The following is a 48732-nucleotide window of genomic DNA, read 5'->3' on the forward strand; positions in this document are numbered from 1 at the left end:
TGAATGCAGCGACTGTCACCCAAAGACAAAAGATACGGTATTGAAGATAGAAACGGGGAGTCATGCCAATTATCTCACGCAGAACTGCACTCTCTGTCACAAGCCGCACGTATTCACGATGGCAGTCTCAGCGGCAACACCTGCTCCCACGGCAACAGCAGCATCAGCATCAACAGCAACGCCAACTGCTACTCCGACACTGACGCCACCCGGGTTTGAGCTGCTATTTGCAGTTGCTGGTATTGGTGTGGCAATTGTGATATATACGAATAAGAAGCGAAGAAGGAAGTAAAACTTAAAACTCCTTTTTCTTTTATTTTTTATCCTTCCTAATTCTAAATTATACTCATCGCAACCGGTGAGGCGAAGCCAACAAAGCTAGTCAAATGCGAAAATTCAGGCTCAGGCGACTGAAACTGTTCTATAATCCACCACTTTTGATAGTGAAGCAAGCAGTCATGATTATGCTTTATGCATGGCTCACAGGCTGGAATAGCCTGGCTTTTCTACGCTGGGTGACGCAGTTACAAAATATTCTGCACGCGGGTGCTGGAACAAAACAGATTTGCTGCTTCGGTGTGAATCCGCATGTGGTATGGGAGATGACAGGCAGATGCAACTTGAAGTGTATCCACTGCCATGCTTCTGGTGGGGAAGCAGCATATAACGAATTAACAACAGAAGAAGGTAAGGCATTGATAGACCAGGTCGCTGCATTGGGCATACGAACATTCGTATTCACGGGCGGTGAGCCGCTGTTACGGAACGATCTCTTTGAGCTGATTGCATATGCACGATCTAAAAGGCTCACTGTCTATATAGCGACAAACGGAACGCTGATAACGAGAGAAGTTGCAAAGTTGCTGAGCAGATATAATGTTGGTGCAGTAATAGGGCTGGACGGAATGAATCCCAAGATACACGATGGTATCCGTGGCGTTAAGGGTGCTTATGATGCCGTAATCAGGGGTATAGACAATTGTGTTGCTGAAAATATTTATTTACACCTGAATATCGTGGCAACCAGACACAATTTCGATGAGATTGAGCGAATTATAGATTATGGCACGAGATAGGTGTTTATTCTTATTTCATCTACAATTTCGTCCCTATTGGCAGAGGCGAGGCAATACAGGACTATGCACTCGGACGAGAAGATTTTAGAGCACTTCTGGACCTGATACTTCGTAAGCAGCGTGAGGTACGAGCGATAATAATTCCCATTGCGGCTCCCGAATACTGGGCATACACACTTCAACGTCGCGGGATAGGGGTACATAACAGGCGACTAATAGGGTTCTTAGGGCGTTTCGTCGGCGGCTGCCTGGCGGATAAGGGGATGATGTATATCAAGCCAAACGGTGATGTATGGGCATGCCCTTTTATTCCCGTTCGGATGGGCAATGTGCGTGAAGAAGGTTTACTGCTTGATAGGATATGGGAGAGGTTAAGAGCGCACAGGTGCAAGTTTGAATTTGAACACGGTGCAAGCGAGAATGCGAGTGCGAGTGTATGGTCGCAGTGTGATAGTTGTGAATACCAGCGTGTATGTGGCGGTTGTAAGGCACGAATGATGATAGACAATTCCTCGCGGTAATTTAGCAAAGTAATTTCTCTTCGCCCATTCGAGTAAAGCCTCGAACACGGGATGACCGAAGGATATGAACTCGACATTAGGATTCTTAAAGGCGATATCTTTCTTTATCAAACGTCGCCCTCGGATCATCATAGTTACCAGCCCGCTCCTTTCTCACGTGGATACACCGCACTCGCATTTAGCGTTCAGCATTCCCTCAAAGAGGTCATCATCACCAATGATCTGATTCGCACAATCCATGAAGATAACATGGATTAATTTTCATTCCCCTCTGTTAGCAAGCCATTCAAAAAATTAGCGTCGCATAGATAAAAATTTAAGTATTCGCATTCTGGCTGCTTTCCTTTCTTCTGCTTCACCCGTAAAATTTGCTCCGAATTTTGAAAATTCCTCTACGGATAGCTGTCATATTTCGCACTTCGCAGATCCATCTCTTCCTATACCTTTGTATCTGAGACCACTCTTTTTTACCCTTTCCATATCAAAGAGCCCCCGCACATCCACTATCAAATCACCTCTCATGCACTCTCTCACACGCCCCCAATCCAAACTTTTATAATATGAATGAGCAGTTGCCAGTATAAGACAATCAGCACCTGTAATCGCTGTGTAGAGATCGCGCTCCACCGGGAAATCAAAATCTTCATTGCCCAAGTATGGGTCATGAACAACAATACTGTATGAATGTGAATGTCGCCTCAATGCATCTATCAACTTCAGTGTATGTGAGTGTTCAAATGCTCTTACATCCTGCTTGAAACTCAAGCCGAGTATTGCCACTCTTTCTCCTTCCACCATGCTCACAACGTGCTCGACCATATCTTCGTTTATTCGCCTGGCTTCCTTGATGAGGTTTGGACTGTATCCTCGCTTCTCCACCTCGCTTATTATATAGTAGGGGTCCATGGGGATACAATGCCCTCCGACCAGTCCGGGATTAAGGATATTGCAATACGGCTGAGAATTTGCCGTTCTTATCACCTCATACACATCCACACCGTAAACCTCACATATCATCGCCAGTTCGTTTGCAAATGCTATATTGAGGTCCCTGTGGGCATTCTCCATTATCTTATCTATCTCCGCCACTACCGGGCTGCTCACACGGATTATATCAGGTGCGAAGCAGGAATAGATAGTAGCGACGATGAAAGCGCTTTTATCATCTATGGCACCCACTATTTTAGGATATGTCTTGAGATCCCGGAGCACCTGTGGCGCTTGAATCCTCTCAGGTGAGTATGCCAGCCCGAAGTCCTCCCCCGGCTTATAACCTGTGTTTCTGGCTATGATATCACCAAATTGCTGTGTTGTTAATGGTGGAACTGTACTCTCTACGGTGAATACCTTACCATGTGGCGCTCTTATCGCATTTGCAACCGCATAGACAGCTTCTATATCCGGCTTATCGCCCTTTATCAACGTTGGTACCGTAACGATATTAAAATCCCGCTCTTCCAGCACCGTGCTCGCCTTAAATCTACCACTCTCCACTGTGCTCTTGAGTAGCTCACTCACTCCGGGTTCATCAGGAAACGGTGATACTCCTTCGTTCAGCTTCGCTACCAGCTCATTATTTATATCTATCCCCAGGGTATCGAACCCACAATCAGCGAGTGTTACCGCTAAAGGCAGACCCACTCTGCCCAGTCCGATTACAGATATCTTCACTTCTCTGTTGCGTATCTTATCCTCTATCTCATCTATCGAGTGCTGATACATCTTTTAGCCTCCTCGCAGGGTTACCTGCAACTACCACACCTGGTGCAACATCCTCCGTCACCACTGAGCCTGCACCAACCACCGCATCTTCGCCTATCACAATACCCGGTAGAATTGTTGAATTCGCACCTATCCGTGCACCTCTCTTTATCACCGGTCCTTTCAACTCCACTCCATATCTCATATATTTATCGTTCAGTGTGACTACCGATGGTCCAAAGAATACGCCATCCCCCACTATCGTCTCCTTCGTTATATACACATTCGTCTGAATACTGACATCGTCTCCTATTCGACAGTTACCATCAATTACAGAGTTTGTTCCCACAAGGACATCATCGCCAATCACTGTCTTACTCCTTATCAGAACGTTATGACCCGTCCTAAAATTCCTGCCTATCTCCACATCCCCATATATAACCGTGCCACTCCTTATCAATGCATTATCCCCTATCTCAACTCTACCATCCCCCTCTGCACCCAGAGAGACCCAGTCATGGATATTACAACCCCTGCCTATCTTCACTTCACCCTTCATACTGGTTCACAACCTCCGCTACCCTCTTTATATCATCTCTATTTAAAGCAGGATGTACCGGGAGGGAGACCACCTCAGCACTGGCAGTCTCCGCCTCTGGGCAATATGTATCTGAGTGGAATACAGGCTGTCTCGGTAAGGGCACCGGATAGTATATTCCATATCCTATGCCATGGTCTTCAAGATGCTGCAAGAACCTATCCCTCGCTCTAACTCTTATTGTATATTGATGAAAGACATGCTTGACGCTGGGTGCGACGTAAGGTCCACTGAGATTCAATCGTTCATTGTAATATTGCGCATTGCTTATCCGTCGCGCATTGAATATCTCGAGCTTCTGTAACTGCACGAGACCAATAGCCGCGGCTATATCCGTCATTCGATAGTTATATCCCAGACATTCATGTATATACCTCTCCTTCTGACCATGATTCCTTATCATACGTGCCTTCTCCGCTATCTTCTCATCATTGGTGGTTATCATCCCACCCTCACCGGTGATGATATTCTTCGTGGAATAGAAACTGAAGACACCTATATCGCCAATTGAACCCACCATCCTGCCTCTGTACATGGCGCCATGTGCCTGTGCCGCATCCTCAATCACCAGAAGCTGATGCTCCTCTGCTATCTCCATGAGCTCCTTCATATCACACGGCTGTCCATACAGATGCACGGGTATTATCGCCTTCGTTCGCTCTGATATCTCACGCTCTACCTTCTCTGGATTGATATTATACGTTCTCGGGTCTATATCAACGAATACCGGCTTGGCTCCCTGCATGAGTGCGCATGAGGCGGTTGCGAAAAAAGAGAATGCGGTTGTTATCACCTCGTCACCGCTTTTTATACCCGCAGAGGCGAGTGCGGTATGGAGTGCAGCAGTACCCGAATTTGTCGCAATGGCATACTCAACGCCTAATAAAGATGCAAATCTATCCTCAAACTCTTCCACGAGTGCACCCTGTGCCAGCATACCGGATTCCAATACCGCTTTTACCGCTTCTATCTCCTCCTTGCCTATCTCTGGCTTTGAGATCGGTATCATCAAATCTAATTGTATGTAATTCAGTCAATCATATTTATTTAATTAATAATTCTATGGCTCTCTATACTTCCTCATTCGGTATTCCGCCTTATATGCATCATAGATTGTGTTATTCTTATAATCCACATCCAGATGAATAGCCCAATAGCCATAACGCCCTTTATCTAGCAGTATTTCTATCGTACGGGTATTATGCAGCCCGATTAAGCGATCCTCCATGGTATTATACAACCCCAAATAAGGGTCTATTATACGCCAGTTAGACAATTCCCGCCAGTCGCCTCCTGTATATATCATCCCATAAGCGTGTATGCCTGAAGAGCCCCATGCTATCGTCTTTGGTCCCAGCTCTTTATATGCTAACCGGCATAAGTCTCGTGCATAATGAACACAAATGGCTGAGTTGTTCTTTGGTGGTTCCAGACTCGTACACTGCCTTATCCATGCTAAAACTCGATTGGGATTCTGTGGATATACGGTCTCGCCGAGTATGAGCGCAGGTGCTATGCCACGTTCGATTGTATAATTGCTCAGGTTCCAGACAGGGATATTTACCGCTACCTGAAAACGGTAATTCAGTGGAACATGGTCGGCGAAATAGTAAAAGTCACGATAGTCACATCTCAAATCCGCATTCAGATCCCAGGGTACATAGCCCGCATATTGTTCGTTAAAATGCGACTTCAATATGTCCAGGTCATGCTGATTTATGTATCCATCATCGTTGAAGTCAAAATCGGTCAAGCCCGCTTCTGCTCCCACTCTTTCTCTTTGCTTTACCATAACCGCAGACGCAGAGGTTGAGCTCCACACCACCATGAAACACAACAGGATTGAGCTCAATCTGAAGATGAAGGTGATTAAATTCCTAACTTGCATCTCCATTATCTCCATTCTATCCATCATCACCAATCTAATCTCCAACCAATTCTCGCACCTTATCCTTTATATCGATGGCATGCATGATTGAGGTACCAACAAGCAGGGCATCGGCACCTGCATTAAACATCCTCGTGGCATCCTCGCTGCTCTCTATTCCACTCATTGCAATTAGAGGCACACTCTCGGGTATTTTTGGCTTGATCTCCGGTGCAATCGCTTCAAAAGTCTCGAGTTTCACTTCCAGTGTATCCAGATCACGATTATTTATGCCGATCAATATGGATTTGTTTTCAATCTCGCGCAGGTCCAGGAGTTTGTCCTTTGAGGTACTATCTATCTCCACAAGGCATTCCAGACCGAATGAAGATGCCTTCTTCACCAGCTCTATCACCCTTCTCTCGCTTAGAAATCGCACTATCAACAGGATTGCATCCGCTCCGTGAACATACGACTCCATTATCTGAAACTCATCGAATATGAAGTCCTTCCTCAATACAGGTATCGAAACAGCGAGTTTTACTGCTTTCAAGTCGGCTAAAGTACCGCTGAACGCTTCTTCGGTTAGTACCGAGACGGCACAGGCACCCCCTTCCTCTATTCCTCTCGCTGCCTCTGCGGCATCCGCTTCTATTATCTCACCATCCTTCAAGCCCTTCCTCTTCAATTCCCCTATTACCGGTCTCTTACCCCTTGCCTTCGCATCACCTATCGCGCTCTTTATGCTTCTTCGCTCTTCTAAACGCTTTATTAGCGCACGTTTCCTCATTAAAATCTCCTCTATCTCCTCTACCATCTTATTCTTATCGCACCTCAATTTTATCCTTTATATGTTCGTTGATACCGATGTTTTTTATGTGCGAAGGTCATTGAATAAAGAGAGAGTAGAGGTAAGATGAGAGATGTAGCGATAATAGGAATAGGACATACGAAATTTGGGCGAGCGGCGAAGAGTTCTCTGGAGCTATTCTCGGAAGCGGCATTGCAGGCGATGGACGATGCAGGTGTCACGGGCAAAGAAATTGAAGCTTTGTTCCAGGGTGCTGCGTTACCGGGTTTTGAAGAAGCTCAGGTAATGCCTGCTGCTTTCTCAGCCGCGGAGCTCAATCTGGGGCCAATACCGGCAACGCGGTATGAGGGCGCATGTGCATCAGCCTCGGTTGCAATACGGGATGCGGTGATGTGGGTGGCTTCAGGTGATTTTGACATGGTGCTTGCTGGGGGTGTGGAGAAGGCGTTATCCATGGGTACTGCATTTGCCACCAGAACATTTGCAATGAGCTGCCATTCGCCCACTGAAGGTCCGGTAGGGCTCACATTTCCGGGTGTATTTGCGATGGCTGCGAGGCGTTATGCTGTAGAATATGGTATTCCACTGGATGAATTGCGTGAGAAGATGGCGTATGTCTCGATGAAGAATCACAAGCACGGTGCATTGAATCCATTAGCTCAGTTTTATAAGAAGATGGGAGAACTCAAGGTAGAGGATGTGCTGAATGCAAGGATGGTAGCAGATCCACTCACTCTTCTCGACTGCTGCCCTTTCTCTGATGGTGCCGCGGCTCTTGTGCTATGCGCCGCAGAGGATGCGAGGCGATACAGCGATGCTCCGGTCTATGTCCTCGGTACAGGTCAGGCTTCTGGCAGTGCGCTATCAAAGATGGAAGACATAACAAAGCCTGTCTCCAGAGTACAATCAGCAAGGATGGCTTTTAAACATGCAAGGCTCGAGCCGAAGGATATAAACCTTCTGGAGATTCATGATTGCTTCACCATCGCCGAGTTGATCGCACTTGAGTGCATGGGCTTCTTTGGGTGGGGAGAAGCTGCAAACGCGACTGCGAATGGTGAAACAGATATAGGGGGAAAGATACCAACGAACATGTCCGGAGGGTTGATAGGCAAAGGCCATCCGATAGGAGCGACGGGTGCATCTCAGGTCTACTGGATAGTCAAGCAGATGCGTGGTGAGGCGGCAAAGGGTAATCAGGTTGACCCTGTTCCTGAATATGGTATGACTGATACACTGGGGGGTGACTTCGGTACCCTGTGTCACCTGATACTTGGTAGAGATAGGAGATGAATAGAAGATGGTAGGTGTAGGTAAGACTCAGGAGGAGATAGAGAAGGAGTTGGCAAAGCAATACATACCATTAAGCTATGCAGAGTATGAAGAAGCATTGAGTAATGGTAAATTGATGGGTTTAAAGTGCCTCTCATGTAATAAAATAACGTGCCATCCTATGCCAGTCTGCCAGTGGTGCAGTGGCAGAGATATGGAGCGTGTAGAATTGAGTGGCGAGGGGGAATTGTTAACCTTTACTGTCATCCGGGTGGCGCCGGAGAGTTTTGAAGCCCCTTATATACCATGCCTGGTGAAGACGAAGGAAGGACCTAACGTCATTGGCAGGCTTGAGCTGGAGCCTGAACAGGCTTCGCAAGCATTGATAGGAAAGAGAGTGAAGATGAGCGGTACGTATACCTATAAGGGAGATAAGTTCTCCGGTGGAGCACACGTCTGCCCGGTCTTCAAAATCGTTGAACCATGAACCATGAATGGGAAGAGAGTTTGTGTTATTGGAATTGGAGTGATGGGCAGTGGCATCGTTCAGGTATGCGCTCAGTCAGGCTATGAGACTTCTGTTGTGAGCAGAAATGCGGAATCTCTGGAAAGAGGGCTTGGAAAGATAAAAGATAGCCTTTCCAGGCTGGTAAAGAAGGGGCATCTGAAACGCGAGGATGCAGATGCAGTTATGAATTCGATACACAGCTCAACGAGCCTGGAGGATTGTGCAAAGGATGCAGATATAGTTATTGAAGCAGTGTATGAGGATATGGAAGTGAAACGCGGGATATTCACACAGCTTGACCAGATATGTCCTGCACATACGATTATTGGCAGTAATACCTCGACATTCCCTATCACCGCTCTTGGCGCCATGACGAAGAGACCTGACAAGGTGATTGGGATGCATTTTATGAACCCTGTACCAGTAATGCGAGGTGTGGAAGTAGTAAAATCTTTGATGACCTCAGAGGAGACGGTGGATAAGACTCTAACATTTCTGAACTCACTGGGTAAGGAGACGGTGATCGTTAATGATTCACCTGGCTTTGTCACCAGTCGAATGATGTGCCTCATATTGAACGAAGCGGTGAAGATGTACGAGAGTGGACTCGCATCTATCGAGGATATAGACAAGGTATTAAAGATGTCCTTTAACTGGCCACAGGGTCCTTTCCAGCTATTGGACCTGATTGGCATAGACATCGTGGTGGCGGTTCTGAATACGATTTATAATGAGACTGGCTGGGAGCGATTCAAGCCCGCGGTTCTCATGACGCAGATGGTAAATGCAGGATGGACAGGCAGGAAAGTGGGTAAAGGATTCTATGAGTATTAGTACCAGTACCAGTAATTAGTTATGGTCACACAGGTTAGTTAGCATTGATCTACGAGCTAAGAGCCAGGGTGGCAGAGTGGACAAATGCGGTGGCCTCGAGAGTCACTGTCCCTCTCGGGACGCTCAGGTTCGAATCCTGACCCTGGCGTAAAGGAAGAGGTGGGGTGATTTGAGTGCATATGGAATTCCTGTCATATCTTACAAAGCGCAGGTTAGCTAAGATGAGCATATTGCTCTGCACTGTGTTCATCCTTACCGCATTGGTAGAAGCAGTATCCCGGTTTACCCTTCCAATGGTATTCATCGTTGATCTCCTCGATGCAGCTATGGTATTGCGACTGAGTTATGAATCCACCCTCCTATTCTTTGGCTATGGCATCCTCCTATTCGGTATGTTGAGTGCTGTATTCCCCATGTTTCGGGACTCCAAATACAGAACTAACTCGAAGAAGCTCCAGATTCATTTTATTATCCTCTCATCCTTCATCATGTCATTCCTCATCGCACGCTTATTCGTAGCTATTTTAAATGCCGACATCAATCCGGTATGCCAGTTATGGGTTAAAGGCTATCGAATACATCATTTCTTCTTTGGTATTGGACTGCTCGCTATTGGCGGATGGCTCGGGCATCTCAATGACGGCTCTCGCTCTATCATCACGAAAGTATCCGCAGGCATCTATGGCACTGGCCTGGGACTGGTGGCGGATGAATTCGGGCTGTTGCTTACCTTTGGGGATTACTGGGCTGAACAATCCTACATCTTCTTCGTGTTAATCTCGCTATTCTTGCTGATTGTGCTCTTAGAGGAAGCATATAAGCTATTTAAAAGGACAAAAAATTTAAACTCCATGATCATTACTTTCATTTATGGTGAACGGAAGCCGTAAATGGACACTGCTGTTTGCTTCTATCTCCATCAGCATCCTCGCTCTCGCTTTTATCCTCCTGTTCTCCCCTTATCGGCTAACACCAGCGACCTTTGAGGCGATATCAGAGGTCAATCCCTTATTCATCGCCGTTGCTCTCGCCATGCATATCTCTGCATGGGTTGTATGGAGTTTCAGGATGAAGCTGATGAGTGATTTCTTGAGTGGTACAGATACAGAGGGTGATCTGAGATTGTCACAATCACTGAAGATAATTCTGGCAAGCCTCTTTGCCGCATGTATAACCCCTTCTCAATTCGGTGGCGAGCCAGTGCGAATATATCTGCTGAGACGTAGTGGACTGACAGTAGGTGATGGAACAGCTATCGTCTTCGGTGAGCGGTCACTTGATTTCATGGTCGGTATGATTGGTGGTGCAATAAGTTTTATGCTCTTCAGAACTGTAATACCCCGCTATTCAGTTATATTCACTGCTATCGGTATCATACTCATCCTCGGCGTATTGCTCATGGTGTACGGTATAACCAGACCTGACAAGCTAAAGAGGTTCTTTGACTGGGTATTCACAAAGATAAAGGTCCATAAAATGGAGCGGATACGCGATAAACTCTATCAGGAGCTGGAGAATTTTTATGAAGCGCATAAGAAGTTCCAGCGAGAAGGGAAGAAGACTATTAAACTCGCTCTCATTCTCACCATCGCTTTCTGGCTCATCGAATTCACAATACCTTCGTTCCTGCTCCTCGGGCTGGGTGCAGACCCGATCTGGATATACTCAATTGCGGCACAATTCATACTTATCATAATCGCTGCGATGCCTATAAGCCCGGGTAGCAGTGGTATCTCAGAACTGAGCAGCGCATATCTCTATCATACGCTTGTGGGCACACCTTTACTGGGGATATTCACACTACTATGGCGGTTGAGCACTTATTATACAAGTTTGATTGTGGGTGCAATTACAAGCATGAAGGTTATAAGTGAGATTAAGCTATGATGCCTCTTAAATCCTCAGTTTCCACTCCCATCTCCTTCGTTTTCCTATCAATTTACTTATCTCATCACTCGTAACCATACCTATGACCTTTCTCTCGCGATTTATAACCGGCAATGCAGATATGTTATACCGCTCCAGCTTCCTGATCACCAGTTCCAGTGGCTCATTCTCATCCGTTGTTATCACTCTCCGTGTCATTATCTCTGCCAGACCCTCATGTCGCTGTGCAACTGCGGTTGATATATCCCATGCTGTTACTATCCCGCTCAATCGCCCATCATCTGTCACCACTGGTATATGAGTAAATTGCGTATCCATTATCTGCTTTGCTGCATCTGCTATGGTCGCCTTCTCACTTATTGTCTTTACCTCCCTTATCATCACATCCTTGACAAGTGGTAGCTCTTTGGTCTGTTTCATCGGTCTAAAGGGAGTATCCCGGGGCAGTCGTTCGGAAGGCAGAGCGAGCAGGAACTCACCTGTTTCTATCTGCCTCTTCAACTCCTTCGCCACTCGATCAGCCATGTAGAAACTGGATAGCGGAGAGGTTGGCACTTCCTTACCTTCTATCTCTATCATCCCCGATTTCAATTCTTCATACGTCACCTCACTCAGCACTGGTCGGTCTCGTCTGCAAATCCCATAATCCTGCACTTCCGTCTTGATCTCCGCATCGCTTATCCCCGTATTCTTCGCTATTCGCTCATTCAATATCGGTATAGGAATCCCAATGCCTACATAGAGTGACACCCCATACCCGAAGAAAGTAGCTCCACGCAGAAATTTCGGCTCCATATCCTTCAGGTTACCAGTGACCATAAGTGTAGCGAAGCCTTTACGCGGGTTATGTTGTGTTCCCGCACCCACCACATAGCCCCTCGCACCAGATAGAAATATCCGCGTACCCGGACCTATGGTCTCAAACTCAGGGTCATTTATGAGTGGTGAGAGCGCACCGGAACCAGAATAGTTTGCATTTCGATAATTTGGTAGCAATGTGCCCATATAAGTATATAAAGTGCGGTCTGTTGAGTTCGTTGCTGCGATATAACGCTGTGATGCGTTTCTCGGATTTACCATTATCGCCTGATTCAGGTCTTCTATTGAAAGTGTAGTCTCTATCTCCTTTCGTGGATAACAATCGGTGCCATAGGCAGTAGCCCGCATCTCTATCTGCTTACCTGATGCTAAATCCTCTATTACATGCCCACCGCCGTATTCCTCTCCTTTATCTTCTGATAACTGCGTGGCACCTAAATAAGCGTCAACAGCCGCGATACCGGTATATGCTTCCACTTCATTTAGCCATACCCGCTGCATCTTTATCGGCGGGTCCGCATGTCCAAAATTGATAAAGACACCAGAGGAGCACATAGGACCAAAGGTACCGGTAGTCACAACATCTACCTCCCTGGCTGCCTTCTCCGCACCCAGCTCCTCCACCATCTCACTCATCCTATCGGCGGTGACCACGCAAACGCTGCCATCTCTGATTCTCTCGTTTATCTCTTCTATGCTCTTCTCTACCATGCATAAGAGGATGGCAAAGCAATGTCTTATAACTTATGGTTTTTTCTCGCTCATAAAAATATGTCCATGAACAGATATGCAATACCACCGAGTATTGCAGCCAGCGGGATGGTAATCACCCAGGCAATGACCATCTTCTCCACCTCCGTCCATCTGATCCTGCGTAGACTCTGGAAGAAAGTGCCACCGATGACCGAAGAAGCAATCACATGGGTCGTGCTTGCAGGCATACCTCTCAAGCTCATCAGTACCACAGCGACTGCCGCACCAGTCTCCGCAGAGAATCCATGTTTCGGTTCCAGCTTCGTCAATTTCCAGCCCAGGGTCTTCATTACACGCCATCCGAAGAAGAAAGTCCCCAGACCCATCATGAGACCACAACTCAGTTTTACCCATAAAGGCACTGTGAATCGCGGTATCAAACCACCTGCGAGGAGTGCCATTGTAATCACACCCATTGCATTCTGTGCATCATTCATACCATGACTGAACGCCATAAAAGAAGCGGATACTATCTGCAGGTTCTTGAATACCCTCTCCGTCCTGGTATCCGGGATGTCTCTGAAAAGAAGGAAGAGTACCCAGCTGACGATGGAGAAAAGGATCGCACCTGCGATAAAACCGCCAAGGGGTCCTACAATGATTGCGAGAAATACCCGATTATTAAGAATATGCCAATTTATTATCCCTAAACCACCTGCGAGGATGCCTGCACCAAGGAGACCGCCTACAAGCGAATGACTCACGCTAATAGGTATGCCAAAAGTGGTACAGATAAATGTCCATATCACTGCACCCGTGATACCAGCGGCAATAATAACCAGTGTTATACCCTCTGGTAAGACTATCCCTTTACCTATGGTCTCAGCTACCTTTGTAGAGACGCATGCACCCACAAGGTTGAATATACTGGCGAGAATCAATGCGTTCAGTGGTGTAAGTGCCTTCGTGGCAGTGACTGTGGCGATAGCATTCGCTCTGTCATTTGCACCGTTCAGGAAGTCATAGCACAGCGCTAACACTATTATGATAATAACAAGAAAGAGAGAAGCGGACATCTGGCTCAGGGCTCAGCTCAGGCTCAGATCAGATTCCACCTTTCAATCTGAACGTCTCCAGGATATTAGCCACATCCTCACACTGGTCCATTGTATCCTCAAGAATCTCCACGATCTCCTTCTGCAGTAATCGCTCAAGGACCTCGTCCGAACTCTTCGTTGGCGTGGTCATCAACTTCCTGAGCCATCTCCTGTTTATCTCGTCCGCTTCGTTCTCCAGTTCGTTTATCCTTATGCAATATGCTTCTAAACTCCCCTCTTCACATTTCATGTCACGCAAGCAATGCACTGCAGTACGTATCTCCTTTGACGCCTCCAATATAATAGGTGCGAATTCAATCACAGGCACAGGCAGTGTTTGCGTAAATGTCAATCTTCTCACTGCTTTCTCTATCCCGTCTATCACATTGTCGAGGTTATGAGCGAAGTAACGGATATCCCCTTTCTCCTCTGTGACCCGCGTATGGTCGAAGAAGAGCTCGCGTACTATCTCATGAACGATTGAATCTGCTTCTTCTTCAAGAATTCCAAGCTGCCTGCTGATCTCGGAGAGTAGAGAAAGGTCATTGCTCAATTCGACCAGAAGTTCCGCGGCATCCACTGTCTTGTCTGCAAGGGCTTCAAAGAGCTCGAAGAACTTCTTATCATGGGGTAGAAAGAGCGACATCTTTGGCATGATCATATTATTGAAGAGAGGCGAAAGATGCCACTGCCCTTTGTCTCGCTTCATATCTGCATCAATAAATATATAGAGATTGAGGGTATATTTAAATTTTTCTAATTTTTCGTAATTGTTAGCTGTGTTATATAATATGCAAATATTTTTCCCGGCACTAAGAGAGGTAATTCAGGAATTCCTTGAATGCTCTGCCTCTGTGTGATACTTTATTCTTCTCCTCTGTACTCATTTCTGCAAATGTCGTTCCTCTGTATTCAAATATGGGGTCGAACCCAAATCCTCCCTCACCGCGCGCACTATCTGCGATTCTCCCCTCTACAACACCACTGAAGATGCGCGGCTCCGCTGAGATGGACTGACAGAACGCGACGACCGTTTTAAAAGTGGCTCTTCGCTCTCTATCCCTCTTACCAGCCATCAAAGTCAATATCCCCTCATTACCTATCTTCTTGAATACAAACGCGGAGAAAGGACCAGGGAAACCATTCAAAGCGTGAATGAACAGTCCGGAATCTTCGATGAAGAACGGGGTCTTTATCTTTATCCCTGTCCTTGCCCCTTTCCCACACCTTATGTAATTCGCACTCGTTATCGCCACTTCTTCTATCTCTTCCAGTTGTAACTCAGGATACTCATAATTGAGATGCTGAATAGAGATACCACTATCAATATCAGTAGCCAGCTCTCTTATCTCTTTTACCTTATGCGGGTTCGTGGTGATGAAGTATATCGTTCTCAATCTTCAGCTTCACCATTGCCTTATCCATATCCTTATCCCTATCCTTACCCCTATTCGACTCGCGGTGCCAGCAGATAACTGACTTTGCCCTTGCCGTCTGCCACCTCGAAATCTATCTGGAGTGGATAATCCTTACCCAGGTTCAGTGTTACATTCTCAGCATGACTCATACCCTTACTCATCGCGGCAATATAGTCCAGAGTGAATAATGAATGAAGCGTTCCAGGTGTCAGATGGATCAATTGCTCCTTCCTCAAGCCCAGACGTAACTTATCCATCTCACCCTCCACCTCCATGTAAAATTCATCGCCGTCCACACCAAGCAATATATATTCACCCACCTTCTCAGCAGCACGTATTGTCCTTCTGAAATCCTCTATATCCATAACCACCTGCACCGGGAACTCAAGCTCGGGCACCTTCGGCTCTTTTCGTAACGATGAAGGTTCCAGCAGGTTCACTGTATAAGCAAGACTGCCCATTCGCGTATATAACTTCTGTGCTTGCTCATCAATCGAAAGCCGGACCTGCTCTTTACCTCCAATGCCTAAGATTCCAAGCAACTTCTGGAAATCCATTCCTATCTCAAGTCCCTCTCCATCTCCCTCTCCGTTCGAGAACTGATAATCATCGAACGCATCTTTCTGCAACTGAAAAGTTACCATAGCTACGTTAGAGGGGTCTACTGCTCTTAAATTTAAACCCTCTGCTGATATTCTCAACTTACCTTCATCCACCACCGCAATTATCGCCTCTATGCATTCTTTTAATACACCTGCATCTATCTCAGCTTCAAACATCCTTCATTCCTCCTTGACTTCCATATTTAATTAATTAACATCTTTTTATTTTATTTAACTCTATATAGTTTACTTTTACTATCATTACTACTCTGTGCCATATCGACCAGATATTTGACCTCGCATGCGTGTTCAACCGAACTAAGAATCACGAAAGCTTCGTCCACTGTGGCACCCCGGGCAAATGTGCCGTGTCCACGTGCGATTACAGCCTTATGATCCCGAAGTGCCGATGCGGCATTGATTGCCAGCTCTTCTGAGCCTATACCACCACTAACAACCGGTATTTCATGCAGGAGATAGATACTCTCGGAATCTTCGGGTACTATCTGCTCATAGGGTCCATAAAGCATAGAGAGCACCACTGCGTATTTTGAATGCCCATGTAAAATTGCGAGTGCAGAGGTATGTTTATAAATTGTACGGTGGACATTGACCTCAGAGGATGCTATCACATCCAATTCATCAGGCGTTGCCGGGTCTATTGGAACAGAGATAATCTGCCCTTCGAGCTCATCAAGCATGCTCCCTGTTGTGCTTATTAGCATATGGTCTCCAACACGCTTACTGATATTGCCAAAATGGGAATGCACAAGCCCGGCATCCACCATCTTCCTGCCATATTTTATCAACTCCTGCATTTCATTTCTAAATATCATTAACAACAGCTTAATTATCTTTAATATGACTGACATGACAGGACTTATTTCGATATTTGACCTCGCACGAAGGGATATTGAAGAGATATTGAGGAGTGCGACTGTATTGAAAGGAGAGCGAAGACGTGGTTCAAGGAGGAGGGGGGATTTAAAAGGGAAAATACTGGCATTGATCTTCGAGAAGCCGTCCACCCGTACTCGTGTCTCTTTTGAGGTAGCAATGCTTGAACTCGGTGGTGATGTGATAAGCTTGAACTGGAGCGAGCTGCAGCTGGGCAGGGGAGAGAGGATAAAGGAGACAGCGGAGGTCTTATCCACCTATCTTGACGCCGTTATGATAAGGGCATATGCACACAGTACAATAGAGGAATTTGCGAGACATGCCTCCATTCCTGTAATTAATGGGCTAAGCGACCTGGAGCATCCATGTCAGACATTGGCAGACCTGATGACAATAAAGGAGTACAAGAAGAAGCTGAGAGGTATCAAAGTCGCATGGGTAGGAGATGGCAACAACGTGTGTAACTCGTTGATAGGGGGATGTGCATTGATGGGTATGGATATCAGTATAGCATGTCCAAGGGGCTACGAGCCAGCGGAGCAGGTGATAAGGAGGGCAGAGGCGATGGGCGCTATGATACACATAAGCAAAGATGTGAAAGAGGCTGTAACTGATGCTGATGTGATATACACCGATGTGTGGGTCTCGATGGGAGAGGAAGGAGATAGAGCGCGCAGGGAGGAAGCACTCAGGGATTATCAGGTGAACGAGAGTGTGGTGGATATGGCAAAAGAGGATGTAATTGTAATGCACTGTATGCCGGTGCACGTGGGTGAAGAGCTGACAGAGGGGGTACTGAACAGTGAAGAAGCGGTGATATTGGAGCAGGCGGAGAACCGGCTTCACGCACAGAAGGCACTGTTGCTGGAATTGTTAAAATAGTAGTGCTAAAATATTGACAAATGCTGTTTTTGCAATCAGTCATTCAAACTTTTTGCAAAACCTTTTTAATGTGTCCTCCAAAAATAGAGGATAGCGAGAAAAATGGGAGGAGTGGACGCAGAGGAGGGTTTCCCTTTTGACCTGAACCCGATGTATGAGGGTGAGAGGGTGAGAAAGGCAGGCATGTACGTGGAGTTAGGGGGAATAAGCAAGCCAGGATTTGAACTTGTTGTATTTGAACCCGATCCAGAGAAGGTTCGTGACAACGAGGTGACACTGATAGGACCTGATATAGCAGAGATGGAAGAGGGCGGTACTTATGCGTATGGTATGATATATAAGGTCTATGGCGAGCAGATAGAGAAGGACCTCGAAGCCGTGATAGAGCGCAGGAATCATGAATATCAGTCTTATATACAGGGATATATGCATCTCAATCAGCGCGATGAGATATGGGTTAGAATAAGTAAGGATGCGGTAAAGAAGGGCTTGAAATCGCTGAAGCAGATAGCAAAAGCAACGATAATGCTATTCAAGTCTGAGTTGCCATTCATAGAGAAGATGGAAGCCACGTATATAACCGATGAAGCGGAAGTGGAGAAGCAACTGGAGGAGGCAAGGAAGATATACCAAGCGCGGGATTTGAAGGCAAGAGGCTTGCATGATGAGGATGTGGATGAATTTTATCAATGTACATTATGTCAGTCATTTGCACCAACGAATGTCTGTGTGGTCTCACCAGATAGAATAGCACTTTGCGGCGCAATGAGCTGGTTCGACTCGAGGGCTGCAGCGAGGGTGGACCCTGAGGGACCGAATGCACCGATACCAAAAGGTGAGTGTATAGACCCAATAGGAGGAGAGTATACAGGAGTAAACGAGGCAGCAGTGAGGCTTTCTGGTGGCGAATATGACTCTATAAAGTTACACTCGTTCCTGGAGAAGCCACATACGAGTTGTGGCTGTTTCGAGGTTGCTGGTTTCTATATACCCGAAGTTGACGGAATAGGATGGATACATCGTGGCTCTAAGGTCTCTGAGACTCCTATTGGACTCCCCTTCTCAACCATCGCAGGCTCTGTGGGGGGCGGTAAACAGGTGAAGGGTTTTCTTGGGATTGGAGTCCAGTACTTCTACAGCTCGAAGTTCATACAGTATGACGGGGGATGGCGACGTGTGGTATGGATGGCATCTGATTTAAAAGATAGGGTAAGCGATGCTATACCGGATGAGATGAAGGACAAGATAGCGACGGAGAAGGAAGCGGCAGATTTAGGGAGTCTGCGAGAGTTCTTACAGCAAGTTGACCACCCGGTGGTGAAAGGAGTTATCAGAGAAGTTGACGGAGCGAAGATAACAAATGGGTGGGTAGAGGAGGAAGAGGAGGCAGCAATTGCAGCACCAGAAGAAGTAGCTGCTCCCACTGCCATGATGGGGAGTGAAGCACAACCAGAGGCAATTGCTCAATCGGTGCCTGCGCCTGTATCTGCATCTGCCATGCTGGGCGGTGCCCCCATAACGATAACACTGAAGAATGCAAATATAAATATAGGAAAGATAATATTGCGGAGGAAAGCGAATAAGTAAGGAAAAACGCTACGCTACTCTGCTACTCTTTCCTCCTCACCGTTATCGGTATAACACCCTTTTCAAATTCTTCTATTGCTATCTCTATAGGGTCTATTTTATCGGTTTGAATGAGCACTGGTGCCCCTGCGGCTATCTGTAATGCTCTTGCGCCTATAATGCGTGCTTTCTCATATTTCGTGTACTTCTCTTTCTCTTTCCCCTTCTCCTTTGTCAAAGTGATCTACCTCGCTATCTTCTCTATCTTATATACTTGAATTGTATGGTGTGGTATGGTATGGGGTTGCTGAGATTTGAACTCAGGTCTCGGCGTCCCGAACGCCGAAGGATAGTCCAAGCTACCCTACAACCCCATCTTAGCCTCACCCATAAGGTGCTATCTCATCTATCAGTTCTTCGTGCGTCAGAAGCATTCGGCGGCAACAATATCGCTTTATACCAAGGTCATCCAGCACCTTACGCGGGTCCTCATGCTTTATTCGCTCTTTATACTCATCCCATACTTCGGATATCACTTTACCACAGGTGAAACATCTTACCGGTATCATCTTCTCCTCAGCTTATTTTATTGATATTCACCTATATCAGCGATATGATTTTTGCCTATGCGCTCTTGCACCCTTCGCACCTGCCTTCTTTGACTCCTTCTGTCGCACATCACTGACCAGCAGAGTTCGGTCATAATCGAGATACATCTCCTTCAGCTTCTCACTACACGTCCAATCCACCAACCCCCGAGCGATGGCGGTTCTGGCCGCTTCTGCCTGACCCATGAATCCCCCTCCCCTCACATTCACTTCCACATTGATATTCTCTATCTCAGGTGCGACCTCAGGGAGCTGGGAAGCGATGAAAAGCGGCTCAGAAATTTTTGCTCGTACCACCTCCGGCTCTATTATCGCCAGTGGTTTCTTGTTTATTCTAATATCCCCCTTACCCTCTTTTATCGTCACCCGTGCAATAGCCCTCTTCCTCTTACCCGTCTGATTCACTATTCGCTTTACCTTTGCTTTGGTACCCATCCTAATTTCTTGCACACCTCCTCTAAGGTTAGATATTTAGCCATTGATAGCCTCTCGACTTTTGCATTTTCTATCCTCTTCTGCTCCTCTTCTTCATATTCCTGAGGTATTCCAAGATAGACCTGCAATCTGGAGAGGGCATCTCTGCCCCTTTGCCGCTTATAAGGTAGCATCCCTCTTATCGTGCGCCTTACCACTCTGTCTGGCATCTTTGGGAAATAAGGTCCTTTCTCTCGCGAACCTCTCTCCCTTCTCCTTCTGTAATCCTCTATCAGACGCTCCTTCGAGCCACTTACTATCACGCGTTCGGCATTTACAATTACTATCTGCTTATCTTTATCCCGCAACAGCTGTTTCGCTACTTCACTTGCCAATCGCCCCAGGATTTGCCCCTCACCATTTATTATCTCCATCTCGCTCATCACGTCACACAATCAATTATAGAATTATACGATTATACGATTATCTTCACACCCGAGCCTTTCGGGTTATCCCTTATCAGTTCCTCTATACTTATCCCCTTCCCAACGGTACTGATCTTATCATACGCTTTCTTACTGAAGCCCAGTGCTGCAATCGTGACCGATTTCTGGAGCGTACCGGCGCTCAGCACTTTACCCGGCACCACTATCGTATCGTTCTCGCTGGAATACCTATCTATCTTGCTCAGATTTACCACGGCATAATTCCTTCGCGGCTTCTCCAATCGCTTCGCTATATCATGCCATATAGCTGCATCGTGCTCTCGGGCAATTCTCTTCAATTCCCCTATCAGGGATACCAGCCGCGGATTTGTCTTACTCACCTTTCTCATCTCCTGCTCTGCCTCTTCAATTTTAAATCTTGTTTTATAAAAGTTTATTCATAAGATAAAAGGGTATAAGCGAAATGGTAGAGTTCAGGATTCCAGAAGAGATAAGCGCCTTCTTCGATGATGAATATGGGAAAATGCTACTGGTGAAGGGGGCACCGGACTCCGGTAAAACAGTCTTTGCGCTTACATTTGAGCATGTTAAAGGGAAATAGCGCTTATCTCGCAACGAGGGGTGATTCCGAGACGATGTGCAGGCAGCATCCATGGATAAAAGATGAGATAGCGAAGACAAGGAGCCGGAGAGGTGTGGTAATCGGCTTTATTGGAGCAGATAGAGGGAGGGGAGGATTTGACTACTTCGCGTCCACACATATCAGAACCATGCAGAACCATGTTCATCTCTGGGTGTACCGTGCATCAGGGGGGAAGTACCAAGAACCGAGATACACGCCCTCGAGTTAGATATCACCAGGGATAGTAATCTTGAGATAAGACTTACACCCATCGTATGATAGATATCAACCTCTTATCCTTCTGCTTCTGCTCTGCTATTCTGATCTACGCATGCTATTCAGACATAAAGCGGGGGAGGGTATCAAATTGGGTCTGGATACTTATGATAGCAGTAGGGGCTCCTCTCCAGTTACAGACTCCTGGTTCGTGGTTTGCCTTTTCTCCTCACATTATCTTCATACGTTATCCTCATCCATTCTCTTCACATTTACTCTGAGCTATCTATTCTTCCGACTGCGACTGTTCGGCGGTGCGGATGCGAAATGCCTGATTTGCCTCTCGATACTGATACCTGAACAGCCACTTGCGCAATATCCATTTCCGGTTGCCCTCACCACGCTCCTGAATGCTGCTCTTTTCTCACTCGTCACCCCTATCTCATTATTTATTCGTTTATAATCTCCTGAAGTTAAGTCCTGATGAACTGAGAGCTCACGGGTGCGGGAAGTGGGAGTTACACCAGAGTTGGCAAACCATGTCATTGTATGCAGTGAGAGCATGAAGAGGAAGTTGAGGGGTTTGTTTGAGCTCGATGATAATGATAACATCTCGGTGGTCCCGAATGGTGTGGACATTGCAAGGTTTAATTGATGGATAAAAGCGCTATGAAGGAGCGATTCTGCGGCTCTCGCAGTGCAAAGATGATTCTATTCCCTGGCAGGTTAGTATATCAGAAGGGAGTAAATGTACTGATAGGCGTGCTGTCACGTGTTTTAGCCGCCTGTCCTGATGCGAGGCTGGTAATTGTAGGTGAGGGACCGATGAGGAGGCTACTGGAAAGAGACGTATCTTTCCTGGGTATCAAGAAAGATCTTGTTTTCACTGGCCATCTCGATGATTGGGCAGTCCGATGCTTATTGAAAGCTGCGGATGTCCTCGTTGTGCCCTCCGTTATACGAACATTTTGGAATCGTTGCGCTGGAAGCGATGGCGGCAATGGCGCCTGTTGTTGCTTCTGATGGCGGTGGCATCTCGAATCATAATAAATAATGATGAGGGTGTAAAAGTACCACCAGACAACTCAGAGGCACTTGCCAATGCTATCTATCATAATGCTATCATAAAAGTTCTCCACACAGATGATACAGATGTGAAGGTAGAGGTGGAGGCGAAGGAATTATGGAGATATCAATACTCATGAGCAGGAGGAGCTCATTAAGACTGGTTTATTATCCGGAGAGAAGAGAGTGGTTTTTATATAAAGAAATAGATGTTTATTTATGAACTTTTCATGAGGGGGAGTAATTGATGAGATTCATAAAGTGGTTCGAAGAGGTTGGACGTAATGATGTCGCACTGGTTGGTGGTAAGAACGCATCGCTCGGTGAGATGATAAGGAATCTCAGTAGTGAAGGTGTGAATGTGCCTTCAGGATTCGCCATTACTGCTGAGGCATATAAATACCTGATAAAGGAAGCAGGCATAGGAAGTGAGATCAGGGATATACTCGAGGGTCTGGATACGCATGATATGGAGGACCTGTCCAGGCGTGGTAGCAAGATAAGGAGTATAATAAGAGATGCCAGATGCCCACCAGACCTGGAGGATGAGATAAGAGCGGCATACAGAGAGATGGAGTCCAGGTATGGTAAGAACGTGGACGTGGCAGTGAGGAGCAGTGCAACTGCGGAGGACCTGCCGACTGCGAGCTTTGCGGGGCAGCAGGAGACGTATCTGAATGTAAGGGGCGAGAATGAATTGATCGAGAAGGTCATGGAGTGCTTTGCCTCTCTATTCACTGACAGAGCGATTTCATATCGTGTAGATAAAGGATTTGACCATTTTAGTGTTTATCTATCTGTGGGTGTGCAGAAGATGGTTCGCTCTGATCTGGCATGTGCAGGTGTCATGTTCACAATAGATACCGAATCGGGGTTCAGAGATGCGGTTTACATCACCGGTGCTTATGGACTGGGCGAGAATGTGGTGCAGGGCATAGTGAATCCCGACCAGTTCTATGTATTTAAGCCGACATTGAAGAAAGGCTACAGACCGCTGGTGGAGAAGAAACTGGGTACGAAGCGTAAGAAGTTGATCTATCGTAAGAATAGAGCAGGAACGAAGCAGAAGCTGGTGAGACCAGAGGAGCAGAAGAAGTTCGTATTGAGTGATGATGAAGTACTTACACTCGCGAGATGGGCTTGTATAATAGAGGAGCATTACGGTATGCCTATGGATATCGAATGGGCAAAAGACGGACTGACAAAAGAGCTCTTTGTAGTACAGGCGAGACCAGAGACCGTGCATTCGCAGCGTAATGTCGCGCAGCTTGAGACTTATGTACTGGAAGAGGACAGGAACGCATTGAAGGAGAAGTTGCTGGTGGAGGGCGAAGCAGTGGGGACAAAGATCGGACAGGGAGAGGTGAATGTGATAGAGAATGCGCGAGATATCCACAAATTTGAGCCGGGGCAGATTCTCGTCACCGAGATGACCGATCCTGACTGGGAGCCGATAATGAAGATTGCAGGTGCGATCGTTACAGATAGAGGTGGTAGGACATGTCATGCAGCTATTATATCAAGAGAGCTGGGAATACCGTGTGTGATAGGCACAGTTCAGGGTACGAAGGTTTTGAGGAATGTGAAGGAAGTCACAGTGGATTGCTCAGATGGTGTGGGGCGTGTGTACGAGGGAAGGCTGAAGTATCGGCGGGACAGGGTACCGCTGGACCAGCTACCACGAACACGAACCAAGATAATGATGAATATTGGTGTTCCAAGCAATGCATTTGTTCAGGGACAAATTCCAAATGATGGCGTTGGGTTAGCACGTGAGGAGTTCATTATCAATTCTTACATTGGGATTCACCCGCTGGCATTGATAGATTATGAAGAATTGAAGGAGAAGGCGAAGGGGGATAGGAAGATAGCGCGGGTGATAAGAGCGATAGATGCACGAAGTGCCTCATACGATGACAAGGCGCAGTTCTTCATTGACAATCTGGCGATGGGGATAGGGAAGATAGCAGCGGGATTTTATCCGAACGATGTGATTGTGCGATTATCGGATTTTAAGACGAACGAATATGCGAATCTAATCGGGGGTTATTTATACGAACCTGAAGAGAGCAACCCGATGCTGGGCTGGCGAGGTGCCTCAAGGTATTATGATGAGCGATTCAAACCCGCATTTGGTCTGGAATGTAAAGCGATAAAGAAGGTGCGGGATGAAATGGGACTGACGAATGTGAAAGTGATGGTGCCCTTCTGCCGAACGCCGGAAGAGGGCAGGAAGGTGATAGAAGTGATGGAGGAGTTTGGATTGAAGCAGGGTGAAAACGGACTGGAAGTATACGTGATGTGCGAGATACCCTCAAATGTGATACTCGCAGACGAATTTGCAGATGTATTTGATGGCTTCAGCATAGGCTCAAATGACCTTACGCAGCTGACTCTGGGTTTGGATCGTGATTCTGACCTCGTAGCACATATATTCGATGAGCGAAATGAAGCAGTGAAGAGGCTGGTGAAGTATGTCATAGATGTAGCACACAGGCATGAGCCGAGGAGGAAGATAGGAATCTGTGGACAGGCACCGAGTGACTTCCCGGAATTCGCTGAATTCCTCGTTGAATGCGGGATAGACTCAATGTCCCTGAATCCTGATGTGGTGATATCCACACGATTGAATATAGCGAAGACGGAGAAGCGATTAGCGGAGCAGGGCAAATTATAAGTTAGGTAGTTGAGATGTGAGATATGTATATAAGAATAATGGCTATTGACGTTGTTAGGGTACCACCAGAGCGGTTGGGAGAGGATTTAGTGAGCACAGTGAAGGAGTTACTGAGGGATAAGCTGGAGGGGCGGATGGATAAGAAGATCGGAATGTTCATTGCCATACTGGACGTTGTGGAGATGAAAGAAGGGCGGATAATGATAGGAGATGGAGGAGTGTATTATGAGACGGTCTTTGATGCCATCGTCTTCAGACCAGAGCTGCAGGAGATAGTGGAAGGGGAGGTAGTGGAGATAGTGGATTTTGGCGCTTTCGTTGAGATCGGTCCCCTGGATGGGTTACTGCATATCAGTCAGATAACCGATGAATTCATATCCTATGACGAGAAGGGAGCAAAACTCATCACCAAGGAGACAAACAGGACGCTGAGTGAGGGCGATAAAGTGCGTGCACGAATAGTCGCGGTCTCTCTCAATGAACAGGACCCTGGTGATAGTAAGATAGGACTGACGATGAGACAACCGGGTCTGGGTAAGATAGAATGGATAGAGGAGGAGCGCGAGAAGGAAGCGAAGAGGTTAGAGTGAAAATAAATGGAACGAGCATGCAGGGATTGTCACAGGATAATAGAGGAAGGCAAATCGGTCTGTAAATGCGGCTCCAATTCCATCAGTAAAGACTGGAGCGGATATGTGGTAATTGTGGATGCAGAAAGTTCAGAGATAGCGAAGAAACTGGGTATAAAAAGGGAAGGGCGCTATGCATTGAAGGTAAGATAATAAAAAAACATTTCTTTCAAAAATAAAAAACAAATCAAACCCAAATCTTGAACCCCTAAACCATTCCGATTTTAGCCTTTATTGCTTCTATCTCATGCTCTATCTTCGCAAACTTATCTTCCATATAGGACCTCAAGTCCTCTCGTAACGATCTTATCTCCGTAACAATTTCATTTTTGCTCTGCTCTATCGCCTCAATTGTAGCATCCTGTTTCTCCAGCATCCTTTTCCCTATACTCACCGACTCTTCGCCAAGCGCCACTGACTTCTCGCCTAACTCCACTGACCTTTCACTTAGCGCTACCAATTTCTCGCCTAACGCTACTGACTTCTCACCCAACTCCACTGACCTTTCACCTAACGCTACCGATTTCTCACCTAACTCCACTGACCTCTCGCTTAATGCTACCGATCTCTCACCCAACTCTACAGACTTCTCGCCCAATGCTACCGACTTCTCACCCAACTCCACTGACCTTTCACCTAACGCTACCGATTTCTCGCCTAACTCCACTGACCTCTCGCTTAGCGCTACCGATCTCTCACCAAGCGCTACTGACTTCTCACCAAGTTCCACTGATTTCTCACCAAGTTCCACTGACTTATATAACAAAGCTCCAGCGGTATCCAGGCGTTCAAATAGTTCTTCACGCCAGTCGCCACGTTTTATCTCAAAATATTCAAATTCGTGCTTATACGGTTCAAAACTAACCTCAACGCTTTCTACATCTATCGGGAATCTCTTTATTTTTAGTTGCTCAATAAACTGAGTTATGTTCGCATCGCTACCTTCTGCAACGATTTTAACGTCATAGGGCTTTAAATTCTCAACAAAACCACTTATGCTCAACTTCCGTGCTATCTTCGCCACAACATCTCTATACCCTACACGCTGCACTTCGCCTTTTACAATCAATATTGCCCTTTTCATTGCACTTCTCTCCTCACCCGTTGCCCGCTGCCTCGGCATTTTATTCTTTCGCTGGTATCTATAAGAGAAAGAGAAAGAATAGTATATAAAATTACGGCTCATCTCATCTCATCTGAGTTTATTGTTTTCACGTCATCCCGATTTTCGCTTTTATCGCTTCTATCTTATTCTCATGCTCGATTTTACCAAACTTAACTTCTTATCGAAGCTCCGCATCAAAGCAGCTATCTCACTCTCTTACCCTGGAGCATCCACCCCCCCCCGCCTCTCAAAACTATCACATCCTCTTCACCTTCAATAAACCACCCTGACGCTTCCGTCTTCCCGATTCTCGGTAAATCCTTTCACGTTGAACGAATCGGCAGTATTCTTGATGAACGTCCGGAATTCCTGCCATCTGTACATTTCCCCTTATCCTTACGTCTGCCGCCCTTTTCATCATGTTTTTGGTTTGGGTTTGTAGCAGTATCAGGGACAGGAGTGGATTCCAGCCTTTTTGCTTCTGGATAGGCAGGATGTTGCATGTCTGAGAAGGGCACCAAAACGTTGTTTTCCCGCGCGTTTAGGACTCAAGCTTGGTAGATTCAAAGTTCAAAATGATAACTGTCCCTTCTTTGATCTCAAATTCTTAATAGCACGTTTAATAAAACACTAAATAAAAATAAAAGGGGAAAAAAAAAGCAACCCCGCAAACTTTTATTTATTCTCCTCTCTGGTCTTATCTTATTTCCTTCTCCTCAGCACGAGGTATGCAATTGCGAGCAAGCCTGCAATGGTGAATACCGAAGCACCGAAACCTGGTGTTGGCTTTGGTGTGGGCGTAGGTGTTTCTGGTGCTGGTGTTGCTGTAGCCGGTGCTGGTGTAGGCGTTTCTGGTGCTGCAGTTGGCGCTGGCGTAGGTGTTACTCCAGTTGGTAGCGGTGTGGGCGCAGGTGTTGCACCTGGTGCTAATATCTCCACTGTTACTGTATCTGTATTGCCATCACCATCATCTGCTTCAAGCGTATATGTTCCAGGTTTCACACCCGTAGTGTCAATCGTAGCTTCGAACACTCCTTCTTCTGGAGTAGGCCATTCTACTTCCGCTATTCCTACAGGTAAGTCCATAGGTCCCGCGAAAGTGGAAATCGTTATTAGCGTATCAGATTCGCGGTTCGTTGTTCCACTTACGTACAATGGTTCACCAACTGTCACTGTCTCTACCTGATTAAACCGAACATATGCAGGCTCTAGTTCAAAGGTCAATAGTACGAGTAGATCGTCACTTCCTGCCCTGTCAATAGTACAGTCCTGGATTATTGATAATATCTGTGCTTGATCTTTACCCCTAATATCGCCAAACATTTCGGCTTCGATTTCCCCTGCTCCAACACTTTCCGTAAAACCGGCGTACTCACCATCACGCCCGGGCGAAAGAACCAGTGCTAACCACATACCGGTATCCAGACCTTCGGTCATTGTTATATCCTCGTCGAATTCATCGTTCTTGTCCACTGACGATGCTATTATCTTAAGCCCGTTTTCTATACTTGGTTTATCCGCACCCCTGGCATATCCTTTGGGTCCTATAAGGATTATATCCACATTGTCCACACCGGTCGCTGTACCCTCTATCGTATAGTCGTCACCTTCAGCAATTACTTTCCTCGGCTGTGTCGCATTGAGTGCACCACTGACTAACCTTATACTCGTCTTACCGTCTTCATCTTCACTCTCGTAGGTCTTTACTTTATCCCAGTTATCCTTCGTCACAAATTTTGGATCAATGAAAACATCAATTGTGTATGAGCCTGTGGTCAACCCTTCTGTCTTCCATTTCACCTCGAATTCGTTGTTCTCGTCTACTGCCTCCTTAAATACTTTATCCGCATCTTCTATAACTATGTAAACTTTATCACCCGCGCTTATAGCTCCTTTTATTTTTACTTCTTCGCCAATCACCGCAGTTGATGGTATATCAAAAGTTACCTCTATCTCTGTTACCTCTACGTCCACGTCATCATCGTCCTTACTATCCACTATCTCACTGTCTTTTACAAATTCTATTTCTTCGGTAAGTTCCTTGTCTTCCGTCATAGGCGTATCATACACGTGTATTGTATATGTCCTCTCATCTGCATTTGTTGTACTGATCTTGACATCTGCGATACCATCACTACCTGTCTTTATCCATGCTGCCAGATTCGGCGCGTCTTTTGAAATCACTTCCTCTCCTGACAGTTTCTTAACATCGCCCGCCATTTTTATCTCCGGCGGTTCGTCTGTATCCACGCCCGTAACTGTAAGATAATAGTAAGCCCTTGGGTTGCCTCTAATCTTTAGAACGATGTCCTCACCTTTAACTACTTCTTCTTCCACTGCCTCTATCGAAAGTTCCTCACTGCATAGCCTGAATTCATACTCCGGTGATGAGACATCCAGTAGATTACAACTTTCTTTATCTGTCTCTATTACAACCCTGTACTCGCCGGTGTCCATATCCTCTAAGTCTATTGCATCAGAATATGGTGGAGCTTTGGTAGTCCAGATAGGAGTTAAGTCAGTAACAAAGAATGTTGTGGAAATTGCAGGAATATCACTGAGACTTACACCATCTATGGATTGAACTTCTGTATCGTCCGGGTCATAAAGTTTGATATCAACTTTCGCACTCGGAATCTTCCCGCCAAAGTTCGGCTCTATTTTGAATACTATCTCAGAACTGACTGGAACACTTTTTCCCACCACTGAATCCTGCTTTATATTATTTAATATTACATCACCCGTTATCTCTGGTTCGGCAATGTATATGAGTTTACCATCATATTTGGCACCGCCACCAACGCACTTATATTTACCTTCTGTAACTGACGGAACAGTCCATCCTTTAGCATTTACTGTTATTGGAGACACACCTTCGGTAGCTGTATCTTTGACACCTTCAAGCTTGAAATCAGGGTCTCCGGCATCACCATATCTACTATTACCATTTGTATCGAACTTCAGACCCTGTTCACCAATGTATACAGTATCATTGGCGTCTATCTCGTTAGCTGCTTGTCTTCCCACCGCCACAGGGATTATTGCTGCAAATACTAACGTCAGTGTAATCGCCACTATTGCAAGCCCTGTTATCGCTTTTACTCTATTCTTAGTATCCATTTTTGCGTCTTCACCTCCTAAGTTTTTTTATCGAAAAGGGGATATATAAAACTTTGGGTAAACACTCTGCACTCTGCTCCGCTGCTCTGACCTTCTCTTCGCTTTACTTTGCTGTACTCTTATCGCTTCTCGCTGCATTTCTCTTTTCCCCTTCTTCTTTTATTCTTCTCCCCTCTTCTATCCTATTCTTCACTTGGTATATATAACTTTATGTTTTTCGGTTTTTTTCTTTCTCTTCTGGTACGCATTTCTTTTAGCGCCCGCACCATAGCGCTCCCATCTTCTGATATAGATGAGCGTTCGTTATTAGTATGACATGCTACATGATATATGTTAGATATGGAATAGAACAATAGGATATATAAAACTTTTGATAATACGCGGGGCTTCTAAAAACTACTATGGATAATTTTACTATATCCATATATGCCCGTAAGTCTCATCGCCATCACCGGTACGCCGGGAACAGGCAAGACCTCGGTATGCCGCGCACTTGAGCCTATAAGCGAATATAACATCATCAATTTGAATGCGGTCATCAAGAGCAAAGGGTTCTACACCGGTATAGACGATGATAGGGGATGCCTTATAGCCGACCTCACCAGATTAGAGGATTACATAAAGAGTGAGGTAGAGAATAGCGAGAAGCAGGTGGTGATTGAGAGTCATCTTGCGCATCTACTTCAACCTGATGTAGCCATCGTGCTCCGTACCAATCCTGTGATACTCGCCTCGCGATTGATGCAAAAAGGCTTCACGATGCGGAAGATAGAGGAGAATGTGGAAGCGGAGATGCTGGATGTTATTCTTATAGAAGCAGTGGATTTATGCAAGGTTGTATACGAAGTGGACACTACTACCAGTGCTATATCGGAGACCGCATCCACAATACGCGAGATTATAGATACGGAGAGCGGCATAGACGCGAGTAGAAAGAAATCACTACGCCTCAAATTCCGCCCGGGCTCTATAAACAGGAACTGGCTAACATTAACGTACCCGGAGCCTGTCCGCAATCGCTCTTATATCATTTGATATCTCTGTCAGTGCTGCTCTTATCTTCAATAACTCACGCGCCGCTCCTCGCTTATCTTCATCTTCACTGCGCGCAAATCGCCCTGCAATTCTACTTATCGAACTCGATTTCGCATCTATCTGTCCTGAAACATCTTCCAGAGCCGATGTCGCCGCTTCTATATCCACCCCCCTGCCGCCACCGCGCGTGGCATATACATACACAGATGCAGCACCGAGTATCAATCCCAGTACCACTGCCAGAATGAGATAGAGAGCTAATGGCGGCGGCGCCATCTCGGCTGACAATTCCCTGTAATGCCGCGACAGTAGCATTGCCCAGCCCGGGTGCCCCTCTTCGTATAACCGCCTAATATCCTCTTCCAGACCTGTTTTTCCTATATCAGACTCTGCAACTGTCAAATTAGCCTCTATTGAGCGATTCGCAGCCAGTATCTTCTTATTCGTTGCATAGAACCGCATCACAGGCGACAATTTCTGGATATATGTTATGTTACCACCCTCCATCCTTCCTACGCTTAATCTGACTTCTACCCCCTTCTTACTTAGTCCATCGAGGTCATAAGCTTCGAATCCCGGCTCTTTTACTTTCTTCAACGGCTTGGGAACTTCTGCTGAGAGGATAATCGGTGATGGAAATATCCCTTCATGCGCCTCCTTGCCTTCCCATACAATCCAGTTCCCGGAATGTGATATGTTATCACCGAACTTCCATTCGGGGTCAGACATATCTGTGTAGAGTTCCAATACGTAATTCTCAAGAATCGGACTCCCGGTCTTACTCACATATATATGGAATTCAAGCCTCTCACCTTCCAGCTGGTTGCTACCTAAAACCTCTGTATAATTATGCTCTACGCCCGTGTCCAGATTGCGTACGTATGAACGGTCCACATTCAACTTCAGGACCTCCAGAGCCGCAGCACCCGGTACTAAATATAGAACTAAAAGTGTCAACAGTATCAGGAATGCACCGGCAGAGATACAGATACGGAGTTTGAGTTTATGTCTTCTCCCCATCTTCTGCTTCATCCTTATCTCCTTCATCATCTATTTTATCCCCCCTCTCTTTCCTTCTTCCTTTATATCAAGCGACAATTCAGGCAGTTCCATCTGTTCCTGCTCTTGCTCCTGCCCCTTACCTTTGCCTTGACCTTGACCCTGACCCTGTTCTAATTCTAACTCAGATTCGCCAGCTTCTATCATGCCCTTCAACTCACGCAATGAGGATGACATCTCCGCCAGCGGTTCCCCGATAGCTCTTATCCCTCTCGCTGCTTTCATACTATCTTCCCTTATTCTTGAGAGCTCACTTTCCGCTTTTGTTATATGCCTTATCACCGCGGAGGTAGTCTCTTTAGAGGGTATCGCGCCGAGGAATTCCGTCGCCTTCTCCACCACTACCTTTATATCGCTACTGAAACTGTTTGATATCTCCTCTATCCTGTCAAGCAATATCTCAATATCCCGTATCGCATCATCTACCATTCGCAGCATCTTCACTGCCTTGTCGCCTGCGGGCGGTTTGATACCTTTCAATCGCGCAGTAAGGTCATCAACCTGGGTTTTTAACTGCCCGAATCCCCTGCTCGCTTCTCTTGTCCACCGTTTCAGCTTCTCCATGCTCTTGCCCGCTTTCTCCAGTCCATGCACCAGCATCGTCAGGCTCGCTATTGAGTAGTTGTCCGGGATTCCCAGATTCTTTATCCCCTCTGCAACGTCCAGCCCGGTAAGTAAATCATCAAACATCTTCAAACACTGTGCAAGCACCACAGGCGTATTATTCCAGATCGCTTCCGGCTCGATTAACTCATAATTCCTCCAGAAATTCGTCACTGCATCCCTGTTCTTCTCTTCCGCGCCCGGAGTATATCCTATATTGGTAATAATGGCGAACGGCTTGCTTGTGCCATAGAATAAAGAGTGATGCCTCTGTAATCTCGCGAAGTCACTCTCCTTATACGCCTGCTCCAGCCATTCCAGCTCTCGCATCCGCGGTGGCAAACCCGGTCCCGGCGCCCATGGCTGTAACCCAATCATCAGAGTGTATATAGCGAAACTATGTGCTCGCGCGGGCGTATCCAGCTTCAGTACATCTGCATCCTTCGCAAATCGCTCGGTCACCATACTCTTGAATGCACCGCCTCCCAGCCGCGCATCATCAAAATTGTCCGCACGCGTACTCAGTACCGCGATGAAATGCCCGAGCTTCTCCTCTTCTTTCATTATGTTCCCCCGTGCATCCACCTCCAGGAATCCATAATCATGCAGTAGCTCGATATACCGCGATGCCAGCGTGCTTTCAATCGAATGCCGGTAGTTCAACATCGGATTGAATATGATATCACCCTCGTTTATCGGCGCATGAGTCCAGCGGAAATACTCGTCCTCACGACCCAGGTGTTCCATAATCTCCTTGAATGACATCTTCTTCATGTCTTCTCTGCGCTTCTTCAGGCTCTTCACCTCTTCCTCCGAGAGCTCTATCTGATGATAACTCCTTGTATTCTGCGGCGTCGTTATCTCCCGCAATAGCCTGTTCTTCAATGCATCCAGCCGTTCTAATCTCCGTTCCATCTGCCTCTTCTCCTCCTCCGCATCGCTCACCCGGACCTCGAGGTCAAAGACCGCTTCCTTCAACTCACTCAATTTCTTACGTGCTCGCTCCAGTTTCGTCTTACCTTCCTCCACCGCCGCGAGATTCACATGCGTGAACAGTCCTACCCCTTCTTTTGATTCGTAATCCTCAATTACACGCTGAGCTTCCCTTATACGTGCTTCGTATCGCTCCAGTTCACCCCGCTGCGATTCTATCTTGCCCTGTATCTCCGAGATTCGCGCTTCTATCTCCACCAGCTTCTCTCTCACCACCGGTATCTCGTCCTCCACCTCATAATACAGGAACAGTTTCTCTGTTGGGAATACACACTCGTAATAGCCCATGGTATCAAATCGGTTCTCATACCCCCTCGCTCTGTTCTGCAGGTCGTTGAGGTCCAGCCACTTCCCCCGCATCTCCACCTTACCCCCTGGTAAGAATCCGAGATCGAGCAGGAACCTGGGTATCGCCCTCTCCAGTTCCTCATCCCTGTTCTGACCCTGAAGGTCTCTACCCAGGAGGAAGAAGAGTTTAAATGGATTTGAGTAATTCTTATCCTCAATTATTATCTCCTCGCTGTGCGACATGAGGAAATGGAGCTCTTTCAGTGTTCCAAGCGCATTTGCAGTTGGTAACGCTGATTCCTTACTCGAGGGCAGTATCCCTATCCCGAAGATCACGGGCTCCGAACCGAACTGCTTCGATATCCAATCCCGTACATCTATTGCAACATCCAGGACCATGCTCGAGCCAGTGCCACCCCCAAAAGCACAGACCATAATGATGAAGAAGTCCTTACCACCCGTTCTGTTCCTTAGTTCCGATGCTGCCGCACCTATCGCACTGAATATCCTCTCACGGTGCACATTATACATCGCCCTGCCATATATACGATGTTGCCCGCAGCCCGCACCGGCTGCCGATAGATACGGGTCTGGTAACCACTGGTTTACATTCTTCATCAATATCGTGTCCGGTCTACTGAGAATTATCTTCCTCCGCTCCTCTATCTCAGTACATGCGTTCGCTGATGCCTGGTCGGTATCAATAATCAGAAACTCCTCGTTCTTCGGCACTTTACCCGTACTACGCTTCAGCATTCGCAATATGTTATTCACAATGAAACTCCCCTGCCCTCCTATCCCTATTACAATCCGATTTACTGTATCCTCACGCAACTCCACCATCCTATCCTCTATACCTCCTTCTCCCTCGCTTCATAGTCTGATATCCTTCTCTTTATGTCGCTCATCTCCTCATCGAAGTGTTCTATCTCCACCCCGCTGCCTCTTATCTCACTCTCCATCCTCGTAACTGCACTATCTATGCTCCTTGCGGTAGCTACCAGCTTCTTCGCTTCCTTCTCGCCCCTTAACCATATCACAATGCCCGCCAATCCCAATACAATGCCCATCGCCACTATCGCATATATAACAACAGAGCGAGCAGATTCTGATAGAGATGATAGAAGTTTCTCCCGGTATTCATTCAATGCGAAAGCTAAAGCGGCTAATATAACGCCCATGATGGGCATGAGAAGCAACATCTTGTCCACTTTCATTCGCATCAACATCAACACTACTTCCACAACCATCACAGACGCAACGACGAGAAAAGCTATGCTCTGGAGTTCCATTTTTTATATACATTATCTGATTTTAATCACAATAAAAAAAATGTTTCTCCCTTTTTGAGAATATAATCAATCTTCAATCTTAGCTTAGAGCTGAATCTGATCTTATATACTTTAGCCGTTCTGAATCATAGCTCAACCTCGAAAGAGCATCAGAAGCGAGAAGTCTGTATTTGCGTACGAAAACGTCAGTGCTCTCTTCTTTCGCTATCGCTCTCAATTCCTCTACCTCGCTTAGCTTATCCCTCGACCAGTATTCCACAGGGTATGCATCTGTTCCCGGGTTCTCAGCCTGTATCTCCGTTTCCAGCTCGAATATCTGCTTATAAAGCTTCTCCAGCAATGCTACTGTTAGTTTCATCAGTGAATTACCATAGCTCAGTAACTTTGGCATCTGTGACGGCAACATGCATCCCTCTATCCTATCCTTCAGCTCCTTCACCTCAGCATCATCCGATATCTCTGCCGCTACTCCTGCCAGTACGAGTACGTCCGCTTTATAACGTTCAAATTCATCACTCAACATCGCACTCAACTGTACAACCACATTCTTCAATAATTCCACCGCGTTATCGTAATTACCATGCTCTATGCTATGCTCTGCGAGCTTTATATCTGTCCTGACCCTGGCAGTATCTGCATTCACTCGCTCACGCGCTATCGCTTCTAACTCCATCGCACTCTTCACGCATATCCACAGTGATTCTTCTATGAGGGAGATCACTTCGTTCATGAACATAGCGAGCTCAAGCAGTTCCTTCTCTATATCCAGACCTATATCCTCCAGTTTCTTCTCCATCTGCTCTATTTGTGGACCTATATCCAGACCCTCTTTCCTGAGCTCTCTCAGTGCTATCAAATACTCACTGCATCTATCCTTTAATCGCGAGCAGAGCACCATTTCGTGCCGCTCAGTTATCTCATGGAGCATCTTATCCACCCACTCAACATCAGCAAAGACCACTCTTCTCAGTTGCGCACTGTTCATCCTCAACTGCCCGGTTATCTTACATCCGAGTTCTGATAAGCCGCCTTTCACTTTCTCCAGATCTGTTCTGAACTCCTTTGTACTTATCCGATACTTCTCTTCGAAATCACGCAATATTCGCATCTCCTCCATATATCGGTTTGCAATTGCCCGGATGTCCCGCTCCATTACCTGTTCCCTCACACTCCTCTTCCTTACTGCGACAAGGTATCGCACAAGGAACGAGACACCGATCATAGCAGGGATGAAGATCAGGATGATGGTGATTGCGAGGTCAGAGCCGGTATTGAATAATATGAAGATAGCAATAGCAATCAAAGCTAAGAATGCCAGTGGTACCAGTATACTTACAGTTATACTATATCGTTTCATGTGCAAGCCCCCTTAGCTCTCGCAGTCGTTTCAACTGCTCGAACCTGTAAACGAAGAGATTTGTTATCGCTGCTATATTCCGCTTTGTGGTACAGACTGCCAGATAGCATTCCTTTGTATACATAAGCATGAACTCCTCCACCAGTTCCTTATCCACTCGCTCTTCCCTGACATAATACTCAGGAACACGCAGGAATGTAATACCCCGTTCGCTGCTTAGCGGGGCTTCTGCGATGCTTAGCTTCTCCATGGATACCCGAATGAGGGTTCGGAGGTCGAGCGGTTTATGGCTCAGAAATGGCAGGATATAGCCAGCAAGTCCCTTCGTGAGCTCAGAAGCCCTTGATAGTGCTGCATAGCCCGGCTCGTCACTGAACGAGATAATGCTTAATAGTCTGTCTATATTCATTGCCGCTGTTTTATCTCTCACTCCCGCCAGGATGTCCACGATACACGATGCTATATATCGGTTATAACGTGGATAATACCGTTCGAAGTTTGGAAGATGCGCTATCCTCTGGTTATCAACAATTATGAAGCTATTGATATATTCTTTCAGCTTCTCCAGTGTATAGAACGCTTTTATTAAGTTCTCGCTCTTCTGACGCCGCATCGCAGGCAGAACACCAACAAACAGCGTTTTTATACCACTCTCTGATAGCATTGCCGCTGCCCGGGATATCTCATCACCGTCATCGAGTTCTGAGATCACAAAAGCGAAATCAGCTCCCTTTTCTCGACTTATTCTCGCCTTATTCCACTCTTTATCACTCCTTAACCTGATTACAATCGGTTTATCCCGCCTTATCTCTTTATACTCCAGCACTGAGTTGAGTATTGCAGTTCCTGAAGACCCTATTCCTATGAAGAAGTATGCCATACCGTTTAATACCTTTAAAATCTTATTGCATATACCATAAATATTGAGATGAAAAGTGGCAGCATAGCTATAATGATGTCCAGGCTTATGCTCATGCTTATGCTTATATCCATACTGCTGCTGGGTTATACGCTACCGGTAGCAGGCTCGGACGAGTTAAAGAGGAGTTTGCTACGCGATATAATATCAATGGATAAAACGGAGTTATTTAATAATTACGGCGAGCTGGCGCTTGCAAAGGCGAAGACACAGGCAGTGATTCAGGGCATGCCTGGCTATGAAGTGACCGCGAAGACCAGAAACTGGGTGAACATCCTCATTGAGATTATCAATGACTTTGAAGCAATGACTGCCCTGAGCGAGAATGAAGAGCCATCATATCATATAGGAGCCATCAGGAAAGCAGAAGCGATCAACAATTCTATATATGAGTTGAGGAGATACGAGACACCGGAAAGAGAGGGGATACCCATGCTTTTAGAACTCGCACTTAAGCGTTTTTACCGAAAAGAGGGGTTCTTCTTTCAGAATATCGCGGCTAACACGGGGGAGACAAGATTGAAGATCGAATACGAATATATAAGTTCAAACGCATATGCATTGGGAGGGATGCCCAGCGACGCCACGCGAATGGAGTTCGAGGCGAGGCGCGATGAGCGTATATATAACAGGGATATGAATCGAGCTAAGGAGTATATAAACGCCTCAGAACTACACCTGCACAAAGCCATGAACTCCCGTTCTGCATTCTTCGGCGCTGCATTCATGCAGATAATAAAAGCACGCGATTCGTTCGAGCAAGCGAAGGAGTTATATGAGAAGCATAAAGATAAAGAGCTGGAGAACGTGAAGGTAAGGGAAACAGAGATAGAAGCTGTTTACCGCAGATTGATGCTCGATACACTTGAGGTCGTTGCATTATATCTCATTGCCCTATCTCTAATTACCGGTATCCTATGGATGAAGTTCATGAGATGGCATGGCGAGCTGGATGACACGATGCTGGGTGAGGAGCTCATTGAGTAATAGGATAAGGGGAAGGAATAAGGACAGGATGATGGTAGGATAAAATAATGAAAGGAAAAAATCGGATGATTACTATTGCACTTCTGATATGCGCAGGTATGATGATGATAATTACTACATCCACAATAGAATGCGCCGGTGCATCATCTGCTATTTCAGTAACTCCTTCTACTGTGAACATATTTTTCGATTCTCCCACAAAGGATACATTCACAGCAGACAGGACTGTAACAATAACCAATACCGGTGAAAACGCAACCAATGTGAGTATCATACCAAGTTATGATTACATTATTATTACACCGCGTGAATTTACGCTCAACAGTGGCGAATCACGTCAAACCACAATTGAAGCAGATAAAAGCGCAGAGGAAGGTTCATACACTGTCCATATAAAAACCGATACTGATACCGAGACCAGTATCACCGTCAATATAATCTACTGTGCGAAGATTACAGTGTCTACATCGCAATATCCTATTGATTTTGGTGAGGTTGCCAGCACCAGCACTGTATCAAAAGAGATTACTTTAAGTGAAGAGTACGGGTACAAAACCCTGAGTGATGTGACAATAACACGAATTTCGGGCGAGAATGACTGGGTTAAACCATCCCCGAGCAGTGGTATCACCGTCTCATCATCCCAAGATAAACATATTAGATTCACACTCACGCCTGGACCACCTGATTACAGTAGACGCGATAACAGATATACGTGGAAGTTTAGCATTAGAAGTGGTAGCCGGTACGTAGAACCCGCTACAATAACAATCGAAGCCCGGATAATGAGACCGGCGAAGCTCGGTGAAGTAGCACACGCGAAAAAGTTGAATCTCAAGTTCGATAAGCCACGGGGAACCGTCATGGAGTATCATAGGTATACCTATCTGGCAATAAAGAACGAAGGCGATGAACCCATGACAGTAAGGGTCACCCGCCCACCACCCTTAGGTGGCTATATTCATGTGGATGCACCCAGTAAGGTTACTGTCGCCGGGAGGGATACCAAAAAACTCAAACTCCATATTACTGCACCATACGATGCACCTGAAGGCACCTATAAAGGTATATTACATTTAGACGCTGGCAAGGCGGGTAAGGCTGATGTGGTCATAAGTGTAGTGGTGATATGGCCAGTGGATTTCAACATCTCGTCCTCTTCGCCCTATTTCTCATATCCGCCACTCTCTATAGACTTTGGCTCCTTACAACTGAAGGACCGGGGATATGAGCAGCGAAGACTGAATCTCACACTTACTGAGTACTATCGCTATAAGCCCGTCAGGAACTTGCGGCTCTCAACAGAGGGTGAATACAGCAACTGGTTAAAGGATAGGCATGATTTCGCACTGATTCCACCCGGAGAATCGAGGAACATCACTATTGTGATACAGCCGGGACTGGAAGCGGTACCTAAGCACTATTCCTGGACGTATTATCTCAGTGCGCGTGAGATAAGTGCCAAGCGAGTACAGATAAGAGCGAAGATCGTGCCCCTGAATATCCCTGAGATGATTAAATACCTGGATGCATTCAGAGAAAGCCAGTTGCATCGAAGCTATCCCTCATCGGAATATATAATATCAAATGGGACAGAACTGCTGCAGGATATAGAGCGTAGCGAGATAGGAGTGGAGGACTGGCGTAAAATACCCGTGTTGATAAGAGCAACACTATCCTTATTAGATGCTTTGAACAACAGTATTATGCATAGTGCTAACAGAGATTATGACCATGCAGTTGAGAACTTATTGGCTGCTTCGGTCTCCACATCCACCATCGACTCGAATTCATTACTGAATAATGACCGCATCTTTGGGTATGCAACCGAGATCGCAGCCAGCGCGGACAGGACAACCCGGGAGGTAGCGAGAGAAGAAGCGAAGATGCTTGAGTTACGTGCATGGAGTGTAAAGAAAGCAGTAGAGCATGCCAGGGATGATATAAGCAGGTTAAAAGAGGATGAGAATGTGCTTGAATCCGCGTTGTGCTATCAACATGCTGCTACACTCTATGGACTGCTCAATGAGCGACAGAAGAGGCAGGAATGCATCTATGAGAAGTCCAAGATGATGGACTGGCATGATGAACTGGTTAGTGATGCAACAGACCTCCGCATAAGGGCAGAGGGTATCATCTCAGATAGCAGAGAGAGAGACCTCGTCAGACTCTGGAACAGATATCTGCTCCTGAACCCTTATAATTATGATACTTTCTCCGCCAGTTATGAAACCGCAGCGAGATACTTTGAGAGGGCATCGGATAAATACAGGCTGGCAGGTGAGTCTTTTCTATACCGAGACACCATATCCGAGTTGAAAGAATTGGAGGCAGAGAGGAGCAGTATAATCTCTTTATTCTTCATTTCATGCATACTCTATGCCATCATCTTCTTATATGCGCTGAACCGGATAGTCTGTGGCACGATGGCGTATTTAAAAGATACTTACGAGCGAGAGATAGGGAACATCATGGTTAACGCCGGATAGGAATAAAAAACCTTTCTTTCAAAAAGAAAGCTTTACCAAAGAAACATTATACTTCAGGTACTATAATAACGGGTAAAGCAAAAACAAAAATCGAAAAGTTTTTAATAGCAAAGAGAGAATACGGATAACGTGGTGTAAAATGAAGAAGTTGGTAGTGGCTATTATTGCTCTGGCTTTAATAGGAGTAATGGCAGGCTGTGTGCAGAAACCAGAAGTGACGCCGCCGCCAGAGGCAACACCTACAGTGACACCAAAAGTAACACCAAAGGTGACGCCTGCATCAACACCAGTGGAAGTAAAACCACAACCTCAGGTGAAGACGAGTTGCGATATGTGTCATAAGAGGGAATCAACAGCGAATTTGAAAGCTCATGTGGAAGGTGGACTGCTGGTGAATGGTAAACCTGGCTGTTTTGACTATGCAGGCAAGTCGAATCTTGCGAGTGGCTGTCATGGTCGTAAGAATGCCACTGTGCATACTGTTCATCCCTCAACAGTTGGATGTATAGTATGCCATGGCAAGATACCGACGATACCGAAGAAAGGACCAGGAGGTACGACCTGTGAGGAATGTCACGGCTATCCTGAGCCATTAAAGCCGAGCAAAGGGAATCTTGTGAATATACATCTTTCAAGGGGTAAGGACTGCACAGTTTGCCATGTCGGGGAGATATCTCAGATACATGGTCTGAAGTGAAGTAGTAGACCGTTCTTTCTCTCCCTCCCCCCTTCCTTTTTTTATTCAATTCAAGAGATAAAAGAAGAGAGTATCTTGATCAGACTTATCTGGTGAGTGGTTATATCAAAAACGGAAGATATGAGTACTTTTTTGTTGTATAATCTTTCTTCATCACCTGTGGCTGTGGATGTGAAGATGCCCCACAGCCATTTATTCACACCACCAAGAAGACTTAGACTTATCTTCCCCGCAGAGGAATCCTGCATCGTCATCGACGGCTGCACTTCGCTGCACTCTTCAACATACAGGAACCTGATGATACTTGTCCCGGGGATAGTAATCTTATAGGTACCAGGAACCTTTTTGGTCACGTAGAAATGAAACGTCTTCGATTCCATGTGGTCTAAGGTGACAGAAGTTTCTGCTTCTTTCTCTCCATTTATCACCAGTGCAATTTTTCCCGTTCCTCTCTCTCCTGCATTCCTCACAGTAACCGATACCTTCACGGACTCGTTCGGCTTCACTGCAAATTTGTCTACCCACATGTCTATCACCTGGAACTTTGTACCACTGAGCATAGCTAACGGAGTAGCAATCGGAGCTGTAATCGGCTTTTCCCTCTCTTCTTTACTCACATGCGGGCGTACGGAAAACCAGATACTTGTCATCTCCTCTAAAGAATCGGATATGGATTTCAATGCTCCTAAATCGTCTAAATCGTCTGCATCACTACTGGTCTCAAAGAAGTCGCGCAGATCATCAAATTCATCTTCATTATTGAATATGCTCTTCAGCGTACCTGTCACCTCCACCATCCGCTCCAGTTCATCTACCCTCGCCTTGTCCAGACGATTATACGCGAATATCCTCAATTTATAATTGCCATACAGCCACCATGAAGGTATTTTCTTTGTATACACAACGTAGGCACCACGATCATAGTCCCTTCGGGTCACTTCCTTATACTCCATAGAGACCACATGATCCCGTGGATCCTCAATGACGAAGAAGAACTTGACAGCCACAAATCCATCATAATTCACGTTCTTCATCTCCGTATACACTTTAAGCGTGCTCCCCCGGGTAAGAGTGCTACTTGCAGGCACATAATCATTAAAACCACGAACATCAGAGACAATCACTGCTTTCACAGCCGCTACAACAGAGACGGAAGAAGCAAGAAGCAATAACGAAATCAGCATTACTAATATTACTGATATACTTCGCCCTTTCATTTCTATACTTCCTTTATAGCCTAAACATATTTAAAATTTAAAATTTAAAAGCATAATAAGAATAGCTTCTGATTTTGCACGATTAGAGTGGGAGTTGCCCAAGGTCGAATTTCATGCCATCGCGCGCCGCTATTACTTCCACACCCGTCTCCTCGCTTATCCGCTTCGCTATCTCCCAGGGCTTATTTCTCAGCATCGTCATGCCGAAATGTGTGAGAATCGCCACCTTTGGTCTCCTTATCTCTATTATCCGCCTCGCATCTTCCACACAGAGATGCTGTACACCCTCCCTCCTCCTGTACATCGCTACGTTCATCACGAGCACCTGACCATCATAATGATCCTCCAGGCTCGGGAAATAAAGTGTATCGGAGATAAAAGAGACCTTTGTCCTTGTCTCCCCCCTCTCTTTTATGTTCAGTCCATAGGTCTCAACGCCATGAACATGCCTCTTCGGGGTGTTTATCTCCAGCTTACCGATGGAATAAATCCCACCCTCTCTCATCACTTCGATTCTTTGCAGAAGCTTTTTGTAATAATCCAGGACAACTGCATCACCACCATTTGTAATTGCATCCCTGGGACAAAGCAGTATCCCCCTGGGCTTGAATCCTCCCTCTGTCATCGCTTCTATCATCACATTCACATCATTTGAATGGTCTAAGTGCTTATGAGTCAGGATGATGCCACGGAGCTTAGCAGGATTGATCTTCGGCTTTGTTGTTGCAAATCGCACCAATGTACCGGGACCAGGGTCTATAAGGATATTCGTACCCTTTAAAGAGAGAACAGTACCAGCCGAAGACCGGAACTGGGTTATCATGACGAACCTTGCACCCGCGGTACCAAGAAATCTTATCTCATCCCTATCCTTCGCTGTCATCTGAGTTAATTAGTATCTGCCTCAACCAGGCTGATAGCGTTATGCACACAATAATCGGCACATTCGCCACAGTATCGACAGACAATAGGCTTATTCTTATCGTTATCCCAGAATATGGCGCCCAGAATGCATGATTGTGCACAAAGTCCGCAGCCTATGCATTTATAGTCGTGGAATACCACCCCGCCCCCTTCTTTCCTCGCACTTAACGCGCCCGTGGAGCATACTTTTGCACACGGCGGGTTCTCACATGCACGACAGACGACGATAACAAAACCCCGCTCTATACCTCCTGCTGACTTCACTCTTATTGCCGAATCCTTAAATCCGCCCTTGCCCACGCGCCGCGAACATGCAAACATGCATTCCATACAACCAATACATTTGTTAACATCAACAGTTGCCAGCTTCTTCGCCATTTTTGGTTTACGATAAAGATAAGCAGAAAGATATATAAAAATCATATCTTCATTTCATCTTCATATATTCACGCAATACAACAGTGGCATAAGAGCCCTTTGGCAGGAAGAAATTCAATTTCACTCGCTTGCAGCCGGGATTCATCTCGTCATCGCTGAGCTCTTTGCAGTTAACCTTCACAGGTACTATGATTGGTCTCCTTGTTCCCCTGGAACTCAATGCTGGCAGTACATTGAGCTTGAAATCAGAGAGTTCAATACCCTCAGCAGCCAGAACTTCACGCTCTATTTCGCCTTCCAAACCCGCTCCCAACTCGGTCGCGAAGCCAAATACCGGCGCGGTTACAAAAGCTCTACCTCGTTTTATCAGCCGATTAATCGCATCCACCTTCTCCTCTGTCACGCGCTCCAGCTTAGCCGGATCAGCGAATCCATGTTCATTGCGATAGCAGACAATATCACCGACGAGAGCCGTATTGAATGGCTGCTGCCGATTCATGTTCAAGTTTAAACTCAAACTCAGACTCAAGCTCATGCGCTTACTCAAGACGAGATTGAAGAGATAAGCCTGATAGGCATGTATGAAAAGCTTCTGCAAGTTCACGGGTAATGCATTAAAGGCAGCGATATAATCGGATTCACTCAACTGTTCCGTGCTCTTCTTCGCTTTCACCAGCTCGTTCAATATAGCTCGCTCGTAACGAAGTGGCATTCGCTTCAAGCACTCTTTAAAATTGCCCTCTTGGCATAGCTGCCTCGCTTCTCTCACCTCTTCACTCTCACTCTCATCTGGCGTGATATATGCGAGATATGTCATAACCGCACCCTTTACATCGCCCCTTATCAGCCTTTCACCGACAATATGCGTTATTGGACGGTTGATGCCGAATCGTTGAACGCCGAAGAAGTTTGGTATCCCACCCATAGCGTCTATCTCAGCCGAGATGGAATTTATCCTCTGTAATATCTCGTCCTCACTGCCCTTTAGACCACGAATAGTAATCTCAAACTCATTACCATAGAGGTCACCGAGCGATACAGGCTTATTTGAACGCCCTATTATCCGCAATGTCACATCTTTCAGTCTTATATGAGCGAGATCATCATCCTCAATGCCGCTGATACTGATCTTCTGTGTGGTAACGGCGAATTTATCCTTGGTGCCTGCGAATCCAATTCGTTTTCTGCTAATACCCAATCGCCTTGAGAGCTCTCTTATCACACTGTGGGTGTCCCAGTTATCCTTTTTGAGCTCAAGAATCAGGAATCTACCGGTATCACCCTCCTCGCGATTGGTGACCTCACGAACAATGAAGTCAGAGGGCTTTTGCTTTATGATACCACCGATTCCGGCAGTTCGAGTAGCGTAAAACCAGATACCCAGACGTTTCTCCAGTTCGCTGACTGTGTGCACTCTCATTCTATCACATTTGCAAAGTCAAAGTAAAAGTAAAAGTAGTAGTTAGTTGTACGCATAATTTTAATCTCAACCGCGACTACCGCGCATCGCTTCGTGAGCCATAGGCTTGAGCTTTATCCATGAGTCTTATACGAACCTCCTTCGGCTCCGCCCGCCCGCGTGTATACTTCATCACCTGTCCGACGAGGAAGTTCAACGCCTCATTCTTTCCAGCGAGATAATCTGCGACTGCATTTTTGTTATCCTTTATCACTGCATCTATTGCTACCTCTATCTCTGCCGGGCTGATGGTTGCCAGCTTCTTACTCTTTATTATCGCATCCGGCTTGCCACCCCTATCGAGCATCTCCCTTATCAACACTGTTGCACCTCGTTCTGTGATTATTCCTTGCTTTAAATATCGTAAGATAGCGACGAAATCATCAGGTGAGAGTCTCTTTTCAGCTTCACGCATTGTTATAGACCGATAATTCAATTCTCCTTTCAGAACATCTGCAATCCATGTGGCACTCAATCTCGGGTCTATCCTCGATGCCACAGCCTCATAAAAATCCGCTATATGCTTATCATACGTGAGTGCAGTTGCATGCTCTGGTGTTATTGAATATTGTGTTATGAACCTCTTCCTCTTCTCATCAGGCAACTCAGGTATCTCCGCCTTCAGGTCTAACACGGACTCGGCGATACGAATGGGTACGAGATCGGGCTCAGGGAAGTAGCGATAATCCTCTTCAAATTCCTTCGTTCGCATCGAAATTGTTATACCACGCACTTCATCGTAGTGGCGTGTCTCCTGTTTGACTTTCAAACCCCGGCGTAATAAATTCTTCTGTCTCGTTATCTCGAATGACAATGCACGTTCTACACCTTTATATGATGATATGTTCTTGACCTCCGCTCGCTCACCACCTGCCACTGATATATTGGCATCAACGCGCATTGCACCCTCCAGGTCCCCATTAAATACACCCAGGTACTCCAGAATACTCCTCAACTTATTGAGAAATATCCGCGCTTCTTTCGGTGACCGGAGGTCAGGCTCGGTTACTATCTCCACCAGCGGTATCCCGGAGCGGTTGTAGTCAACGAGCGCATACTTCGCGGTATCTATCGTGCCCTTATATACCAGCCTGCCGGGATCCTCTTCGATATGCACCCTTCTTATCCTTATCTCTCGCTCCTCGCCATCGCTCTCTATTCGCACCATGCCGTTGAGTGCGATAGGGAAATCATATTGCGTTATCTGAAATCCACGTGGGAGGTCAGGATAGTAATAGTTCTTGCGGTAGAAGATTATCCTCGGCTGCACTTCACAGCCCAGTGCGAGTCCTACTTTTATACCATACCTTATTGCTTGCCCATTCACAGTGGGCAAAGCACCGGGTAAACCCAGACAGACCGCACACACATGCGTATTCGGTTCTGCATTATGATAATCGGTAGAGCAAGGACAGAATAGTTTCGATCTGGTGAGAAGCTGTGCATGACATTCTAATCCGATCTTCACCTCGCTCTCCATATCCTACCCCCTCTCACTCTCACCTTCACTCTCATTATTACATTACAATTCAATACATTTACAATTCATAATTCATCTTGTCTTGTATAGATAAACGTAAACGCAGCACCAAAAAACACCAACCTGGATAAATTGTAGGATATAGAGATATAAAGGATGAGGGAAGAGATAAGGAGATATGCATTGGAGAATGCGGTGAGATATGGTAAACCGCCGCGGGTAGATGCGGTATTGAAGAGGTTTCTCGGTGAGCACCCGGAATTGAGGAAGGATGCGCAAAAGGTTGCCAAATTGGTAGTAGATGAGATAAGGGATATAGAATCGAAGGGGTTAGAGGAGTGGAATGCGGAATTGAGGCTTATAGCACCGGAGATGGCGGGCACGAGCGTGAGTGTGACCACAAAGAGAGAAAGCAGAGAGGAGACAAAACTACCGGAACTGCCCCTGAGCGGTCATGATAAGAATGTTGTTATGCGCTTCGCACCCAATCCGAATGGTGCAGCCACGCTTGGCAGTGCCCGCGGCATAGTTATCAATTCCGAATATGCGAAGATGTACAAAGGCAAGTTTATTCTCCGGTTTGACGATACCGACCCGCTGTTGAAGCGACCGATGCTAGAGGCTTATGAGTGGTACATTGAAGACTGTGAATGGCTTGATGCCACGCCAGATGAAGTGATTGTGGCATCGGAGCGTATGGATTTGTATTACCGGTATGGTAAAGAGCTAATAGAGCGAGGGATGGCATACGTGTGCCTCTGCACGCAGGAAGAGTTCAAAGTTTATAAAGAACGAATGCGAGCATGTCCACATCGCACTGCGGACGTTGAGACGAACATGGAGAACTGGGATAGGATGCTGAGTGGCTTTTATGAAGAGAAGGAAGCGGTACTGAGGATAAAGACAGATATGGCTAATGAAGACCCGGCTTTAAGAGATTGGGTTGCATTCAGGATATTGAAGCGGGAGCATCCACGCGTTGGCATGCGATACATTGTGTGGCCCACGCTGGATTTTGAATCCGGGATAGAAGACCATCTACTTGGTATAACGCATATATTGAGGGGCAAAGACCTTATGAAATCAGAGAAGCGGCAACGATTCCTCTATGACTATCTCGGCTGGCAATATCCAGTAACAACACTCTGGGGCAAGATAAGGGTACACGAGTTTGGCAAATTCAGCACCTCAGAACTGAGGAAGGGCATAGAGCGTGGTGAATATGATGGCTGGGACGACCCGAGGTTGCCAACATTGAGGGCACTACGCAGACGTGGATTTCAACCCGAGGCGATTCGGAAGTTCTTTATTTCTATGGGCGTTTCTCAGAACGATATCGCAGTGAGCATGAAGAACCTGTATGCGGAGAACAGGAAGATTGTGGACGTTCGTGCCATGAGGTACTTCTTTGTACACAGACCGGTGGAGATGATACTGAAGAATGGGAAGAATGGCAAATCAAAAACACTTGTTGCAAGGGCATTGAAGCACCCCTCAAGGAGTGATTATCGTGAGATAAGAACTGGCAACAGGGTATATGTGAGTGGGGCTGACTTTGAGAAGATGCGTAAAGGGCAGCGAATAAGGCTGAAATACCTGTGCAC

At 46.2% G+C, this 48732-nt stretch carries 54 protein-coding genes and 2 tRNA genes; 25 read left to right on the plus strand and 31 right to left on the minus strand.

Annotation, left to right across the window (positions count from 1 at the left end; genetic code table 11):
* From J7J01_00555 to J7J01_00565, 3 genes are all read left to right on the plus strand, one after another.
* Positions 1 to 292: hypothetical protein (locus tag J7J01_00555; protein MCD6209382.1), on the plus strand; the 292-nt coding region annotated here is incomplete at its 5' end.
* Positions 293 to 386: 94 nt separating this feature from the next.
* Positions 387 to 1076 (plus strand): radical SAM protein, encoded by a 690-nt coding sequence (locus J7J01_00560; protein ID MCD6209383.1) that lies wholly within the window; start codon positions 387 to 389, stop codon positions 1074 to 1076.
* 263 nt (positions 1077 to 1339) lie between these two features.
* Entirely contained in the window at positions 1340 to 1597 is a 258-nt protein-coding gene (locus J7J01_00565) for an SPASM domain-containing protein (GenBank protein ID MCD6209384.1), read from the plus strand.
* Between the two features lie 405 nt (positions 1598 to 2002).
* Here the strand turns inward: J7J01_00565 and J7J01_00570 are convergent, their stop codons facing one another.
* From J7J01_00570 to J7J01_00590, 5 genes are read right to left on the minus strand one after another with little or no spacing between them, the layout of a single operon-like run.
* Positions 2003 to 3319 (minus strand): nucleotide sugar dehydrogenase, encoded by a 1317-nt coding sequence (locus J7J01_00570; GenBank protein MCD6209385.1) that lies wholly within the window; start codon positions 3317 to 3319, stop codon positions 2003 to 2005.
* Positions 3297 to 3857: an N-acetyltransferase gene (locus J7J01_00575; GenBank protein ID MCD6209386.1), complete on the minus strand. Its 561-nt coding sequence runs from the start codon at positions 3855 to 3857 to the stop codon at positions 3297 to 3299. Before J7J01_00575 ends, J7J01_00570 begins: the two co-directional genes overlap by 23 nt.
* A complete protein-coding gene (locus J7J01_00580; GenBank protein ID MCD6209387.1) occupies positions 3847 to 4905 on the minus strand; it encodes a DegT/DnrJ/EryC1/StrS family aminotransferase in 1059 nt (352 codons plus the stop codon). The genes J7J01_00575 and J7J01_00580 overlap by 11 nt, the downstream gene beginning before the upstream one ends.
* Before the next feature lie 51 nt (positions 4906 to 4956).
* Positions 4957 to 5811 (minus strand): hypothetical protein, encoded by an 855-nt coding sequence (locus J7J01_00585; protein ID MCD6209388.1) that lies wholly within the window; start codon positions 5809 to 5811, stop codon positions 4957 to 4959.
* A 7-nt stretch (positions 5812 to 5818) separates the two neighbouring features.
* Complete coding sequence (locus tag J7J01_00590) at positions 5819 to 6580, minus strand: indole-3-glycerol-phosphate synthase (GenBank protein MCD6209389.1); 762 nt, start codon at positions 6578 to 6580, stop codon at positions 5819 to 5821.
* Between the two features lie 99 nt (positions 6581 to 6679).
* Here J7J01_00590 and J7J01_00595 point away from each other — a divergent pair, with 99 nt between their 5' ends.
* The 6 genes from J7J01_00595 (at position 6680) to J7J01_00620 (ending at position 11075) form a co-directional block, all read left to right on the plus strand.
* Positions 6680 to 7867, plus strand: coding sequence for a hypothetical protein (locus tag J7J01_00595; GenBank protein ID MCD6209390.1), 1188 nt, complete (start codon positions 6680 to 6682; stop codon positions 7865 to 7867).
* Between the two features lie 7 nt (positions 7868 to 7874).
* Positions 7875 to 8333: an OB-fold domain-containing protein gene (locus J7J01_00600; GenBank protein MCD6209391.1), complete on the plus strand. Its 459-nt coding sequence runs from the start codon at positions 7875 to 7877 to the stop codon at positions 8331 to 8333.
* A gap of 3 nt (positions 8334 to 8336) precedes the next feature.
* Positions 8337 to 9188, plus strand: coding sequence for a 3-hydroxyacyl-CoA dehydrogenase family protein (locus J7J01_00605; GenBank protein MCD6209392.1), 852 nt, complete (start codon positions 8337 to 8339; stop codon positions 9186 to 9188).
* Between the two features lie 62 nt (positions 9189 to 9250).
* Positions 9251 to 9336, plus strand: a tRNA-Ser gene (locus tag J7J01_00610).
* 25 nt (positions 9337 to 9361) lie between these two features.
* Positions 9362 to 10078, plus strand: coding sequence for a hypothetical protein (locus J7J01_00615; protein MCD6209393.1), 717 nt, complete (start codon positions 9362 to 9364; stop codon positions 10076 to 10078).
* Positions 10059 to 11075: a flippase-like domain-containing protein gene (locus J7J01_00620; GenBank protein ID MCD6209394.1), complete on the plus strand. Its 1017-nt coding sequence runs from the start codon at positions 10059 to 10061 to the stop codon at positions 11073 to 11075. The genes J7J01_00615 and J7J01_00620 overlap by 20 nt, the downstream gene beginning before the upstream one ends.
* 6 nt (positions 11076 to 11081) lie before the next feature.
* Here the strand turns inward: J7J01_00620 and J7J01_00625 are convergent, their stop codons facing one another.
* The 6 genes from J7J01_00625 to J7J01_00650 form a co-directional block, all read right to left on the minus strand.
* Positions 11082 to 12605, minus strand: a complete 1524-nt coding sequence (locus J7J01_00625; protein ID MCD6209395.1) for a homocysteine biosynthesis protein — start codon at positions 12603 to 12605, stop codon at positions 11082 to 11084.
* A gap of 50 nt (positions 12606 to 12655) precedes the next feature.
* Positions 12656 to 13663 (minus strand): inorganic phosphate transporter, encoded by a 1008-nt coding sequence (locus J7J01_00630; protein MCD6209396.1) that lies wholly within the window; start codon positions 13661 to 13663, stop codon positions 12656 to 12658.
* A 28-nt stretch (positions 13664 to 13691) separates the two neighbouring features.
* Positions 13692 to 14393 (minus strand): DUF47 family protein, encoded by a 702-nt coding sequence (locus tag J7J01_00635; protein MCD6209397.1) that lies wholly within the window; start codon positions 14391 to 14393, stop codon positions 13692 to 13694.
* A 103-nt stretch (positions 14394 to 14496) separates the two neighbouring features.
* Positions 14497 to 15081 (minus strand): XTP/dITP diphosphatase, encoded by a 585-nt coding sequence (locus J7J01_00640; protein ID MCD6209398.1) that lies wholly within the window; start codon positions 15079 to 15081, stop codon positions 14497 to 14499.
* Positions 15082 to 15131: 50 nt separating this feature from the next.
* Positions 15132 to 15881, minus strand: coding sequence for a DNA polymerase sliding clamp (locus J7J01_00645; protein MCD6209399.1), 750 nt, complete (start codon positions 15879 to 15881; stop codon positions 15132 to 15134).
* A 50-nt stretch (positions 15882 to 15931) separates the two neighbouring features.
* Entirely contained in the window at positions 15932 to 16540 is a 609-nt protein-coding gene (locus J7J01_00650) for an aldolase (GenBank protein MCD6209400.1), read from the minus strand.
* 25 nt (positions 16541 to 16565) lie between these two features.
* Between J7J01_00650 and argF the strand changes: the two genes are divergently transcribed.
* Entirely contained in the window at positions 16566 to 17483 is a 918-nt protein-coding gene (gene argF, locus J7J01_00655; GenBank protein MCD6209401.1) for an ornithine carbamoyltransferase, read from the plus strand.
* Between the two features lie 102 nt (positions 17484 to 17585).
* A complete protein-coding gene (gene cdhC / locus J7J01_00660) occupies positions 17586 to 19070 on the plus strand; it encodes a CO dehydrogenase/CO-methylating acetyl-CoA synthase complex subunit beta (protein MCD6209402.1) in 1485 nt (494 codons plus the stop codon).
* 22 nt (positions 19071 to 19092) lie between these two features.
* Here the strand turns inward: cdhC and J7J01_00665 are convergent, their stop codons facing one another.
* From J7J01_00665 to J7J01_00690, 6 genes are all read right to left on the minus strand, one after another.
* Complete coding sequence (locus J7J01_00665; protein MCD6209403.1) at positions 19093 to 19287, minus strand: DNA-directed RNA polymerase subunit K; 195 nt, start codon at positions 19285 to 19287, stop codon at positions 19093 to 19095.
* Between the two features lie 61 nt (positions 19288 to 19348).
* Positions 19349 to 19423: transfer RNA gene (locus J7J01_00670), tRNA-Pro, on the minus strand.
* Between the two features lie 9 nt (positions 19424 to 19432).
* Positions 19433 to 19618: a DNA-directed RNA polymerase subunit N gene (locus J7J01_00675; GenBank protein ID MCD6209404.1), complete on the minus strand. Its 186-nt coding sequence runs from the start codon at positions 19616 to 19618 to the stop codon at positions 19433 to 19435.
* A 36-nt stretch (positions 19619 to 19654) separates the two neighbouring features.
* Entirely contained in the window at positions 19655 to 20107 is a 453-nt protein-coding gene (locus tag J7J01_00680; protein MCD6209405.1) for a 30S ribosomal protein S9, read from the minus strand.
* Positions 20071 to 20505 carry a 50S ribosomal protein L13 gene (locus J7J01_00685; GenBank protein MCD6209406.1) on the minus strand — a complete coding sequence of 145 codons (435 nt, stop codon included), beginning with the start codon at positions 20503 to 20505 and terminating at the stop codon, positions 20071 to 20073. The genes J7J01_00680 and J7J01_00685 overlap by 37 nt, the downstream gene beginning before the upstream one ends.
* 41 nt (positions 20506 to 20546) lie before the next feature.
* The gene (locus J7J01_00690; GenBank protein ID MCD6209407.1) at positions 20547 to 20906 is read right to left on the minus strand and encodes a 50S ribosomal protein L18e; all 360 of its coding nucleotides are present in this window, start codon (positions 20904 to 20906) and stop codon (positions 20547 to 20549) included.
* 74 nt (positions 20907 to 20980) lie between these two features.
* Here J7J01_00690 and J7J01_00695 point away from each other — a divergent pair, with 74 nt between their 5' ends.
* The 3 genes from J7J01_00695 to J7J01_00705 are packed head-to-tail and all read left to right on the plus strand — an operon-like array spanning position 20981 to position 21636.
* Positions 20981 to 21118 (plus strand): hypothetical protein, encoded by a 138-nt coding sequence (locus J7J01_00695; GenBank protein MCD6209408.1) that lies wholly within the window; start codon positions 20981 to 20983, stop codon positions 21116 to 21118.
* Complete coding sequence (locus J7J01_00700) at positions 21102 to 21368, plus strand: hypothetical protein (GenBank protein MCD6209409.1); 267 nt, start codon at positions 21102 to 21104, stop codon at positions 21366 to 21368. The genes J7J01_00695 and J7J01_00700 overlap by 17 nt, the downstream gene beginning before the upstream one ends.
* Before the next feature lie 46 nt (positions 21369 to 21414).
* Positions 21415 to 21636, plus strand: a complete 222-nt coding sequence (locus J7J01_00705) for a prepilin peptidase (protein ID MCD6209410.1) — start codon at positions 21415 to 21417, stop codon at positions 21634 to 21636.
* 1 nt (position 21637) lies between these two features.
* Here the strand turns inward: J7J01_00705 and J7J01_00710 are convergent, their stop codons facing one another.
* The gene (locus J7J01_00710; GenBank protein MCD6209411.1) at positions 21638 to 21790 is read right to left on the minus strand and encodes a hypothetical protein; all 153 of its coding nucleotides are present in this window, start codon (positions 21788 to 21790) and stop codon (positions 21638 to 21640) included.
* Between the two features lie 67 nt (positions 21791 to 21857).
* Between J7J01_00710 and J7J01_00715 the strand changes: the two genes are divergently transcribed.
* From J7J01_00715 to J7J01_00740, 6 genes are all read left to right on the plus strand, one after another.
* A complete protein-coding gene (locus tag J7J01_00715) occupies positions 21858 to 22010 on the plus strand; it encodes a glycosyltransferase (GenBank protein ID MCD6209412.1) in 153 nt (50 codons plus the stop codon).
* A 14-nt stretch (positions 22011 to 22024) separates the two neighbouring features.
* Complete coding sequence (locus tag J7J01_00720) at positions 22025 to 22378, plus strand: glycosyltransferase family 4 protein (GenBank protein ID MCD6209413.1); 354 nt, start codon at positions 22025 to 22027, stop codon at positions 22376 to 22378.
* On the plus strand, positions 22378 to 22560 hold the full coding sequence (locus tag J7J01_00725) for a hypothetical protein (protein MCD6209414.1): 183 nt from the start codon (positions 22378 to 22380) through the stop codon (positions 22558 to 22560). Before J7J01_00720 ends, J7J01_00725 begins: the two co-directional genes overlap by 1 nt.
* Positions 22561 to 22667: 107 nt before the next feature.
* Complete coding sequence (gene ppsA, locus J7J01_00730) at positions 22668 to 25097, plus strand: phosphoenolpyruvate synthase (protein MCD6209415.1); 2430 nt, start codon at positions 22668 to 22670, stop codon at positions 25095 to 25097.
* A gap of 23 nt (positions 25098 to 25120) precedes the next feature.
* Complete coding sequence (locus J7J01_00735; protein MCD6209416.1) at positions 25121 to 25687, plus strand: DNA-directed RNA polymerase; 567 nt, start codon at positions 25121 to 25123, stop codon at positions 25685 to 25687.
* 6 nt (positions 25688 to 25693) lie between these two features.
* Positions 25694 to 25879 (plus strand): DNA-directed RNA polymerase, subunit E'', encoded by a 186-nt coding sequence (locus J7J01_00740; protein ID MCD6209417.1) that lies wholly within the window; start codon positions 25694 to 25696, stop codon positions 25877 to 25879.
* Between the two features lie 55 nt (positions 25880 to 25934).
* Here J7J01_00740 and J7J01_00745 read toward each other — a convergent pair whose 3' ends face one another.
* The 3 genes from J7J01_00745 to J7J01_00755 all read right to left on the minus strand — a co-directional run bounded on the left by J7J01_00745 (position 25935) and on the right by J7J01_00755 (position 29951).
* Positions 25935 to 26849: an acylphosphatase gene (locus J7J01_00745; GenBank protein MCD6209418.1), complete on the minus strand. Its 915-nt coding sequence runs from the start codon at positions 26847 to 26849 to the stop codon at positions 25935 to 25937.
* 255 nt (positions 26850 to 27104) lie between these two features.
* Positions 27105 to 27215, minus strand: coding sequence for an acylphosphatase (locus J7J01_00750; GenBank protein ID MCD6209419.1), 111 nt, complete (start codon positions 27213 to 27215; stop codon positions 27105 to 27107).
* 318 nt (positions 27216 to 27533) lie between these two features.
* A complete protein-coding gene (locus tag J7J01_00755) occupies positions 27534 to 29951 on the minus strand; it encodes a hypothetical protein (GenBank protein MCD6209420.1) in 2418 nt (805 codons plus the stop codon).
* A gap of 426 nt (positions 29952 to 30377) precedes the next feature.
* Here J7J01_00755 and J7J01_00760 point away from each other — a divergent pair, with 426 nt between their 5' ends.
* Positions 30378 to 30986, plus strand: a complete 609-nt coding sequence (locus J7J01_00760) for an adenylate kinase family protein (GenBank protein ID MCD6209421.1) — start codon at positions 30378 to 30380, stop codon at positions 30984 to 30986.
* Here J7J01_00760 and J7J01_00765 read toward each other — a convergent pair.
* The 5 genes from J7J01_00765 to J7J01_00785 all read right to left on the minus strand — a co-directional run bounded on the left by J7J01_00765 (position 30942) and on the right by J7J01_00785 (position 37458).
* Positions 30942 to 32036, minus strand: coding sequence for a hypothetical protein (locus J7J01_00765; GenBank protein MCD6209422.1), 1095 nt, complete (start codon positions 32034 to 32036; stop codon positions 30942 to 30944). The genes J7J01_00760 and J7J01_00765 overlap by 45 nt on opposite strands.
* Positions 32037 to 34772: a hypothetical protein gene (locus J7J01_00770; GenBank protein ID MCD6209423.1), complete on the minus strand. Its 2736-nt coding sequence runs from the start codon at positions 34770 to 34772 to the stop codon at positions 32037 to 32039.
* An 8-nt stretch (positions 34773 to 34780) separates the two neighbouring features.
* The gene (locus tag J7J01_00775) at positions 34781 to 35221 is read right to left on the minus strand and encodes a hypothetical protein (GenBank protein MCD6209424.1); all 441 of its coding nucleotides are present in this window, start codon (positions 35219 to 35221) and stop codon (positions 34781 to 34783) included.
* A gap of 79 nt (positions 35222 to 35300) precedes the next feature.
* Entirely contained in the window at positions 35301 to 36578 is a 1278-nt protein-coding gene (locus tag J7J01_00780; protein MCD6209425.1) for a hypothetical protein, read from the minus strand.
* Positions 36565 to 37458 carry a hypothetical protein gene (locus J7J01_00785; protein MCD6209426.1) on the minus strand — a complete coding sequence of 298 codons (894 nt, stop codon included), beginning with the start codon at positions 37456 to 37458 and terminating at the stop codon, positions 36565 to 36567. The genes J7J01_00780 and J7J01_00785 overlap by 14 nt, the downstream gene beginning before the upstream one ends.
* Positions 37459 to 37506: 48 nt before the next feature.
* On the opposite strand from J7J01_00785, the gene J7J01_00790 reads away from it, so the two are divergent.
* The 3 genes from J7J01_00790 to J7J01_00800 all read left to right on the plus strand — a co-directional run bounded on the left by J7J01_00790 (position 37507) and on the right by J7J01_00800 (position 41670).
* A complete protein-coding gene (locus J7J01_00790; protein MCD6209427.1) occupies positions 37507 to 38484 on the plus strand; it encodes a hypothetical protein in 978 nt (325 codons plus the stop codon).
* 47 nt (positions 38485 to 38531) lie between these two features.
* Positions 38532 to 40973: a hypothetical protein gene (locus J7J01_00795; GenBank protein ID MCD6209428.1), complete on the plus strand. Its 2442-nt coding sequence runs from the start codon at positions 38532 to 38534 to the stop codon at positions 40971 to 40973.
* A gap of 139 nt (positions 40974 to 41112) precedes the next feature.
* A complete protein-coding gene (locus tag J7J01_00800; GenBank protein ID MCD6209429.1) occupies positions 41113 to 41670 on the plus strand; it encodes a hypothetical protein in 558 nt (185 codons plus the stop codon).
* A 50-nt stretch (positions 41671 to 41720) separates the two neighbouring features.
* Here the strand turns inward: J7J01_00800 and J7J01_00805 are convergent, their stop codons facing one another.
* The 5 genes from J7J01_00805 to gatB all read right to left on the minus strand — a co-directional run bounded on the left by J7J01_00805 (position 41721) and on the right by gatB (position 47128).
* Positions 41721 to 42887: a hypothetical protein gene (locus tag J7J01_00805; protein ID MCD6209430.1), complete on the minus strand. Its 1167-nt coding sequence runs from the start codon at positions 42885 to 42887 to the stop codon at positions 41721 to 41723.
* An 82-nt stretch (positions 42888 to 42969) separates the two neighbouring features.
* Entirely contained in the window at positions 42970 to 43770 is an 801-nt protein-coding gene (locus J7J01_00810) for an MBL fold metallo-hydrolase (GenBank protein MCD6209431.1), read from the minus strand.
* 5 nt (positions 43771 to 43775) lie between these two features.
* On the minus strand, positions 43776 to 44234 hold the full coding sequence (locus tag J7J01_00815) for a 4Fe-4S binding protein (GenBank protein MCD6209432.1): 459 nt from the start codon (positions 44232 to 44234) through the stop codon (positions 43776 to 43778).
* Between the two features lie 4 nt (positions 44235 to 44238).
* A complete protein-coding gene (gene truD, locus J7J01_00820) occupies positions 44239 to 45603 on the minus strand; it encodes a tRNA pseudouridine(13) synthase TruD (protein MCD6209433.1) in 1365 nt (454 codons plus the stop codon).
* Between the two features lie 82 nt (positions 45604 to 45685).
* Positions 45686 to 47128, minus strand: a complete 1443-nt coding sequence (gatB, locus tag J7J01_00825; GenBank protein ID MCD6209434.1) for an Asp-tRNA(Asn)/Glu-tRNA(Gln) amidotransferase subunit GatB — start codon at positions 47126 to 47128, stop codon at positions 45686 to 45688.
* 156 nt (positions 47129 to 47284) lie between these two features.
* On the opposite strand from gatB, the gene J7J01_00830 reads away from it, so the two are divergent.
* Positions 47285 to 48732 (plus strand): glutamate--tRNA ligase (locus J7J01_00830; protein MCD6209435.1); only part of this gene is annotated, 1448 nt, incomplete at its 3' end.

Source organism: Methanophagales archaeon, from assembly GCA_021159465.1.
In the GTDB taxonomy this organism is placed as follows: domain Archaea; phylum Halobacteriota; class Syntropharchaeia; order Alkanophagales; family Methanospirareceae; genus G60ANME1.

What these genes read in the sequence shown, in the direction of transcription:
- J7J01_00560 (MCD6209383.1), top strand. Translation starts at nt 387, where the DNA reads ATGCGAAAATTCAGGCTCAGGCGACTGAAACTGTTCTATAATCCACCA.
- J7J01_00565 (MCD6209384.1), top strand. Translation starts at nt 1,340, where the DNA reads ATGATGTATATCAAGCCAAACGGTGATGTATGGGCATGCCCTTTTATT.
- J7J01_00570 (MCD6209385.1), bottom strand. Translation starts at nt 3,319, where the DNA reads ATGTATCAGCACTCGATAGATGAGATAGAGGATAAGATACGCAACAGA.
- J7J01_00575 (MCD6209386.1), bottom strand. Translation starts at nt 3,857, where the DNA reads ATGAAGGGTGAAGTGAAGATAGGCAGGGGTTGTAATATCCATGACTGG.
- J7J01_00580 (MCD6209387.1), bottom strand. Translation starts at nt 4,905, where the DNA reads ATGATACCGATCTCAAAGCCAGAGATAGGCAAGGAGGAGATAGAAGCG.
- J7J01_00585 (MCD6209388.1), bottom strand. Translation starts at nt 5,811, where the DNA reads ATGATGGATAGAATGGAGATAATGGAGATGCAAGTTAGGAATTTAATC.
- J7J01_00590 (MCD6209389.1), bottom strand. Translation starts at nt 6,580, where the DNA reads ATGGTAGAGGAGATAGAGGAGATTTTAATGAGGAAACGTGCGCTAATA.
- J7J01_00595 (MCD6209390.1), top strand. Translation starts at nt 6,680, where the DNA reads ATGAGAGATGTAGCGATAATAGGAATAGGACATACGAAATTTGGGCGA.
- J7J01_00600 (MCD6209391.1), top strand. Translation starts at nt 7,875, where the DNA reads ATGGTAGGTGTAGGTAAGACTCAGGAGGAGATAGAGAAGGAGTTGGCA.
- J7J01_00605 (MCD6209392.1), top strand. Translation starts at nt 8,337, where the DNA reads ATGAATGGGAAGAGAGTTTGTGTTATTGGAATTGGAGTGATGGGCAGT.
- J7J01_00620 (MCD6209394.1), top strand. Translation starts at nt 10,059, where the DNA reads ATGGTGAACGGAAGCCGTAAATGGACACTGCTGTTTGCTTCTATCTCC.
- J7J01_00625 (MCD6209395.1), bottom strand. Translation starts at nt 12,605, where the DNA reads ATGGTAGAGAAGAGCATAGAAGAGATAAACGAGAGAATCAGAGATGGC.
- J7J01_00630 (MCD6209396.1), bottom strand. Translation starts at nt 13,663, where the DNA reads ATGTCCGCTTCTCTCTTTCTTGTTATTATCATAATAGTGTTAGCGCTG.
- J7J01_00635 (MCD6209397.1), bottom strand. Translation starts at nt 14,393, where the DNA reads ATGAAGCGAGACAAAGGGCAGTGGCATCTTTCGCCTCTCTTCAATAAT.
- J7J01_00645 (MCD6209399.1), bottom strand. Translation starts at nt 15,881, where the DNA reads ATGTTTGAAGCTGAGATAGATGCAGGTGTATTAAAAGAATGCATAGAG.
- J7J01_00650 (MCD6209400.1), bottom strand. Translation starts at nt 16,540, where the DNA reads ATGATATTTAGAAATGAAATGCAGGAGTTGATAAAATATGGCAGGAAG.
- argF (MCD6209401.1), top strand. Translation starts at nt 16,566, where the DNA reads ATGACTGACATGACAGGACTTATTTCGATATTTGACCTCGCACGAAGG.
- cdhC (MCD6209402.1), top strand. Translation starts at nt 17,586, where the DNA reads ATGGGAGGAGTGGACGCAGAGGAGGGTTTCCCTTTTGACCTGAACCCG.
- J7J01_00675 (MCD6209404.1), bottom strand. Translation starts at nt 19,618, where the DNA reads ATGATACCGGTAAGATGTTTCACCTGTGGTAAAGTGATATCCGAAGTA.
- J7J01_00685 (MCD6209406.1), bottom strand. Translation starts at nt 20,505, where the DNA reads ATGGAGATAATAAATGGTGAGGGGCAAATCCTGGGGCGATTGGCAAGT.
- J7J01_00690 (MCD6209407.1), bottom strand. Translation starts at nt 20,906, where the DNA reads ATGAGAAAGGTGAGTAAGACAAATCCGCGGCTGGTATCCCTGATAGGG.
- J7J01_00695 (MCD6209408.1), top strand. Translation starts at nt 20,981, where the DNA reads ATGGTAGAGTTCAGGATTCCAGAAGAGATAAGCGCCTTCTTCGATGAT.
- J7J01_00700 (MCD6209409.1), top strand. Translation starts at nt 21,102, where the DNA reads ATGTTAAAGGGAAATAGCGCTTATCTCGCAACGAGGGGTGATTCCGAG.
- J7J01_00705 (MCD6209410.1), top strand. Translation starts at nt 21,415, where the DNA reads ATGATAGATATCAACCTCTTATCCTTCTGCTTCTGCTCTGCTATTCTG.
- J7J01_00720 (MCD6209413.1), top strand. Translation starts at nt 22,025, where the DNA reads ATGAAGGAGCGATTCTGCGGCTCTCGCAGTGCAAAGATGATTCTATTC.
- J7J01_00725 (MCD6209414.1), top strand. Translation starts at nt 22,378, where the DNA reads ATGGCGGTGGCATCTCGAATCATAATAAATAATGATGAGGGTGTAAAA.
- ppsA (MCD6209415.1), top strand. Translation starts at nt 22,668, where the DNA reads ATGAGATTCATAAAGTGGTTCGAAGAGGTTGGACGTAATGATGTCGCA.
- J7J01_00735 (MCD6209416.1), top strand. Translation starts at nt 25,121, where the DNA reads ATGTATATAAGAATAATGGCTATTGACGTTGTTAGGGTACCACCAGAG.
- J7J01_00740 (MCD6209417.1), top strand. Translation starts at nt 25,694, where the DNA reads ATGGAACGAGCATGCAGGGATTGTCACAGGATAATAGAGGAAGGCAAA.
- J7J01_00745 (MCD6209418.1), bottom strand. Translation starts at nt 26,849, where the DNA reads ATGCCGAGGCAGCGGGCAACGGGTGAGGAGAGAAGTGCAATGAAAAGG.
- J7J01_00750 (MCD6209419.1), bottom strand. Translation starts at nt 27,215, where the DNA reads ATGTACAGATGGCAGGAATTCCGGACGTTCATCAAGAATACTGCCGAT.
- J7J01_00755 (MCD6209420.1), bottom strand. Translation starts at nt 29,951, where the DNA reads ATGGATACTAAGAATAGAGTAAAAGCGATAACAGGGCTTGCAATAGTG.
- J7J01_00760 (MCD6209421.1), top strand. Translation starts at nt 30,378, where the DNA reads ATGCCCGTAAGTCTCATCGCCATCACCGGTACGCCGGGAACAGGCAAG.
- J7J01_00765 (MCD6209422.1), bottom strand. Translation starts at nt 32,036, where the DNA reads ATGATGAAGGAGATAAGGATGAAGCAGAAGATGGGGAGAAGACATAAA.
- J7J01_00770 (MCD6209423.1), bottom strand. Translation starts at nt 34,772, where the DNA reads ATGGTGGAGTTGCGTGAGGATACAGTAAATCGGATTGTAATAGGGATA.
- J7J01_00775 (MCD6209424.1), bottom strand. Translation starts at nt 35,221, where the DNA reads ATGGAACTCCAGAGCATAGCTTTTCTCGTCGTTGCGTCTGTGATGGTT.
- J7J01_00780 (MCD6209425.1), bottom strand. Translation starts at nt 36,578, where the DNA reads ATGAAACGATATAGTATAACTGTAAGTATACTGGTACCACTGGCATTC.
- J7J01_00785 (MCD6209426.1), bottom strand. Translation starts at nt 37,458, where the DNA reads ATGGCATACTTCTTCATAGGAATAGGGTCTTCAGGAACTGCAATACTC.
- J7J01_00790 (MCD6209427.1), top strand. Translation starts at nt 37,507, where the DNA reads ATGAAAAGTGGCAGCATAGCTATAATGATGTCCAGGCTTATGCTCATG.
- J7J01_00795 (MCD6209428.1), top strand. Translation starts at nt 38,532, where the DNA reads ATGAAAGGAAAAAATCGGATGATTACTATTGCACTTCTGATATGCGCA.
- J7J01_00800 (MCD6209429.1), top strand. Translation starts at nt 41,113, where the DNA reads ATGAAGAAGTTGGTAGTGGCTATTATTGCTCTGGCTTTAATAGGAGTA.
- J7J01_00805 (MCD6209430.1), bottom strand. Translation starts at nt 42,887, where the DNA reads ATGAAAGGGCGAAGTATATCAGTAATATTAGTAATGCTGATTTCGTTA.
- J7J01_00810 (MCD6209431.1), bottom strand. Translation starts at nt 43,770, where the DNA reads ATGACAGCGAAGGATAGGGATGAGATAAGATTTCTTGGTACCGCGGGT.
- J7J01_00815 (MCD6209432.1), bottom strand. Translation starts at nt 44,234, where the DNA reads ATGATTTTTATATATCTTTCTGCTTATCTTTATCGTAAACCAAAAATG.
- gatB (MCD6209434.1), bottom strand. Translation starts at nt 47,128, where the DNA reads ATGGAGAGCGAGGTGAAGATCGGATTAGAATGTCATGCACAGCTTCTC.